Here is a 55,967-nt window from a genome sequence, read left to right as displayed (position 1 = left end):
CGGGCGAACCGCTGCCGCCCAAGGCCTTCCGCACCTGGCGGCGCTGGTCGCACCGGCGGCGGTATCTCGGCACCGATCTGGACAGCCGTTTGCAGCCACATGCCTATGGCGAAATCGCCGCTCCAATCCGGTCCTGGGTCTTTGCCGACGATCCCATCGCCACCGATCGCGCGGCACAGACGATCCAGGATCTCTACCCCGCCGCGCCCAAAACGCTCACCCGGCGCAGCCCTGCCGATTACGGGCTGAAACGGATCGGCCACGAAGGTGCCTTCCGCAGCGGGCGCGAAGCGATCTGGCAAGAGGTCTGGGACTGGTTCGCCGCCGCGGGCGCCTGACAGCTGAAAACGCGAAACGGCGGGCCTCACCGGCCCGCCGTTCTCATTTTCTTCCCGGGTCCAGCCGGGCTCAGCCGATGCTGACCAGTTCGATCGCGAAGGTCAGGTCCTTGCCCGCCAGCGGATGGTTGGCATCCAGGGTCACGGCTTCTTCGGTCACTTCGACGATGGTCACCGGCAACACCTGTCCCTCGGTGGTCTGCACCTGCAGCTGGGTACCGACCTCGAGCGGCAGGTCTGCGGGAACCTCGGCGCGCGGTACGGCCTGCACGGCCTGCGGGTTGGCTTCGCCATAGGCCTGGGCGCAGGGCACCTCGACCACCTTCTTTTCGCCGACCGTCATACCCGGCAGCGCCGCGTCCAGCCCCGGAATGATCTGGCCGGCGGCAACTTCGAATTCCAGCGGATCGCGGCCCTCGGATGAATCGAAAACCGATCCATCCGTCAACGTGCCGGTGTAGTGAATGCGTACGGTATCCCCCGTCTTGACCTGGGTCATCTGTCGTCCTGTCCTGCTTGAAATTGATCTGTGAGGCCGCCGGTTTGCCAGGGCGGGTACTCGGGATGATCCGGTCAGCCTACCCGCCCCGCCCGATGAATGCAAACAAGGGCCGCGAGCGCCGCAAATCGTGACAATTCCGGCCTTTCCCTCACCGCCGCGTCATGCCAACCTCTGCCCCGGGAGGAACCACTCAATGACAATCACCACTTGCATTTTCGACGCCTACGGCACCCTGTTCGACGTCGCCGCCGCCGCCCGGCAGGCCGCCGCTGAGCCGGGCAATGAAGCGCTGGCCAAAACCTGGCCGAAACTGTCCGAATACTGGCGGCTGAAACAGCTGCAATACAGCTGGCTGCGCGCCGTCATGGACGAACATACCGATTTCTGGCAGGTCACCCAGGACGGGCTCGACTGGTCGCTGGAAGCCTGCGGGCTCGACGGCGACGCGGTACTGCGCGACCGGCTGCTGGCGCTGTACCTGGAACTGCAGGCCTATCCGGAAGTGCCGAAGATGCTGGCCGATCTGAAAGCGGCCGGGATGAACACCGCGATCCTGTCGAACGGATCACCCGACATGCTGAAGGGCGCGGTCGACAGCGCCGGGATCGGCAACGTGCTTGACGACGTGCTTTCGGTGGAAAGCGTCGGCGTGTTCAAACCGGCGCGGCAGGTCTACGACCTTGTCGGCGAACGCTTCGGCTGCAACGACGACGAGGTGCTGTTCGTGTCCTCCAACGGCTGGGATGCGGGGGCGGCATCCGGTTACGGCTTCACCACCGCTTGGGTCAACCGCGGCGGCGATCCGGTCGACCGCTTGCCGGGCAAGCCGCATCACATCCTGTCCGACCTGACCACCATCCCCGACATCGCGAGGTCCTGATGCCGCATTTTTCCAGCTCCGACGGCCTGTCACTCTATTACGAAGACGAAGGCCACGGCCTGCCGGTCCTGTGCCTGTCCGGCCTGACCCGCAATTGCCGCGATTTCGACTTCGTGGCGCCGCAGCTGGAAGGGTGCCGGATGATCCGGATGGATTACCGCGGCCGTGGGCAGTCCGACCACGCCGCGGATTATAAAAGCTACAACCTGCCGCGCGAAGCGCAGGATGCGCTGGAACTGCTCGATCACCTCGGGCTGGACAAGGCGGCGATCCTCGGCACCTCGCGCGGCGGCATGATCGGCATGGGGCTGGCGATGGGGGCCAAGGACCGGCTTCTGGGCGTCTGCCTGAACGATGTCGGCCCGGTGCTGGAAGGCAGCGGGATCGAGGTGATCATGACCTATCTCGGGCTGCAGCCCGAATTCCGCGACCTCGACGAAATGGCGCGCGCGCGCAAGGCGGCGATGGAGGAAAAATTCCCCGGCGTGCCGCTGGACCGCTGGCGCGCGGAAGTCACCCGCACCCATGTCGAAACTCCCGACGGCGTGCGGCTGAACTACGACCCGAAACTGCGCGACGCGGTGCTGGAAGCCACCAATGCCGCGCCCGACCTCTGGCCCTATTTCGATGCCATCGCGCCGCTGCCCTGCGCCGTCATCCACGGCGCGAACTCGGATCTGCTCAGTTTCCAGACGGTTGCGGAGATGAAACGCCGAAATCCCGACCTGATCGTCGCGCATGTCGCCGACCGGGCGCATGTTCCGTTTCTGGACGAACCCGAGGCGCAGGCGGCGCTCAACGACTGGCTGCAACGCCTCAGCAATGGAGAACAGACATGAATATCGAGATGATCGAAGCCGCCGCCGGACGGTTGGCGGGCAAGGCACGGAAAACGCCGCTGCTGTCTTCGCCATTCCTGGATGAAATCGCCGGGCGCCGGATACTGGTGAAATCCGAATGCCTGCAGCATACCGGCAGCTTCAAGTTCCGCGGCGGCTGGGCGGCGGTTTCGGCGCTCGATCCCGACACCCGTGCCAAGGGCGTCATCGCCTTTTCCAGCGGCAACCACGCCCAGGGTGTCGCCTATGCCGCCCAACAGCACGGCGTGCCCTCGGTGATCATCATGCCGGCCGACGCGCCGCAGCTGAAGATCGACAACACCCGCGCGCTCGGCGCCGAGGTGGTGCTTTATGACCGCGAAACCGAGGACCGCCGCGAAATCGGCGCAAGGATGTCCGAAGAACGCGGGCTGACGCTGATCAAGCCATTCGACGATCCGGTGGTGATCGCGGGCCAAGGCACGATGGGGCTGGAAATCGCCGAACAGGCCAAGGAAGAAGGTGTCGAGCAGGCCGAGGTCCTGGTCCCCTGCGGCGGCGGCGGCATGACCTCGGGCATCGCACTGGCGCTGGAGGCCCGCGCACCCGGCATGACGGTCCGGCCCTGCGAACCCGAAGGCTTCGACGACGCCAAACGCTCGATGCTCAGTGGCCGGATCGAACGCAACGCGCATACGACCGGGTCGATCTGCGACGCGATCCTGACGCCTACGGTGGGCGACATCACCTTCCCGATCCTGCAGCGGCTCTGCGGCCCGGGCATCGTGGTCAGCGACGACGACTGCCTGCACGCGATGGCGCAGGCCTTCCTTCGGCTGAAGCTGGTGATCGAACCGGGCGGCGCGGCGGCGCTGGCGGCGGCGCTGAAGCACGGCGACGAACTCACATCCGACACGGTGATCGTGGTCGCCTCGGGCGGCAACGTGGATCCGGACATGTATATCCGGGCGTTGCAGGGCCTATCCGTCTGAGGGGCCCGGCGCGCGCCGGGCGATCCCCCGCCAGCGCGGGCGGGGCCGCCCCTGTCCTGCCGCGCAATCCGTGCGGCAGATTTCGAGGCTGAAAACGGAAAACCGCACCGCCATGGCCAATATCGGCAAACTGACAATCGAACTTCCCGACGACACCTGGCACGGGCAGGCCAGCGAAAGCATCTTCGTCGAAGGGCTTGGGCAGGACCGCTACCGCCTGCAGAACTCCCCCTTTTTCGCCACCGGGCTGAGCTATCGCGATATCGTCATCGCCCGCAAACGCGGTCCGCAGTTGGTGTTCGAAAAGCTGCTGTTCATCGGCGGGCATTCCACCTACCGGATCATTCGGTCGGAAAATGCCGATCAAAGGGATTTCAGGACCTACTGGACCCCGCTTCAGGATCTGGGCTGCACCTACGACCAAGGCAATTTCGGCTACATGCTCTACGCGGTGGACATCCCGCCCGATACGGATATCGAACCCGCCCGCGCCCTGCTGGAGGCCGGCGCGGCGGCAGGCGTCTGGGACGTCGAGGAAGGCGCCATCGGGCATCTCGTCGTGAAAAGCTGACGATTTACGTATATCACGATCCCAGGCAGAGTTTTCAGCACGCAATCACAGGCCCGCCCATGACCCGTTTCACCATCGCCAGTTTCAACATCAAGAACCTGATCGGCCCGGACAAGGAATATTACGAATTCCAGACCTACACGCCGGAAGAATACGCCTGGAAACTCGACTGGGTCGCCGACCAGATCCTGACCATGGATGCCGATATCGTCGGCTTCCAGGAAGTGTTCGAGGAAGACGCCCTGCGCGAGGTCATCGAAGAGGCCGATATCCGGGGCGAAGCCTACAACGCGGCCGTCATCCCCGACGCCTCGAAACGCTATCACAAGAAGGCGGTGTTTCGGAAACTCGGCTACAGGTCTTACCGCGACGCGGAAATCGCCTTCGCGCCCAATTCGAACGACACCGGCCTGCCGGGCCAACGCCGCCCCGGCATCGCTATCCTGTCGCGCATGGGGTTCGTCGGCGCGCCGGAAATCATTCAGGACCTCGACGATCCGCTTTCCATCCCGTTCCGCGAACTGACCGGCGAGGATTGCGGCCATTACACCCTGTCGCGCCTGTCGCGCCCGATCCTCAAGGTGCGGGTGCCGGTGGGCAATGACGTGATCAGCGTGTTCTGCTGCCACCTGAAATCCAAGCTCGGCGAATATCACAAGCCCCCCGGCGCCCCCTTCGCGCCCGAGGCCGATCTGACCCGCTACAATCCGGTGGGCCGCGCCATGGGGGCCCTGCGCAGCGGCGTGCGGCGGATGGCCGAGGCCTGGGTGCTGCGCCGCGCCATCGTGGCGGAACTGGACAAGGGCCGCCCGGTCATCGCTTTGGGCGATTTCAACGACGGCGAACATTCGGTCAGTTCCGAAATCGTCGCCGGCGAGGTGCCGTTCATCAACTATGCCTGGATGCTGCGCCACAACGCGCGGGACGAAGACGATCGTTATTCGCGCGAAGAGGCCAAGCTGATCACCGACGCGGTGGAACGGGTGCGGCTGCATTCGGCGGAAAAGCTGTTCGTGCGCAAATCGCAGCGCGACATGGTCTATACGGCGGCCTTCGGCGGAGTTTACGAATCCGTCGACCAGATTTTCCTCAGCCGCCATTTCCATCCCGATTACAAGAAGCGGATCGGCAAGATGGAATATTTCAGCACCTTCAACGACCACATCACCGACGGGTCGCACCCCGAGGCGCCCTATAACAAGCTCGCCTCTGACCACGGCCAGATCATGGCGCATATCCGGCTGGGAGTTGAGGAGGACTAGGGGGCGCCGTATTGGGCGCGATCCGGGGGACGGCAAAATGCGAAGATGTCGTTTGACCCCGCCGCGCTTTTCCCCGACTTTCCCGGCAAAACGACCGCAGGGGGAACCGCCATGCACATCGCCGATCTCGGAGACATCAAGCTGCACTACCGCGAAGACGGCGACCCGGACGGCGCGCCGATCGTGTTCGCCAATTCGCTCGGCACCGATCTGCGGCTCTGGGACAAGATCGTGCCGCGCCTGCCCGAGGGACTGCGCATCATCCGCTTCGACAAGCGCGGCCACGGGCTTTCCGATTGCCCGCCCGGCCCCTATTCGATGGGCACGCTGGTGCGCGATACCGAACGGCTGCTGGATCACCTGCAGGTCAAGGACTGCGTCTTCGTCGGGCTTTCCATCGGCGGCATGATCGCGCAGGGGCTGGCGGTCAAACGGCTCGACCTCGTGCGCGCGCTGGTGCTGTCGAACACGGCGGCCAAGATCGGTCAGCCGCAGATGTGGCAGGACCGGATCGAAGCGGTCAAACAGGACGGCATCGAAGCCTTGGCAGACGCCACGATGGAACGCTGGTTCGCCCGCCCGTTCCGCGAAACCGCCGAAATGACCGGCTGGCGCAACATGATGACCCGGCAGCCGGAAGAAGGCTACATGGGCTGCTGCGCCGCGATCGCGGGCACCGATTTCTACACGCCCACCAGCGGGTTGCGGCTGCCGACGCTGGGCATCGCCGGGTCCGATGACGGATCGACCCCGCCCGACCTGGTGCGCGAAACCGTCGACCTGATCCCGGGATCGAAATTCCACCTGATCCGCCGCGCCGGGCATATCCCCTGCGTCGAACAGCCCGAGGAATACGCCGATACGCTGATCGGGTTCCTGAAAGAGGTCGGGCACGTGTAATCCCGCGCCCGGCCCGGAAGCGCTGGCGGCGCGGCGCTCAGCCCGCCAACCAGCCGTCCAGCTTTGCCTTGTCCGGCAAGCCGCCCGCATGGACCAGCTTGCCGTCGACCGTGATCCCCGGCGTCGACATCACGCCCGCCATCGCGATTTCGCGCGGGTCGGTGACCTTTTCCACTTCGACCTTGACACCCAGCTTCGACGCGGCTTCGCGTACCATTTCGGCGGTCGTTTCACAGCGCTTGCAGCCGGGGCCGTAGACTTTGACAGTTTTCATGACAGTTCCTCAGAAAATCAGGTTGAACAGGAAACCCACGGCCAGGATGCCGGAGGCGACGGTGCCGATGAACACGGCGATCAGGCGCAGCTTCAGGACCTGGTGCAGGATGATCATTTCGGGCAGCGACAGCGCGATCACGCTCATCATGAAGGCCAAAACGGTACCGATCGCCGCGCCCTTGCCCAACAAAGCCTCGATGATCGGGATGACGCCGGCGGCATTGGTGTACATCGGGATGCCCATGACCACGGCGGCGGGCACCGACCACCAGGCATCCGCCCCCATGATCCGCGCCATCAGGTCCTCGGGGACATAGCCGTGGATCAACGCGCCCATGCCGATGCCGGCGATGATCCAGATCCAGACCTTGGCGAAAACCTCGCGCACCGCCTCAATGCCCAGCCGGTAACGGTCGCTCATCGTCAACTGTTCACCTTCCAGCATCTCCGGCACATTGGCGCCGGAATGGATGTCGCGCACCCAGTCCTGCAACCAGCCTTCCAGCCGCAGCTTGCCGATGATGAGCCCCGCCACAACGGCGATGGCCAGACCGAAACCGAGATAGGTCAGCGCCACTTTCCAGCCGACCAGCCCGAACAGCAGGACCAGGGCGACCTCGTTGACCATCGGCGCCGCGATGAGGAAGGAAAAGGTCACCCCCAACGGCACCCCGGCCGACACGAAACCGATAAACAGCGGCACCGCCGAACAGGAACAGAACGGGGTCAGGACGCCCAGCCCCGAGGCCAGCACGTTACCGATCCCCTCGCGCCGCCCGGACAGCACCGCGCGGGTCTTTTCCGGGCTGAAGAAACTGCGCACCACGCCCATCGCGAAAACGATCAGCGTCAGCAGCATCATCACCTTGGGCACGTCGTAGAAGAAGAAAGCCAGCGCCTCGCCGGTATGGCTGGCACGCTCGACAGGCAGCAGCGCCACCAGCCATTCGGCAAACGGCACCAGTTGCTGATAGACCAGCCACCAGGCCACGACGAAGCCGACAACGCCCAGATGCCATTGCCATTCAGGCCGGTCGGGATGCGGCGTCGATACATCGCTTGTCATGCTGCTTTCCTTTCCTGGTTCCTGCGGCAGGCCAGAATGGCTTCGACCGCGGCGGCGACATCCGCCGGAAGATCGGGATTGATCCGGTAACGGACCCATTGCGCATCGCGCCGGTCGATCACCAGCCCAGCCGATTTCAGCACGCCCATGTGCCGCGACATTCGCGATTGCGTGGCCGAGCAGCGCTCCATCAATTCGCAAACGCAATGTTCGCCGTGATCGGCAAGCACATGCATCGCGTTCAATCGCGTGGGTTCGGACAGGGCGTTCAGGACAGTCAGGATCATTTGGGCCTCCTATATGCGCCCATACGCATATGCGGGTATCCGCGCAAGGGCTTCGCCGCCGTAAAAGCCGCCCTGCGACGAAAGATCACAACTGGGGCCAACGCCATCCGCCGCAACACGATGATGCGCCCGACGCCCCGGTCCGATGGTGAAAAACCGGCCCGGCGCCCGCCCCCACCATGCCCGGACCGGCAGAACGAATTTCTTGCGACGGAACCGCTACACTGCGACCGTTGAAGCAAGACCGGCAGAGATTCGCCGGAACCGCCCTGGAGATCCGAGGCATGAGCACAGACGCAGACGATATTTCCAAAACCCTGGCGCTCGGGGTGTCGCGCCGGCGTCCCTGGCGCTGGATCGGTCTTGCCGTGCTGGCGGCGATCTTGGCCGGCGGGGCCTATTACTACCGCGCGACCGCGCCCGACGGGCAGGTGCGCTACATCACCGAACCGGTCAGCCGTGGCGGGGTCGAGGTCGTGGTCTCCGCCACCGGGTCGATCGAACCGACCAACCTGTACGAAATCTCCAGCGAATTGTCCGGCACCATCGCCGCGGTGCACGTGGACTACAACGACTGGGTCGAAGACGGGACCGTGCTGGCCACGCTCGACACCAGTAAGCTCGAAGCACAGCTTGCGGTGCAAAAGGCCTCGCTCGCCTCGGCCGAGGCCAAGATCACGCTGGCGCAGGCTTCGCTCGACGAGGCGCGCAAGACTCTTGAACGCGGCCAGGAATTGTCGCGGCGCGGCGTCGAAACCGAACAGGTCCTGATCGGCCAGCAGGCCGCCTTCGCCCGGGCCGGGGCCGAACTGCAATCCGCCATCGCCAACCGCGACCTAGCCGCTGCCAACCTGGAATTGGTGCAGACCGACCTGACCAAGGCCTGCATCTGTTCGCCGGTCGACGGCGTGGTGCTGAACCGGGCGGCGGAAGAGGGCCAGATCGTCGCCGCCTCGCTGTCGGCGCCGGTGCTGTTCACCGTGGCCGAGGACCTGACCCAGATGGAGCTACAGATCGATATCGACGAGGCCGATATCGGCCGCGTCAAGGTCGGCCAGCAGGCGCGCTTCACCGTCGATGCCTATGACGACCGCGTGTTCCCGGCCGAAATCGCAAAGCTGCGCTTCGCCCACGAAACGGTGGAGGGGGTGGTGACCTACAAGGGCATCCTGACGCTGGACAATTCCGACATGGCGCTGCTGCCGGGGATGACGGCGACGGCGGAAATCGTCACCGCCTCGGTCGAAGACGCGCTGCTGGTGCCGAACGCCGCGCTGCGCTTTTCCCCGCCGGTCGCGGTCGAAGACGACGGCGACGAAGGTGGCAGCGGCTTGCTGGGACTGGTGTTTTCCCGGCGCCCCGACAGCGCCCGGCGCGTCGACGGCGACAGCGCCCCGGTGGTCTGGGTGCTGCGCGACGGCGGGCCGGCGGAACTGCGGGTCGAAACCGGCCCGAGCGACGGCACCGTCACCGTGATCCAGCCGGGCAGCGGGTTGCAGGAGGGCGATCTTGTCATCACCGACCGCTTCGTTGCCGACTGACCGGCCCGACCCCGTCATCGCCTTTCGCGACATCACCCGCATCTACGGGCGCGGCGACGCACGGGTGCGGGCGCTCGATGGGGTCACGCTGGACATCGCCAAGGGCGATTTCGTGGCGATCATGGGCCCGTCCGGATCGGGCAAGTCGACAGCGCTGAACGTGATGGGCTGCCTCGACCGGCCAAGCGTCGGGCAGTACCTGTTCAAGGGCGTCGATGTCGCCAACCTGACCCGCGATCAGCGCGCCCTGCTGCGGCGGCATTACCTTGGCTTCGTGTTTCAGGGCTACAACCTGCTGCCGCGGATGACGGCGCTGCAGAATGTCGAACTGCCGATGATCTATCAGGGCAAGCCGCGCGCCGAACGCGATGCCCGCGCCATCGCGGCGCTGGACAAGGTCGGGCTGGTCCACCGGGCCCGGCACGACCCGTCGCAGATGTCGGGCGGCGAACAGCAGCGGGTGGCGATCGCCCGCGCGCTGGCCGGCGGTCCCAGCGTGGTGCTGGCCGATGAACCGACCGGCAATCTCGACACCAAGCGGTCGACCGAAATCGTCGAACTGCTGCAAAGGCTCAACCGCGAAGACGGGCTGACCATCGTCATGGTGACCCACGAAGAAGACATGGCCGAATTCGCCGACCGGGTGGTCTGGATGGTCGACGGGCGCGTCGCGTCCATGCGCAAGACCGGCGGAGGGCGCGGCTGATGTTCTGGGAAACCGTGAAGCTCGCGGTGCAGGCGATCCTGCGCAACCCGATGCGGTCCTTCCTGACCGTGCTGGGCGTGGTGATCGGCGTGGCGGCGGTGATCACCATGGTCACGCTGGGGCGCGGATCGACCGCGCAGGTGACCGAGGATATCGAAAAGCTGGGCGCCAACCTGCTGATGCTGACCCCGGGACAGGCGCGTTTCGGGCCCAGTGCCAACACCAACACCGCGCGCGCCTTCGATGAACGCGATATCGACACCATCATCGACCAGCTGGCCAGCGTCGAAACCGCCGCGCCGACGACCTCTTCGTCGATGGTGGCGGTGTTCGGCAACGTCAATTACCGCACCCAGGTCACCGGCACCACTATGAACTACCTGCAGACCACCGACTGGGCCATCACGCAGGGCCGCGGCTTCACCCGCGCCGAGGAGGATTCCGGAAAGCAGGTCTGCATCCTCGGCGACACCCTGCGCGCGGAACTCTTCGGCAGTGCCGATGCGGTCGGCGAAACCATCCGGCTCGGCACGCTGTCGTGCAACGTGGTGGGGGTTCTCGAAGCCAAGGGCGCATCCTCCTTCGGTACCGATCAGGACGATATCGTGATCGTTCCCTTCCGCACCTTCGCCCGGCGCATCGCCGGCACCTCTGATGTCCGGCTGGTCTTCATCGCGGTGCGCGACGGGTTTTCCACCGACCGGGCCACCGACGACCTGACCGCGCTGTTGCGCGAAATGCGCCGCATCGGTCCGGGGGAAGAGGACGATTTTTCCATCCGCGGGATGGAGGAAATGGCATCGATGCTGACCGGGATCACCGACGTCCTGACCGGGCTTCTGTCGACGGTGGCGGCGGTCAGCCTGCTGGTCGGCGGTATCGGCATCATGAACATCATGCTGGTGTCGGTCACCGAACGGACGCGGGAAATCGGCATCCGCATGGCTGTGGGCGCGCAGGCCCGCCAGGTGCTGATGCAGTTCTTGGTCGAAGCGGTGGTGCTGTCGGGGCTTGGCGGGGTGATCGGCGTGGTGCTGGGGCTGGCCTTCGGCGCCCTGGGGTCGAACATGCTGAACGTGCCCTTCGTGATCGACCCGCAGATCGTGCTGATCGCCTTTGCCTTCTCGGTGCTGGTCGGCGTCGTCTTCGGCTATTTCCCGGCCCGCCGGGCGGCGCAGATGGACCCGATCGAAGCGTTGCGCCACTAGCACCGGCGGCCGGGCAACCGCCGGTTCGGCCACGGTCAGATCGCCAGCGCCGCCTTGATCTGCCCATCCGTCACCTCGCCGGCATCGCCGCGCAGGCAGACGCGCCCGGCATCCAGACCCAGATAGCTGTCGGCGACCTGCGTCAGGAAGGTCATGTTCTGCTCGATCAGGATGATGCCGGCCCCGTCCCGCGCCCGTTCCTTCAGGCAATCGGCCATGTGGTCGATGTTTTCCGGCTGCACCCCTTCCGACGGTTCGTCCAGCACCAGCAGGCCGGTATCCTCGATCATGGTGCGGACGAAGGCCAGGATCTTGCGTTCGCCGCCCGACATCGACCCGGCCTTCTGGTCCAACCTTTCGGCCAGCCGCGGGAAGCGGTCGAAATAGGCATCTGGCGGGCAGCGGTTTTCGCCAAGATACAGGTTGTCGCGCACGCTCATGTCGTCGAACACCATCCCGGTCTGCGGCATGTATCCCAGCCCGAGCGCGCGCCGCTCATACGCCGCCAGCCCGGTCACCGACCGGCCGCCCAGCCGGATGTCGCCCGTAGCCGGGCGCAGCCCGCCCTGTACCAGCCGGGCCAGCGTCGTCTTGCCCACGCCGTTGCGTCCGAACAGGCCCAGTACCTGCCCCGGCGCGACCTGGACGGAAACGTCGAACACCACATTGGTGTCGTGATAGCCCCCGGTCAGGGTGTCTATTGCCAGCAGCCCGCTCATTTCGTTCCCCCCGCATACACCGCCTGCACAGCCGGATCGGCGCGCACCGCGTCATAGCTGTCAAAGGCCAGAACCCGGCCCTGATGCAGCACCAGAACCTTGTCGGAAAGCGCCTCGACGATGGCCATGTCATGTTCGATCATGATCACCAACCCGCCGGTATCGGCCTGAAACCGGCGCACCAGATCGGTCATCAGCGTGGTTTCGTCATGCGACAGCCCGGCACAGGGTTCGTCCAGCAGCAGAACCCGCGGTTCGGCGGCGGTGGTCATGGCGAATTCAAGGAATTGCCGGTGGCCCTGCGGCAGCGCCCCCACCGGGCGGTCAAGTTCCGCCCGCAACGGCACCGCCGGGGTGTCCAGCACCGCGTCCAGCCCCGGCGCACGCCATCCAAGCGGCGAAGGCCGCAGGTAATCGCGCCAGCGCGCCCGCCCGGCCATCATCGCGATGGCAAGGTTTTCCGCCACGCTCATCGAAAAAAACACCGAGGGCACCTGCAGCTTGCGCCCGATGCCAAGCCCCAACGCCCGGTGCGGCGGCAACCCGACGGCGCGCCGGTCGCCCAGCAGGATGCGCCCGCCTGTGGGCGGCAGGTTGCCGGTGATGGTGTTCAGCAGGCTGGTCTTGCCCGCGCCGTTCGGCCCGATCACCCCGACGATGCCCGAGGCGGGGGTTTCGAACCGCACCCCGTTCAGGATCCGCACCACGCCGACCCGCAATTCGACATCGTCGAACCGCAGCGGCGCCGGGGCTTCCCCTGCCCGCGACACCGGTGCCTGCACAGGCTCCGGCAGCTTGCATGGCTTGCGCGGAAGGATCCGGTGATACAGCCGGCCGAGGATTTCCCCCAAGCCGCCCGGCGCCTTCAGCACCACCAGCACGAAGGCCAGCGCCAGGCAGATTTCCCAATAGGGAAAACTGTCGCGCAGTTCGGCCGAGGCCAGCCCGACCAGCACCGCCCCCAACAGCGGCCCAAAGACGTGGAACCGTCCGCCGACGGCGGTCAGGATGACCAGCTCGGTGGACAGGGCGAACCCGATCGAGGTCGGCGTCACGATGCCCTGATGCGACGCGAAAAGCCCGCCCGCCAACGCTGCGATCAGCGCCGAAAAGGCAAAGGCCAGCGCCTTGATGACATGGGTGGGAAATCCCAGCAGTTGCAGCCTCGGTTCGTTATCGGCCACCGCCCGCGCGATCAGGACCGCCGGCAGCCGGTCGAGCCACAGCAGCAGCGCCGACACCGCCACCACCGCAGCCACCACGAGGTAGTAGAAATTGCCGAACGGATCGAGCCCGCCAAGGCTGTCATAGCCGCTCAGCCCGTTGAACCCGCCGGTCAGCCCGGTGGCGGTATTGGCGATCTGTTCGCCAGCCATCACCAATGCCAGCGTGATCAGCGAAAAATAAGGCCCGCTGTCGCTGCGGCCGCGGAAAATCAGCGCCGCGATGGCAAAGGCCACCGCCACGATGCCGCCCAGCACCAGCACCGCCAGCCCCAACTGCGCCGCCAATCCGTCGACGTCGCGCAGCGCGTGGGCGGTGGCATAGGCGGCCACCCCGAAGAACAGCGCCTGCCCCAGTGGCAGGATGCCGGTCCTGCCCCACAGGAACCCGATCCCCTGCGCGGCGATGCCGTAGATCAGGTAAAGGCCGATCTGGTAGGCGAAGAAATCGCCGAACAGCTGCGGGACCAGCAACAGGCCGCCCAGCAGCAGGCTAACGGGAAGAAGAACGGATGCCATTTGGTTTCAGCCACAGAAAGAGAATGGAAATGAACAGCACCGCCAGGTAGCCGTGCGTCTGGCTCAGCGCCGCGCCGAACAGCGATTGCGTGCCGGCGATGATCGCGGTGCCCAGCCCCAGCCCCTCGAGGCTGCCAAGCCCGCCGACCACCAGCGCGAAGAACGACCGGATCAGGTAATCCAGCCCCATCATCGGTTCGATCCGTACCGTGGGGGCAAGGATCAGCCCGGCCAGTCCGGCGGTGGTACAGCCGAAAACGAAGCTCGCCGCCGACAGTCGCCCGGTATTGATGCCGATCGCGCGGGCCAGGTCGGGATTGCCGACCATCGCCTTGATCCGGCCGGCGACCTTGGACCGGGCGTTCCACCACGCCAGCGCGGCGAACCCGGCCGCGATCCCGGCGATCACCACGACCCGATAGGCGGGGTAGTCGGCGCCCAGCAGATACAGCGTGCCCGGCACCGGCACCGCCACCGATTGATAGCCACGGCCGAAAATCAGCTCGACCGCTTCACGCAGCAGGATGGAAATGCCCCATGTCGCCAGCAGGCTGTCGAACATGCGGCCGTAAAGGTGGCGGATGACGGTGCGTTCGATCAGCAGGGCAACGGCCCCCACGGTGATCACGCAGACCGGCAGTTGCAGCCATCCCGGCAGCCCCAGCGCGGCGGTGATGACCGGTGCGTAGGCCCCGATCATCACGAATTCGCCATGCGCCATGTTCATGATCCGCAGCTGCCCGAACACGATCGCCAGACCCAGCGCGATCAGGGCCAGCGTGCCGACCTGCCAGACCAGGTTCAGGACAAGAACGCTGGACATGGCTCAGTCTTCGCAGCCATCGGTCGAAGCGACCTCGGGGAACGCGGTCTCGACCTCGAACGCGCCGCCGCTGCCGTCGGCCAGGTAAATGGTCTGCGCAACGTGCCGGCCCGCCAGCGTGTTGTCACCGCGCGGCGAGGCATAGTTGGTGCCTTCGGCCACCGCCTCGATCGCGTCGACCTCCATGCTGCCCGCCTTGTTGCCCAGCGCCGCCAGCAGCATCAGCCCCTCATAGGTCGATTGCCCCAATCCGTTCAGCGCCGGTGCGTCCGCGCCATAGGCCGCCGCGTAATCGGCGGCGAAACTGCCGGCCGCATCGCTGTCGATCGACGCGAAGTAGCCCGAGGCGGAAAACAGCCGGTTTGCGTTCCCCGCGCCGATCCCGGCCAAGGTGTTTTCCTCGATCAGGGTGCCCAGCCGGATCGCCTGCCGGTCCAGACCGAACCCCGCGAAGCTGACATTGAACCCGACCGACCCGCCGCCGACCAAGGTGACCAGCACCGCATCGGCGCCGCTATTCTTGATCCGCTGCAGCGAACTGTCGAATTCGGCGACCGAGAACGGCACGTATTCCTCGCCCACGACCTCGCCGCCGGCCTCGGCGATATAGCCCTTGGCCAGGGCATTGGTGTCGCGCGGCCAGTTGTAATCATGGCCGATCAGGTACCATTTCGACACCCCCTCCGCACGCATCAGATGCGGGATCACCGGGGCCAGTTGCTGGCTCGGGGTTTCGCCGGTCACATACAGCCCCTTGGCGCAGGCATTGCCTTCGTAGACCGCGGTATAGACATAGGGCACCTTGCCGTTGAACCGCCCGACCAGCGCTTCGCGCACGGCGCTGTCATGCATGCCGACGAAACCCTGAACGCCTTCTCCCTTCCACAGCCGCAGCGCCGCCTGCGCCGCCTCGGCCGGGGGCGTGCCAACATCGGCGAACACCAGTTCGATCGCCTCGCCGTTGATGCCGCCGGCGGCGTTGATCTGCGTCGCCGCCAGCATCGCCGAATTGCGCGCCGACGGCCCGAACAGGCCCGCCGGGCCGGAATCGGGCACCAGTACGCCGATCTTGATATCGGCGCCGGCGGCCCCGGCAGCGGCCATTCCAGCCGCCATCGCGGCACCGGCAAGAAGTGCTTTCAGTGTCTTGGTCATGTCGTTTCTCCCGTTGGTTTGATCGGCGTCTGTCGCGCCGATTTCGTTGCGTGTGAGTGGTGGTCTGGCGTCTGACGCGCCATTGTCGTTGCCAGTGAGGGATGGGATGGCGCCTAACGCGCCATCGCCGTTTCCGCCGCCCGCGCCAGCGCCAGCAGCGCCCGGTCCTGCCCCGCGATGCCGTCGAATTCGATCCCCACCGGCAGCCCCGTCACCGGGCACGGCAGGCTGATCCCCGGCACGCCGATGTTCGATCCCAGATCGGTGTTGCGGATATAGGTGGGGAAGGTCGGCACCCGCTGTCCGTTCAGTTCGACCGTTTCGTCCTGCCCGATCGGCCGCGCCGGCAGCGGCGTGGTCGGGAACACGATGGCGTCGATCCCGTTTTCCTCGAACACCTGCCCGTAGATGCGCCGCATCTCGGGGCGGTGGATATCCATCGCGGCGCGATAGACGGCTTCGGGCATCGCCCCGTCGCCCTGCTGGCTGGCGAATGCGCCGGCCACGTCGGGTGATCCGATCCCGGCAAGCAACCGGTCGAACGACACTTCCGGCGCGTGTTCGGACAGGTAGGCGGGCAGATCGCGCATCACCTCGTAGAACACGACCGGGAAGCTGAACGCCTCGTTATGGGGCCAGATCGGATCGAAACCGACCTCGACCAGCTTTACGCCTGCCGCCGCCAGCACGCTCAACTGCGCCTCGACCGCGGTTTCCACCGCCGGGTCGAGGTTTTCGAAAAACATCCCGCGCGGCACCCCCAGCGTGACGGTGGAAAGATTGCGCGGTTCAACCGCCGTTCCTTCCCCCGCCAGCACCCCGTCGAGCAGGGCCACGTCGTCGACCGAGCGCGCCAGCGGCCCGGCGGTGTCGCGGCTGTGGGAAATCGGCACGATGCCATCACCGGCATAGCGTCCGGTCGTGGGCCGGAACCCAACCACGCCGCACAGGGCCGCCGGTACCCGGCAGGACCCACCGGTATCGGTGCCCAGCCCGGCCGGGAAAATCCCTGCCGCGATCGCCGCGGCGGTGCCGCCGGACGATCCGCCGGGGATCAACGTAGGATCGGTCGGGTTGCGCACGGCGCCGGACACCGCGTTGTTCGATGTGATGCCGAAGGCCAGTTCGTGCATCCCCGCCTTGGCCCCCACCGCGCCACCGGCGGCGCGGATCGCGCGCACCACGCCAGCGTCGGTCGCAGGCACATGTTTCAGCAACGCACCCGTGCCGCCCGAGGTGGGAAAATCGGTCGAATTGATATTGTCTTTCAGGACCAGCGGCAGACCGGCCAGTGCGCCGCCGGGGGCGGCATCGCGGGCGGCCTGCATCGCGCCCGGCAACCGGTCCGCGTCGAAGCTCTGCAGCGCGTTCAGGCCTTCATGCGCCGCCGCCCGTTCGGCCAGCGCCTCGGCATAATCGGTGATCGAAACCGTGCCCGATCCGATCGCCGCGACAACCTCAACCGCGCCAAGCGTCCCCAAATCCTGTGCCATTCTTTCCTCCCACAGATATTGGGAGGAAGGATAGAAAGGCATGGCCCAAGGCCGCTATCATCACAAATGATGATTTTGCTCGGCCAGGAACTGGGCCAGCTGGGTACGCCGGTTCAGCCCCGATTTCCGGAAGATCGCGGAAATATGCGACCGCAGCGTCGGCTTGGAAAATCCCAGCTTCTGGCAAATCTCGTCATCGCTCAGCCCGGTGACCAGCAAATCGGCCACCTCGGCTTCGCGCCGGGTGAAATCCAGCGCGTCGGCGATCTGCACGAAGCGCAGCGACGGCATCGACGTCTCCTGTGCCCGCGCCCGGATCAGGGCGTTGACCAGGCTGGGGCCGATCGCATCGACGATCTCGGCGTCCCGCTGGGAAAAATCCTCGCGGTCGGCTCCGCGCCAGATGCGCAGGTCTCCGATATTGTCGCCCCGGTCATAGGCAAAGAAATTCAGCCCGAAACACAGCCCGTCCTGAGCCAGGAAATCGTTGTAGAATTCGGTCCGCACCAATTTGTCGTGACGCATGATTTCGCTGACCGGCGTGGCCTTGCGCCGCTTCTGCAGGGTCGGCGTGATGGGATCGCGGAACTGGAAATAGCTTTCATAGCTGCGCAGGTTGTCGTCGCTCATGTTGATCTGAACGCAGGACACGAATTCCTGCCGGTCCTCGTCCCAGATGTAGGATGCGAAGTAATCCGCCTTCAGCAGTTCCAGCAACTTGGTGCCGACCCGCTGGCGCACTTCGACCTGATCGAAGGCGCCGGTCAGATCGCGCATGATGGAAAACACCAGATCGGTTTCCTGATTGTCGAGGTTCATTGCAACACCGCAGCGGCAGCCTATGCCATCCGCCAACCTTAGCGGAGCCGTGCCGGAAAACGCAAACCGCCGCTCCCGGCGCGCCGACACCGATTTTGCCCGTGACCGGAAACGGCAACCGGACTACCAACTCGGCTGGAACGACCGGAAAGCCGCCAAGGCGTCGTTGCAACGGATCCTGGACTGGGATTTTGAACGCATCATCATCGCGCATGGCGACAATATCGACAGCAACGCCAAGGCCGTCGCGCGGCGGGCCTGGAAACGCCCCCTGTCATGGCCCGGCCAGCCCCCGCGACCGAATGGCCCGCCGGGCGCATAAAATCGCCTCGGCATCTTGCGGCCCGGGGGGCGAACGGCAACACTGGAACGGATTCAAAACGCATCCGAGATGACGCGACGGGCCATAGACCGGCAGGTATTCAGAAATCTCCTGACGACATAGTGCGTTAAGTCACGGAAAGACGAGGCAATGGAAACCGAAACGACCGCCCCCGAAGGAACCGAGAAGCCGAAACGCGTGATGCTGGCGAATGCCCGCGAAAACCTGCGCGCCGCCTGCGATCAGCTCAACATCCACCCCGATGTCTACGAAGAACTGAAATGGCCGCGCGAAACCCTGGCCGTCAGCCTGCTGATCCGGATGGACGACGGCAGCCGGCGCGCCTTCAAGGCGTGGCGTTGCCGCTATAACGACCGGCGCGGCCCGACCAAGGGCGGCGTGCGGTTCCATCCGAACGTGTCGCTCGACGAAATCGAAACCCTGTCGTTCTGGATGACCTTCAAATGCGCCGTGGCCAACCTGCCCTTCGGCGGCGGCAAGGGCGGCGTCTGCGTCGACACCAAGCAGCTGTCTCCGACCGAGCTCGAGCGCGTCAGCCGCGCCTATATCGAAGCCTTCGCCCCCTTCATCGGCCCCGACCACGACATCCTGGCGCCGGACATGTACACCAACGGCATCGTCATCGCGTGGATGTCGGACGAATACAGTTCGATCACCGGCCAACCCTCGCCCACGGCGCTGACCGGCAAACCGCTGGCCTTCGGCGGCACGGTGGGCCGCGTCGACGCCACCGCGCGCGGCGGCTATTACACCCTGCGCCACCTGGAAGCATCTCTCGACCTCGACCCCGACAAGTCCACCGTCGCCGTGCAGGGGTTCGGCAATGTCGGCTACCATTGCGCCAAGCTGCTGCACGCCGACGGCTACAAGATCGTCGGGATCAGCGACAGCAGCGGCGGCGTCTACGACGCCGACGGTCTCGACCCGCTGGCGGTGATGCAGCACAAGCATGAAACCGGCAGCGTTCAGGGCGCCAAGGGGCATGGTGAAACACGCGACATTTCCAACGCCGAACTGCTGGAAGCCGATTGCGATGTGCTGGTTCCCGCCGCTCTCGAACGGCAGATCACCGCCGAAAACTGCGACCGGATCAAGGCCCGCATCATCCTCGAAATGGCCAACGGCCCGCTGTCGCCCGAGGCCGACAGGGCCCTGACCCAGAACGGTCATATCATCGTGCCCGACATCCTTGCCAATGCCGGCGGCGTCACGGTTTCGCATCTGGAATGGGTTCAGAACCGGTCCGGTTTCTACTGGGATGAATCGCGTGTCCGCGACCACCTCAAGAAAACGATGGAAACCGAAACCCGGGCGGTCTGGACGCTGCACAACGAAATGGACCTGACGATGCGCGAAGCCGCCTATATCCACGGGTTGCGCCGGATCGCCGAATCCGTCGAGGCACGCGGCACCCAGGCCTATTTCGACGGCACCTGAGCGCCCGGCCGGCTGCACAAAAGCAGCCGATCTCGGTTTCACTTGCTACGAACCGGTTCAGCCCGCTTGGAAATCATCCGCAAACCTGTCGTACCAGTCCAAACAGCCCGGATTGGACATAGCGTCCGGTGTCGCGACCTCGGCCATCGTCTGCCCCAGCAGCCGCCGCTTGATGGGAACCTCCAGCTTCTTGCCCGTCAGGGTGTAGGGGATATCAGGCGCGACCTCGATCCGGTTGGGGATGTGGTGCGGTGAAACCTTGCTTTTCAATGCCGCGATGATGGCCGCTTCCAGATCCGGGGTCAGGGTCGCCCCTTCGGCCATCTTCAGAAACAGGATCATGCAGGACGGTTTGCCCAGATACTCGAGATCCACCACGAGGCTGTCATCGACACTGTCCATGTCCTCGACCACGCGGTAGATGTCGGCGGTCCCCATCCGGATGCCGTGGCGGTTGATCGTCGCGTCCGAGCGACCGTAGATGATCGCCCCGCCCTCCGACGTGATCTTGACCCAGTCGCCCTGGCGCCAGACCCCCGGATAGGTGTCGAAATAACTGCCATGCAGGCGGCTTCCATCTTCGTCGCCCCAGAAATACAACGGCATCGAGGGCATCGGCGTCGTGCAGACAAGTTCGCCCACCTCGTCGTAGATCGGATTCCCCGCATCGTCATAGGCATAGACACCGGCGCCAAGCGAACGACACTGCATTTCGCCGATGCGCACCGGCAGCGTCGGCGACCCCGCCAGAAAGACGCCCGCCAGGTCGGTGCCCCCGGCGATGGGCGCGATCCAGATGTCGGCCCGCGCCTTATCGTAAATCCACTGATACGCTTCGGGGGGCAGCGGTGAACCGGTCGATCCCAGCATCCTGAGATTGCTCAGGTCCGCCTGTTCGCGCGGCACGACACCGGCCTTCATGCACAACGTGTACCATGCGGCACCGGCGCCGAACACGGTCACGCCCGCGCGTTCGATGAACCGCCACAGACGCCCCGCGTCGGGGAACCCGGGGCTGCCCTCGGCCAGCGCGATGGTGGCGCCCGTCAGCAGGCCACCGACCTGACAGTTCCACATGATCCAGCCGGTGGAACTGTACCAGCTGAACACGTCTTGCGCGCCCACATCACAATGCAGCCCAAGCAGCTTGAGGTGCTCCAGCATGACGCCGCCGTGACCGTGGACAATCGCCTTGGGGCTGCCCGTCGTGCCAGACGAATAGACCACCCAGAGCGGATGATCGAAGGGTACCATCGTCGTCTCGAGCGGAACGTCCTGCGCCGCGGTCAGGTCCGCCCAGTCCTCCCGCGCGAGCGTACCGGGGTCGACCCCGTCTGCCGCGTCCATCGAAATCCATGCCGACAGAGTCGGCAGGCCGGCCAGCAATTGCGAAACTTCGGCGCTGCGATCATGCGCGCGGCCGGAAAACGCATACCCCGAAACGGTCAGGATCGCCTTGGGTTCGATCTGCCGGAATCGTTCCAGAACGGTCGCGGCGCCCATGTCGGGCGCGCACAGGGACCAGATCGCCCCGATGCTGACCGTTGCCAGGAAGGCGATGATCGTCTCCGGCGTATTGGGCAGATAGGCCACCACGCGATCGCCCTGCCCGATGCCCAGCTTGCGAAGCGACGCCGCAAACGCGGCCGTCTTCCGCTCCAGCGTCAGCCAGTCGAACTCGGTCAACGTGCCGTCTTCCGCCTCGTGGCGTATGGCGCAGCGGTCGGGACGGACATGGCTGAACACGTGGGCGGCATAGTTCACCGTCGCGCCGGGGAACCAGACGGCGCCCGGCATGTCGGGTCGCTCCAGCGCGGTACGGTATGGGGTCGGTGATTCCACGTTGCCCCAGGCGAAAATGGCAGCCCAGAACGCACCGGGTTCCTTGACCGACCATTCCCACAGCGCATTGTAATCGGAAAAATGCAGCCCTTCACGCTGCTCAAGCCATCGCATGAAACCCGACATGTGGCTGGCGTCCGCGAATGCAGCCGAGGGTGCCCACGCGGGCCCGTTTTCAGTTATTGTCATGACGTCGATCAATTCCAGAATAATACGCACAGAGCAACGCTGTGCCGTTTCAAACACAAGAGCTGGCCAAAACTGTCATACAAAGAGGATCGGCGTCCACGGCAAATTGAGTGAATCATCCGTTCGCCCGACGCCCTGTCGGTGCGGGAAGCATGCCCCCGTGCTGACCAATCGCATGACGGCGACAATCGCACGGGCAAGCGGCGTTTCCGGACCGGCCGCGCCGGTTTCGCCGCCGCCCTGCCCGCTTGCGCGCGCCATCGGGCATTTGTACAAAACCCCGGTACGTAAGTCACAAATGGCGTCAAACTTCTGCGCGCCGGCAAGGGGGGACAATGGCTCAATTCCTGTTGGTGCACGGCGCCGGTCACGGGGCCTGGTGCTGGCGCGACGTGATCCCGGCGCTGCAACGGCTCGGGCATCAGGCAAAGGCCATAGACTTGCCCGGGCACGGCGAAGACAAGACGCCTTATCAAGACGTTACGCTCGATCTCTATGCCGATGCGGTGCTCGATGCGCTGGACCACCCGATGATCGTGGTGGGCCATTCGATGGGCGGCTATCCAATCACTCTCGCGGCAGAACGCAACCCGTTGAATTTCCAGCGCCTCGTCTATCTTTGCGCCTATGTGCCGCAACCCGGACTGTCGCTGGCGCAGATGCGGATGGAAGCCCCCTACCAGCCGCTCTTGCCGGCGATCCGGATGACCGAAGACCGCACCGGCTGGACCGCCGATCCCGACATGATCGGCGACGTGTTTTACCACGACTGCCCCGAGGGCACGGTCGATTACGCCCGTGACAGGCTGTGCATTCAGGCCACCCAACCGACCTCTGTCCCGGTCGAAACGGGCGAGAATTACGCAAGCGTGCCAAGAAGTTACATCCGCTGCGCCGACGACCGTGCGATCCCGCCGGAATACCAGGTGACGATGACCGAGGACTGGCCAAAAGACAGCGTCTTCACTATGCAGTGCGCCCATTCGCCCTTCTTCGCCGATCCCGACGGGTTGGCGAAAATCCTCGACAAGATCGCAAAAGGATAACCCATGGCCGCATCGGTTTTCACCTCCGAGCTCTATCACCGCCTGTTCCCGGTATCCGACGCCGGCCGGCTGTTCACCGACAGCGCCGAGGTCCGCGCCATGCTGCTGGTCGAAGGCGCATTGGCCAAGGTGCAGGGCCAGATGGGGGTGATCCCCGAAGTGTCGGCCCAGTTCATCCACCGCTCGTCGATGGAACTGCAGCTCGATCCCGGCGGACTGGCCGCTGCGACCGGCGAAAACGGTGTCTGCGTGCCGGGTCTGGTCGCGGCGTTCCGCAAGCTGATGGAAGCGCCGGAACATGCGCAATACGTCCATTGGGGCGCGACATCGCAGGACATCATCGATACCGGTCTGGTGCTGCGGCTGCGGCAATATCTGACGCATCTGGAAACCGCTTTGAAACAGATGCTTGTCGACCTGGGACAATTGGCAGGAACGCATGCCGACCTGCCGGTGGCCGGGCGCACATGGGGGCAGCACGCCACCCCGATCACCTTCGGAACGACGGTGGCCCGCTGGGGGGTGCCGCTGCTCGAGCTGTTGAACGAATTGCCCCGGCTGCGCGAACAGGTGTTGTGGGTATCTCTGTCGGGCGCGACAGGGACCGGGTCGGAACTGGGCGCGAACGCGGCGGAGATGCGCAAGGCGCTGGCCAAGGCGCTGAACCTGCAGGATCCGGGGCGCAGCTGGCATGCCGACCGCGGCCCGATCCTGGCCCTGTCCGGCTGGCTGACCCGGCTGGCGGCGGCGCTTGGCAAGATCGGCGAGGACCTGATCCTCGCCACCCAGACCGGCATCGCGGAACTGACGCTGGGCGCGGAGGGCAGTTCATCGACCATGCCGCAGAAACAGAACCCGGTCGGACCGTCGGCGATGGTCGGGCTGGCGCGGCAGGCCGTCGGGCTGAACGCGATCCTGCAGGGCGCCGGTCTGCACCGGCAGGACCGCGACGGCGCCGCGTGGTTCACCGAATGGATGACCCTGCCGCAACTTTGCCTCGCGGTGGCATCGGCGCTGGAGCATGGCAAGGCGCTCGCGGCCCGGATCGCGCCCAATGCCGATGCGATGGCGGCCGCTCTGTGCGGCGGTCAGGGCCTGATCCATGCCGAGGCGCTGTCCTTCCGGCTGGCCGGCCACATGCCCCGCCCCGAGGCGCAGGAGGCCGTGAAGGCCCTGTGCCGTCAGGCCGCCGAAAACGGCGCGGAACTGTCCGATCTGGCCCGCGCGGCCTATCCGGACCTGCCGCTTGATGATCTGTTCGATCCCGCGCGGCAAACCGGCACCGCCCCGGACGAGGCCCGTGCCTTCGCCAAAGCGGTCAAAGCGCTCTGATCTTCCGGTCCGGGCCTTTTCAGCCCGGTCGGCGCCCCCTATCTTCCAGACGCGGTCGATGGCCGTCTTTTTTAGCACCTGCATTTTCCAGACGGGCCTTTCCATGACCAACAGATTCGCGATCCTTTTCATCCTGTTGACCGTCGTCATCGATGCGATGGGGATCGGTTTGATCATGCCCGTCATGCCAGACCTGATCCGCGAAATCGGCGGCGGCGCGCTGGCCGAGGCGGCGATCTGGGGCGGCATCCTGTCGACCTCCTTCGCGGTGATGCAGTTCCTGTTCGGGCCGCTGCTGGGGCGGCTGTCGGATGCGTTCGGGCGGCGGCCGGTACTGCTTGTCTCTTTGACGGTGATGGCGGCGGATTACCTTGTCATGGCTCTGGCCGGCACGATCTGGCTGTTGCTGGCGGGGCGCATCGTCGGCGGCATCACCGCGGCCACCCACTCCACCGCCAACGCCTTCATGGCCGATATTTCCGCCCCCGAGAACAAGGCGCGCAATTTCGGCCTGATCGGCGCGGCCTTCGGAGCGGGGTTCGTTCTCGGCCCGGTTCTGGGCGGGCTGTTGGCGGAATACGGTACACGGGCACCGTTCTACGTGGCCGCGGCGCTGGCGCTTGGCAATGCCATCTTCGGGGCGCTGGTCCTGCCCGAAACGGTGTCCAACAGGACCCGCCGCGCGTTCCGCTGGCGCGGCACCAACCCGTTTTCGGCCTTCAAGGGGCTGGCCAACCTGCCCGCGATCCGGCCGCTGTCGATGGTGTTCTTCTTCTACCAGATGGCCAACGTGGTCTACCCGGCGATCTGGGCCTATTTCTGCACCGAAAGGTTCGGCTGGTCACCGGGCATGATCGGGGTGTCGCTGGCGCTTTACGGCCTGTTCAGCGCGGCGGCGCAAGGCATGCTGGTCGCCCCCGCGATCCGGCGCTTCGGCGAAGGACGTACGGTGATCATCGGGCTGACGATCGAATTCGCGACATTGCTGGCGCTGTCCTTCCTCGCGTCGGGGATACTGGCGCTGGCGCTGATCCCGGTGATCTGCCTTGGCGCGGTGGGGATGCCGGCGCTGCAGGGACAATTGTCGCGCGCGACCCCAGACGACAGCCAGGGCGAATTGCAGGGGGTGCTGTCCAGCATCACGTCGGTCGCGATGATCGTGGGCCCGCTGCTGATGACCCAGATTTTTGCCGCCTTCACCCGGCAGGGCGCGCCGATCTACCTGCCCGGCGCCCCCTTTCTTCTTGCCGCCGTGATGATGCTGGTATCGCTGCTGGTTTTCGCCCGCAGCGCAAGGCCGGCAACAAAGCCAGCAAATTGACGTGGCGTCGCCGGTATTTCGCATGGTAAAACTAAATTTCGCACTTGCGGCAAAATCCGCCGCTGGTGCAGGTTTCGTACGAACTTAATTGGGGGAGCTTCATGTCGAAAGTCAAAGCAGCCGTCTGCCATGAGTTCGGTGCGCCGCTGGTAATCGAGGATATCGAACTGCGGGCGCCGGAAATGGGCGAAGTCGAGGTAACGCTGGACGCCGTTGCCATTTGCCATTCCGATATTTCCTATTGGGAAGGCGGTTTCGGCGGCGCGCTGCCGGCCGTTTACGGCCACGAAGCCGCCGGACGGGTCACCGGAGTCGGCGCTGCGGTTCAGGGCTTCGAGCTTGGCGACAGCGTCGCGGTGACGCTGATCCGCGCCTGCGGCCATTGCAACAGCTGCGGCAGCGGCAAGCCGACCATCTGCGAAACCCGCTATGACGGCACCAAGGGGCCGCTGACCACGGCCGAAGGCGATCCGATGTTCCAGGGGCTGGCGACCGGGGCTTTCGCCGAAAAGGTCGTCGTCGATCAGAGCCAGATCGTGAAGATCCCCGTCGACATGGGCAAGGATGTGGCTTCCCTGCTGTCCTGTGGGGTGATCACCGGGGTTGGCGCCGCGGTGAACGCCGCCGGCATCCGGCCGGGCCAGGACGTGGTCGTGATCGGCGCCGGCGGCGTCGGACTGAACGCGATCCAGGGCGCGCGGATCGCAGGTGCGCGGCGGATCGTGGCTGTCGACATGAATGCCGACAAGCTGGAAGCGGCGAAGGAATTCGGCGCCACCGACGGTGTGCTGGCCAGCGAAGCCAAGCCCTGGAACGCGGTTAAGAAACTGCTGGGCCGCGGCGCCGACGCGGTGCTGGTCACCGTGGGGATCGCCCCGGTGTACGACGTGGCGCCGCGCTATATCGGCAATGGCGGCAAGGTGATCATGGTCGGCATGCCCCATTTCGACAAGACGGCGACCTATTCGCCGCTGATCATGGCCGATATCGGTCAGGGGATCATCGGGTCGAAAATGGGTGACGTAGTGATCAAGCGCGATATCCCGTGGATGGTCGACCTGTACCAACAGGGTCGGCTGAAGCTGGACGAACTGATCTCCGGCCGCTGGAGCCTCGATCAGATCAACGAAGCGATCGCCGACACCAAGACCGGCGCCGCGCGGCGCAACGTGATCGTTTTCGACCACGGCTGATCCGGTCTAGGGTGGTCCTCAGGGAGGACCGTCATGCATCTGAAAGACCTCGACATCATCGTGGCCGCCCCGCCCGCACCGGGCTGGGGCGGGCGTTACTGGATACTGGTGAAGCTGACCACGTCGAACGGGATCACCGGCTGGGGCGAATGCTATGCCAGTTCGGTCGGCCCCGAGGCGATGAAGGCGGTGATCACGGACGTGTTCGACCGCCACATGGCGGGCGAAAATCCCGAAAACATCGAACTGATGTTCCGCCGCGCCTATTCGGCGGGGTTCACCCAACGCCCCGACCTGACCGTCATGGGGGCCTTTTCGGGGCTGGAGATTGCCTGCTGGGATATTCTTGGCAAGGCACGGGACCGCCCGGTCTGGGCGTTACTGGGCGGCAAGATGAACGACCGCCTGCGCGCCTATTCCTATCTCTACCCGCTGCCGCATCACGATCTGCCGGGGTTCTGGAATTCTCCCGAACAGGCCGCCGAAAGCGCGCAACATCTGGTTGATCGCGGCTATACGGCGGTGAAATTCGATCCGGCAGGCCCCTACACGTTCCGTGGCGGCCACATGCCGGCGCTGCGCGACATTTCCCGATCCGTCGATTTCTGCAAGGCGATCCGCGACGCGGTGGGCGACCGGGCGGACCTGCTGTTCGGCACCCACGGGCAATTCACCACCGACGGGGCGATCCGGCTGGCCAAGGCCTTGAAACCCTATGATCTGCTGTGGTTCGAAGAACCGGTCCCGCCCGACAGCGTGGCGCAGATGGCGCAAGTGGCGGCGGCAACTTCGATCCCAGTGGCCACGGGCGAACGGCTGTGCAGCAAGGCCGAATTCGCGCCGGTCCTGCGCAACGGCGCGGCGCGCATCCTGCAACCGGCGCTCGGCAGGGTCGGCGGCATCTGGGAGGCCAAGAAAATTGCGGCGATGGCCGAGGTCTACAACGCGCAAATGGCGCCGCATCTCTACGCCGGGCCGGTGGAATGGGCCGCCAATATCCAGTTCGCCACCTCGATCCCCAACCTGTTGATGATCGAAACCATCGAAACCCCGTTCCACGATGCGCTGATTGGTGGTGCGATCAGGGTTGAAAACGGTTTCGTCACACCGCCCGACACACCCGGGCTGGGGATCACGGTCGATGAGGCGCTGGCGCGCGCAAACCCCTATCAGGACGACAAATTGCATCTGGAAATGCAGCAGGCCCCTTGCGATTACCAGCAAGACAACCAATTTGAAGGCGGAGCCCCGACAACACGCCGCTGATCTCGCGCTTCTGGAAAAGACGTGCTATGAAGGGCCTAAAAGACGCAGGATTGTATCGAAACGTGGACAACCAAACTCCTCCCGCCCCTCCTTCGGAAATGGCCCGCAGCGCGGAAACCGCCGCGGCTTATCTCAAGACCCTGGCCCATGAAGGCCGCCTGATGATCCTGTGCCATCTCGGTTCGGGGGAAAAATCAGTGGGCGAACTGGAAAGCCTTCTGGGCATCCGCCAGGCCGCTGTCAGCCAGATGCTGGCCCGGTTGCGCGAAGAAGGATTGGTCGCAACCCGACGCGAGGGCAAGACGATCTATTACTCGCTTGCCGACGACAACACCTACGAGGTGATCAACCTGCTTTACAGGCTGTTCTGCGGCCCGGTCGACAATCCCGAAGGCAACGTCACCTGCTGAAGCCATGCGCTGACCGACACTGCGGCCGCTAAGGCCCGTCCTGCTTCAGGTCCTCGGCAATCCGGCCCAGCAATCCGCGCAGCCATTTGTGCATCGCGGAATGGTGGGTGCGCGACGTCCAGTACAGATCGATGCCAAACGGGGCAGGAAACGGGCATTCACCGATCACCACCTGATCGCCATAGGCGCGCGCAATCCGCAGTGGCACGGTGGCGATCAGGTCGGTACAGGTCAGAAGGTCGGGCAAGTTGGCCGGGCTGGGCACCTCCATCACCGTGTTCGGCACCAGTCCAGCCGCGTCGATTTCGGTCAGATAGCTTGACCGCCAGTTGCCGCCATAGGTCACCACGACCTGCGGCACCGCAACGAATTCCCGCGCGTTCAGGATCTGCCCCGCCAGCATGTTGTCCGGCGCCATCACGCAGACATAGTGATCGCTGATCAGCCGGCGACCATAAAACCCGCCCTCGGTGATCTGTACCGGCCCGATCAGAAGGTCGCTTTCGCCGCGCGCCAGCTGTTCCTTGCCCTGCACCGTCGATGAGATGATATCGAGCTTCAGCCCCGGCGCCAGTTCCCGCAGCCGCCGCACCAGCGGCGGCACCAGCGTCACCCGTTCGTAGAAATTGCACGAAACGGTGATGGTCGCGCGGGCATTAGCCGGGTCGAAATCGCGCGGTTCTGTCAGCGCCGCGAATTCATCCACCATCCGTCCCGCCGCTGCGACGATTTCCTCGCAGCGATCGGTGGCGACGATACCGGCCCCTTGGCGCACGAAAAGCGGGTCCTTGAACACTTTGCGCAGCCGGTCGATCGCATAGCTGACCGTGGACTGATTGACGCCCAACGCTTCGGCAGCACGGGTGAAGGATCCGTGCGCATGCACAAGGCGCAAAACTTTCAGGGCGGCGAAATCGACCGTCATCGGATCAAGGGCGGGCACGGGCGTCTCCATCGATTTTTTCGATGCAGTATATCAAATTCATCGGATTGTCGAATGAGTGCGTGAAATCTACTCTGGACCCTGTTCGCGTTCTGGGGAGGAAACATGTCCACCACGCTCGATAACCTCGCACCGCTCGATGACTCGATCACGATTCAGCAGCTCACGCTTGATCCCTATCCGATCTACAAGCGGCTGCGCGCCGAAGCGCCGGTGTTGCGGGTGAAATCTGTGGGGCGCACCCTGCTGACCAAGGCGGAAGACACCAAATACGTCAAGGATAACCCCGAACTGTTCAGTTCGGACGACCCCCAAACGCCGATGGAACGCGCTTTCCGCGCCCATACCCTGATGCGCAAGGATGGCGCAGAACATGCCCGTGAACGCGGCGCGATGGCGCCGTCCTTCTCGGCCCGGAACATCACCCAGTGCTGGACCCCGATTTATACCAAGATCGCCGAGGACTTCGTCGGATCGCTGCCGCGCGGCGAAACCGTGGACCTGTTCCCGACGCTTGCGGGCCCCTATGCCGCGCGCACCCTGACCCGGCTTTTGGGCATTCCCGAAGCCAGCGACGACGACATGCAACGCTGGAGCCAGATCCTGATCGACGGGGCGGGCAATTTCGGTTGGGCGGATGAACTGTTCGCGCAATGCGACGCTGCCAACGATGAAATGGACGCGCTGTTCGACAAGGCGGCGGAACGGCACCGAAAGGACCCGGACCAGTCGGCGCTGTCGGTGATGGTGAACGCCGAGGACCCGATCCCGCTGTCGCAGATCTATGCCAATGTGAAAATCGCCATCGGCGGCGGCATCAACGAACCGCGCGACGCGCTGCTGACCATAATCTACGGGCTGCTGAGCAACCCCGACCAGTTCGAGGCCTGCAAGGCCGACGGCATGTGGCTGCAGGCCTTCGAGGAAGGCGTCCGCTGGGTTGCACCGATCCAGGTGTCGTCGCGGCTGGTGACCGAGGATACCGAGATTCGCGGCTGCCTCATCCCCAAGGGCGACACGGTGATGACGGTGCAGGCCTCGGCCAATCACGACGAAGACCTGTACGAGGACGGCCACCTCTTCGACATCTTCCGGCCGAAACAACCGCACCAGGCGTTCGGCAACGGGCCGCATTTCTGCCAGGGCACCCACGTGGCGCGCCGGATGCTGGCCAATATCATGCTGCCGATGCTGTTCGACCGGTTCCCGAACATGACCTTGGCCGATCCGTCCAAGGTCGATTTCTATGGCTTCGGGTTCCGCGGACCGCGGCACCTGCCGGTCACGTTGGATTGACAATCACGGTACTGCCGCCTTGCGCAGGGGAGCGCATGGCGGCAAGACTTAACGACCCGCGCGGGAAAATCCAGTGCGGATAAAGGGAGGAAAAATGAAAAAACGCAATCTGCTGAAAACAGCAGCCGCGGCGGCGCTGGCCCTGAGCCTGACGCCGGTCGCGGCATTCGCGCAGGATGTCACCCTGACCCTGCACCAGTTCCTGCCGCCGCCCGCGACGGTGCCGAAGCACATCCTGAAGCCCTGGGCCAAGCGGGTGGAGGAGCGCACCGGCGGCAAGCTGAAGATCGAACATTTCGACGCGATGTCGCTGGGTGGGCGTCCGCCGGATCTGATGGATCAGGCGATCGACGGCGTGGCCGATATCGTCATGACCGTGGTGGGCTATACCCCGGGGCGCTTCCCGCGCACCGAAGTGTTCGAACTGCCCTTCATGATGACCGATCCGGTGGCCACTTCGATGGCGTTCCAGGACATGGTGAAAACCGACCTGCAGAACAGCGAATACGGTTCCGTCAAGGTTCTGGGCGCATGGGTGCACGGCCCCGGCGTGATCCACACCAAGAACGGCGTTTCCAAGCTGGAAGACCTCGAAGGCCTGAAGCTGCGTGGCCCGACCCGCGTGATCAGCGACCTACTGGGCGAACTTGGCGCGACCCCGGTCGGCATGCCGCTGCCCACGATCCCCGAAGCGCTGTCCAAGGGCGTGATCGACGGCACCGTGATCCCGTGGGAAGTCACCCCGGCGATCAAGCTGTCGGAACTGGTCCACAACCACACCGAATTCTCGGGCGACGAGGCGCTTTACACCGCGACCATCATCATGGTGATGAACCGCGACAAGTATGACAGCCTGCCCGAGGATATCCGCGCCGCCATCGATGCGGAATCGGGGCTGGCCCTGGCGGAATTCGCGGCACAGGTCATGTATGACTATGACAAGCCGGGCCGCGACATCGCCGTGAAAGCGGGCAACAACATCGTCACCTTGGACGCAGCCGAAGTGGCCCGGTTCAAGGCAAAGGCCGAACCGGTAATCGCCCGCTGGGTCGCCGACATGGAAAGCAAGGGCATCGATGGCAACGCTTTGATCGAGCAAGCAAAGGCGTTGATCAAGAAACACGGCGGCTGACGCCCGCGACCACTCACAAGCAAACGAACAGCCGCCCTCGGGGGCGGCTGTTTTTTTGTCGCTGAGGGACCGAGGTTTTCCGCGATTTTCCGACAGGCCGGTTGCCAAGCGGAGGTTCCTGCGCCACGTTTGCCCGAACCGACACAGCCAAAGTGACCCGCCACAGATGGATTTCCTGAGCCCCGAAGAATGGACCGCCGTCGCGCTGTCGCTGCGGGTATCTTTCTGGGCCACGCTGGTGGCGTTGCCGCTGGCGATCTGGGTTGCCTACCTGCTGGCGCGGCGCGATTTCTGGGGCAAGCAGGTGCTGAACGGGATCGTGCATCTGCCGCTGATCCTGCCCCCCGTCGTCACCGGTTACCTGCTGCTGCTGACCTTCGGGCGCCGCGCGCCGGTGGGCGAATGGCTGTATGAAACGCTGGGGTTGATTTTCGCCTTCCGCTGGACCGGTGCCGCGCTGGCGGCCGGGATCATGGGATTTCCTCTGATGGTGCGGGCGATCCGGCTGGCGCTGGAAGCGGTCGATCCCAAGCTGGAACAGGCCGCCGGAACGCTGGGCGCGTCGCGCCCTTGGGTTTTCGTGACGATCACCCTGCCCCTGATCCTGCCCGGCATCATCGCCGGATCGATCCTCGGCTTCGCCAAGGCGATGGGGGAATTTGGCGCAACGATCACTTTCGTGTCTAACATCCCCGGCCAGACCCAGACACTGCCTTCGGCGATCTATGCCTTCCTGCAGGTGCCGGGGGGCGAGGCCTCCGCGCTGCGGCTGGTCGCGGTGTCCGTCACCATCGCCATGACGGCCCTGATCCTGTCTGAGGTACTGGCCCGCCGGGCGGCGAAACGGGTGGCCGGCGCATGACCCTGTCGGTTTCCGTCAAACACACGTTCGAAGGTTTCACGCTCGACGCCGATTTCAAGGCCCCGGCAGGTGTCACCGCCCTGTTCGGCAGTTCCGGGTCGGGCAAGTCCACGCTGGTCAATGCGATGGCCGGGTTGTTACGTCCCGACCACGGCAGGGTCGAGGTCGGCGACCGGCTGCTGTGTGACACCGACCAGGGCCTGTGCCTGCCGCCACACAAGCGCCGCGTCGGCTACGTGTTCCAGGAGGCGCGGCTGTTCCCGCATCTGACGGTGCAGCAGAACCTGCGCTACGGCCGCTGGTTCGCCGGAATTCGCGGGTCCGACACCGAAGAACGCCGCCTCGTCGACATGCTGGGCATCGGCGGCCTGCTGACCCGCCGCCCTGGAGCCCTGTCTGGCGGAGAAAAGCAAAGGGTGGCGATCGGGCGGGCGCTGCTGTCGCATCCGCTGATTCTGTTGATGGACGAACCGCTGGCGGCGCTGGACGAGGCGCGCAAGGCCGAAATCCTGCCTTATCTGGAGCGCCTGCGCGACGAAACTGCGATCCCGATCCTCTATGTCAGCCATTCGGTGGCCGAAGTGGCGCGGCTGGCAACCACCGTGGTCTTGCTGGACAAGGGCAAGGTGCTGAAAACCGGCCCCACCGAAGAGGTGATGTCCGATCCCGCGCTGGCCCCGGCGATCGGTTTGCGCGAAGCGGGATCGGTGCTGAGCGCCAAGATCGTCAAGCATCATGATGACGGACTGACCGAACTGGCCAGCGCCGGCGGGCGGTTGTTCCTGCCCCGTATCGGGGGCAATCCCGGCGACCGCGTAAGGGTGCGCATCCATGCCAACGACGTTGTACTGTCTCTCGATCCGCCGGGACGGATATCGGCACTGAACCTGCTGCCCGGCACCGTCACCTCGATCCGCGCGGGCAGCGGCCCGGGCGCGATGGTGCAGATGCAGGCGGGTGACGATCAGATCCTCGCCCGCGTGACCAAGCGATCCATTGCGGCCCTCGGGCTGGAGCCCGGCACCGGCTGTTATGCCATCATCAAAAGCGTGTCGGTGTCCCGCGCCGATATCGGCGCCGGCGATCAGTCGATCGCGAAAAGCGACACCACGACCTGACCATCCTTGCGCGCGCCGGTACCAACAAACAGGGTCCGGTTCACCCATTCGTATCGCGGATCGCCGCTTTCCAGCCGCGCATGGGTGCGCATGTAATAGGATGACGGATCGACCTCTTCACCGCGCGCAATGGCCTCGATCACCTCGTCCGGTCCGTGGCGGTAGCCGTAGTTTCTGATCTCGATCACTGCGCCGTCGTCGGTTTTGATACCGTAGCGGGTGTCGAGTTCGGCCACACCATTGGCCCAGATCGTCTGCCAATCCGCCCCGAGGTTCAGGATGCGCCCCTTCAGGGCCGGTCCTTCAGCCCGGCCACCGACGATCGGAATGATCCGCCTGTGCCCGGCGCGACCCGCCCCAAGTTCACGGATCGGGTCTAGCGTCACGAACAGGTCGCAGACATGTCGCAATGGTGGCTGTGAAAGCGTTGGTTCTGCGGTCATTTATGCGGTCCTCCCGATTTAAACGCCTCTCCGGGCGTTCGCTCGTCTTGCTCCCGCGCCCGAATATAGTTATATTATATATCAATTATGAGCTATGGCGAGTCTCCCGGTTCGCCTGTTCTCCTGGGAGGAAGAGATTATGACGGCAACGCAGTTTTGGACACCGGAATTCCGTGTGGAAAAACGCGATGACGGAACCATCTTGATGGAACATCCGGGCCAGGCCGAACGGCTGGCGAATACCATTCCGGCGCGGTTGAAATACTGGGCCGAGAAAACGCCCGACGCGACCTACCTGGCGCAGCGTATCGAGGGCGGCGACTGGCGGCGGCTGAGCTACGCGCAGGTGCACGACCGGGTGCGCCAACTGGGCGCGGCGCTGCTCGATCTGGGGTTGTCGCAGGAACGGCCGGTCCTGATCCTGTCGGAAAATTCGCTCGATCACGCGTTGGTGGCGCTGGCGGCACAATATGTCGGCGTGCCGAGCGCCGCCGTTTCCACTGCGTTTTCGCTGGTCTCGGAAACCCATGACAAGCTGATCGGCGTGGCCGAACTGCTGCAACCCGGGCTGATCTTCGCCTCGGACGGCGCACGCTATACCAAGGCGATCAATGCCATCCGCACCGCTGACATGAAGGTCGCCGCCACGAAACCGGCAGGCGACATGCTGGATATCGCGGAACTGGCGGGCGATCCGGCGAGGGCAGATGCGGCTTTCGAACGGCTTACCGGCGACATGGTGGCGAAATACCTGTTCACCTCAGGCTCCACCGGCAGCCCCAAGGCCGTGATCAACAGCCATGACATGATCGCCCGCAATCAGGACATGATCGCCGATTGCTTCCGCTTCCTGCGCACCCACCCGCCCGTCGTCGTCGACTGGGCGCCGTGGAGCCATACGGCCAGCGGCAACAAGGTGTTCAACATGGTGCTGTGCAACGGCGGCAGTTACTACATTGACGAAGGCAAGCCGACACCGAAGCTGATCGGGGAAACCCTGCGCAACCTGCATGAGATTTCGCCGACCTGGTATTTCAACGTGCCCGCCGGTTACGAAATGCTGCTCGACGAATTCCGCAAGGACCGCGCATTGGCCGAGAAGTTCTTCGCCCGGCTCGACATGATGATGTATGCGGGCGCTGGCATGGCGCAGCATATCTGGGACGGATTGCTGCAGATGGCGCGGGACGTTGCTGGGCACGATGTGCTGTTGACCACGGCACTCGGCGCGACCGAAACCGGGCCGTTCGCGCTGATGTGCACCGAGCAGCAGGACGCGCCGGGCAATGTCGGGGTTCCGGCGCGTGGCATCACGCTGAAGCTGGTGCCGAACGAAGACAAGCTCGAAGCGCGGCTGAAAAGCCCCTCGATCACCCAAGGTTATTTCAAGGACGACAAAACCACCGCCGAACATTTCGACGACGAAGGGTTTTACCTGCTGGGCGACGCTTTGCGCCCGGCTGATCCGGAGGACCTGACCAATGGATTCTTCTTCGACGGGCGGATCGCGGAAAACTTCAAGCTGGCCACCGGCACCTGGGTCGCGGTCGGCGCGCTGCGCGCCAGGCTGGTCGATCACTTCGAAGGGCTGCTCCGCGATGCGGTGATCGTCGGCGAAAACCGCGAGGAACTGGGCGCGCTGGTCTTTCCCGCCGAGGGCATGGGAAAGGCGGACCTGCCCGCGTTGCAGGACAAGCTCGACAGCTTCGCCGCCGCCGCGACGGGCAGTTCCAACCGGGTGCGGCGGATGGTGGTGCTGACCGCGCCGCCCGATCTCGACAAGGGCGAAGCCACCGACAAGGGCTCGATCAACCAGCGCGCGGTACTCCGCGAACGCCCCGACGCGGTGGCGCAGCTTTACGATACACCGCCCGGCGTCAGCTTCTTCTGATCCCGGCAAAGTGACGTTGCGCCATTTCGCCCGGCCGCATGTGAAACCAGGCGACCGGCGAATTGACACCCCCTGCCCTCCGCGCCACGCTCGCTACGGGAGGACTTCAGATGAACAGCCATTGGACGGCGGGCCAGATGGCCATTGGGCGCGACCGGTTCTTCTATTCCGGTCTACTGGGCAATTCGGGCAAGCCCCGCAGCCTCGGAGGCATCACGATCTATGTCGCCCCCGAGGGTCATTTCGAAATCGGGCTCGGCAAAACCAGCCCGTTTGAAAAACGGCAAATCGCGGCCCTGGCCCCTTATGAAACCCACCGTCTGGTGTCGCCCTGCCGCTGGATACTCAACCTTGGCTTCGAACCCGAAAGCCTGTCCGACCGCGCGCAGGCCGACCTGATCAGGCGCGCCAACGACCCGATTCTGGGCCCCGAACTGGCCCGGCGCATCCGGGCGGCGGAACCTCGGCTGGATACGGTCACCGGCACCGAAGGCTTCACCGACCACAGCTTCGACCAACTCTTCCTTGGCGAAGCATTGGCTCCGCGCCGGATGGACGTCCGGATCGCGGCGGTGATGCAAACGATCTGCGCCGAGATCGAGGACAACGCGCTGAGCGCCGACGACCTGGCGGCGCAGGCAGGATTGTCCACCTCGCGCTTCTTGCACCTGTTCAAGGAAAATACCGGCATCGCCTTCCGATCCTTGAGGATGTGGAAACGGGCGCGCCGGTTTCTCGACCACGCCAATGGCAGCGACAGCCTGACCGAGGTCGCGCTGGAACTGGGTTATCCCGACAGCAGCCATTTCAGCCATTCGATCCGCCGCACATACGGGCTGAAACCGCGGTCTATCCGCACCGGATCGCGCAACCTGAAGATCTATGCCGGCGCCGGCTATACGCTCGGGCCGGATCGGGTGGTGCCCTAGGATCGGGCCCGGATCGTCAGCCTGCATCACGGCGATCTGTGCGTTTCCAGGCTTCACACTGGGGGAGCATGACGAGCGGTCTTTCCCGGCTTGCGGCCCTTGCACCCCGCATTCGACTTGTCGTTCGCTAGCCCAGCAGGCGGACGCCTCGAGCGGCAAAGACCGCTCTCTGTACATCAGCCGATCCGGTCAGGCAGCCGTTGCTTCTTTCGTCATCGCCAGCCTCAGCCATTCCCGAATGTCGTGGGGGCGCGGCGGCAACTCTGTTGCCATGCCCCCGGTGAACGCGAAAAACGCATCGACGTTCAGCCGGTTCAGCCCGACCAGAACCGGAATACCCAGGCTCAGCGCCTCTGCAATGACCGCGCGAAAACCGCGTCCTTCGGCCTCGTGTTTTCCGAATTTGTTGACGATCAGGCAATCCGCACCTTGCGCAAGGCGCCTTTCGACGAGTCCGACCGCAGTTTCAAGCGCTGACGGATCAAGCCGGCAGCCCCTGGACGCCGCGCCGAGGCTTTGCGAAATCCGGATGACGGGGCCGTGTGGCAACACCTTGACGTCCATGTCGCAACGGCCGGCATCCGCGCGGTCGGTGTTGATCTGGACGGCCCCGGTCGGATTGTATCCGTTTTCCAGAAGTGATGTCGCCAGACCGTGAAGAAGCAGGTCCGTGTCGCCGCGTTCCGCAGCAATAGTGTAGGCGATATTCATCGTGCTCTGTCCTCATAAATCGCAGAAAGGTAGGAACTCGACCAACGCGTCCTCGGGCAGTTCGTCGATATCAGCAGGCAAGAACAACAGGCCATCGGCCTGTGGCAAACGGCCGACGCGGCCTGAATGGGTGGCAGGTTCGAATGTGGCCACCTCGCGTCCCAGGTCATCGAAGCCCGCGATCGTGGCCGGGCGCAATTCGCAGCGTCCCGGTTTTCGGCGGATGGTGTGAGCGGTGATGACGTGCCGCCTGGAATGTTTTCCGATCGGTTGACCGGTCAATGCCCGTACCAGCGCCGTGCCGAAAAGCTGCCAGGTCACGAAGGCCGCAAGCGGATTGCCGGGCAGGCCAAGCCAGAATGCCGACCCCAACCTGCCGAATGACACCGGCTTACCCGGCTTGATCGCAACACCGCTGAAAAAGGTTTCGGCGCCCAGTTCGCCCAAGGCCGGTTTGACATGGTCCTCTTCTCCGACGGAAACACCCCCCGTGGTGATGACGATATCGGTCCGCTCGGACATCTTCGCCAGTTGGCGCCGCAGATTGTTGCGATTGTCGGCACCAAGTTCCACGCTGACGACATCGACGCACGGTCCGGCCAGCGCAGCCGACAGCATCGGCGTGTTGACGTCCCAGATCTGCGCGCGGTCATGATCCGAGCCGGACTGCCGGACTTCATTCCCCGTCACGAGAAGCCCCACGCGAAGGGGCCTGACAACGTCAATGGCAGCGGCGCCGGCGGCGGCACAGGCGGCTATTTCGCGCGGGCCCAGCCGTTGACCGGCGTCCAATACGATTTCACCGGCGGCCATATCGCTTCCGGCGCGACGGATGTTCTGCCCTGGTGAAGGACGGCGGTCGATACGGATTGTCGCCCCCGTCCGCTGCACTTCTTCCTGCATCATGACGGCATCCGCCCCGGCGGGAACCGGCGCACCGGTGAAAATCCACGCCGCCGACAAACCTGTGACCGGCAGGTTCGGGAATTGCCCCGCCGGAACACGCGCCGATACGGAAAGCGTCCACGGCCCCGCGCCGGACAAGGCGGTCGTATCGACCGCATAGCCATCCATCGCCGCGTTGTCGAACGGCGGCGTCATGGCTCGGGATCGCACTGGCCCGGCCAGGATGCGCCCATGCGCATCCCCCGGTGCCACCTGCTCGGTTGCCTGGATCGGCGCCGCGTTGTCGGCGATGCGGGACAGCGCTTCGTCGATGGTGATGAGAGATTTCATATGCTCCGGCGCGTCACATCCGCAGCCCGGCGCCGTTATCTTCTGCACGACGTTCATTCCGCCACCTCGCGTTGAAAATGTCCCGGTCCCACGGTGCAATCGAGATCGCGCAGGCGACCGTCCTTCAGCCCGTAGATCAGGCCGTGCAGGCGGATATCCACGCCGCGCCGCCATGCCCTTTGCATGATCGGCGTTTCGCAAACCCGCCGCACTCCTTCGACCACGTTCAATTCGGAAAGCCGGTCGCGCCGGGCTTCTTCGTCCGGTTCCTGAGCGAGATCGACCGCATAGGCCCGCGCCAGCCGGCGGATCGGTTCGAGCCAGTGATCGGCCAATCCGTGCGGTAGATCCTCTGTCGCCGCCTTGACCCCGCCGCAGCCGTAATGGCCGCAGATGATGATTTCGCGCACTTTCAGCGCCTCCACCGCGAATTCCAGCGCCGAAAGAAGGTTCATGTCGGAGGAATGCACAACGTTGGCGACGTTGCGATGGACGAAAACCTCGCCCGGATCGAGCCCCGCCACCACGTTTGCCGGAACCCGGCTGTCCGAACACCCGATCCAGAAGAATTCGGGCCGCTGCTGCGCCGCCAGTCGGGCGAAGTAGCCACGATCATCGTTGTTGCGCGCCTCCGACCAGGCGATGTTTCGCTCCAGAAGGTCATTCAGCATCAGAGGTCTCCATCAGGCGGTCGAGGCCGCGGCGTTGCATCATCCGCAGGCGAAGCGTTCCGAGATCGCCCTCGGTCAGTCGCAGTTTCGCAAAGGGCAGGATGATCGCGTTCTCGAGGATGAGGTGACGCCGGGCGTGGCCGGCATAGCGGACGAGAACCGACTGGTCATCGTCGGACGGCTGCCGCTCTCCCGCCTCCAGCGCCGCGAGGATGGCGATCACGCCGGGCGTGTCTTCGTCCGCGTGGCGATGATCGGTCTCGAGCCTCTGTATCGCCTTGTCGATTTCATCCTCCGTCTCGCAGCGGCGTCTGAGCAGCGGAAACAGGTCCTGTTCCTCGTCTTCCAGATGCAGCGGAAGCTCTTCACGAAGAAAGCTCAGGATCACGCGCGCCTGGTCGCGATCTGGGTCTTCGGCGTCCACGATCCTGTCGATCATGGCGCAGATTTCCCGTTCCCGCAGGTGATCCTCGTGGATGAAGTCAAGCGGATTGCCAAGCAGGTCCAGCGTGGTGGGGGTCAGGCAATCCCCCCGCTTCTGGTTCGGAATGTGGTTGACCATGGCTCCGCCCTCCCGGGTCAGACCGGCCGGAGGTCCGCGCCAGAGATATCGGCGGACGCGACCAGTTGGTTGACGAATGTTCGGGCCGCACCGGCCCAGGCCGCCTTTTCCATGGCGTCCGAAATCCGCTGTCTCACGGCGTCGTAGGGCAGCACTTCCCCTTCGGCGACCGCATCCATGCGGATGACATGCCAGCCGTGGCGCGTCTGGACGGGCGCGGCAGTGATTTCGCCCTCGGAAAGTCCGCGCAGGGCGGCTTCGAATTCGGGCACCGTGTCGCCCGGCCCGAGCTGGCCAAGCGCGCCGCCCGACCCTTTCGAACCGCAATCGCTGTGTTCGGAGGCAAGCCGTGCGAAGCCACGCGGGTTGCCGCATGCCCGCGCGGCAAGGTCTTCCGCGCGGGTCCGGGCGATGGCGCTCTGGGCTTCGTCGCACGGATCACAGGCGCAAAGGATGTGGGACACTTCCCAAAGCGGCGGTGTGCGGAAGCGCGACGGATCGCGCTCCCATTCGGCGCGAATGGCCGGCTCGGCCGGGGTTTCGACCTCGACCACCGTGGCGAGAAGGCCCCGTATCAGGGCCTCCTCATCCGTTTCGAAGCGGCCCGACCCGACCTCTTCGGGCTGGGGTTCGATGCCGCGCCGGCGCGCGTCCTGCAGCAGCAGGGTGCGTACCGCCATCGCATTAGCCGCCTTGCGCCATGCAATGCCCGGCTTGCCCTTCGGCGCGCCGTGGTTCTGCGCTTCGGCGGCGATGGCCGCCTGCGGGACGGTTTCGCCGTTGACGACGAGATCGGGAAAAAGGGCGACTTTCATGGCGATCACTCCGCAGCCCGGGCGGCCAGGCTGGACGCGGTTTCAGGCGGCAGCTTCGGATCAACCACCTTGCGCGATGCGGAAACCGGTCCGGCGTGGTGCGGCAAGGCCGCGCTGCGACGCGAGCGCACGATCTGGTAGCCGCGGCGCGTGAGCAGGTAACGGAACGGCGCCGCGAAGCCCGACACGATATGTACCAGCCGCGTGAACGGGAACACCGCGATGATCATGAGACCGAGAAACAGGTGCAGCTTGAAGACCAGCGCCACGTCAGCGATGTAGCTTGCCGCCGCCCCGTCGAAGGTGAAAATCCCCTGCGCCCAGGACATGAACTTGACCATCTCGTGACCGTCGAGATGCCCCAGCGAGACGAAGATCGTGCCGATCCCCAGCACCAGCTGCGCCAGGAGCATGACAAGGATCGCGATATCCCAGACGCTGGAGGTCTGGCGGATGCGCGGATCGACCCAGCGGCGGTGGAACAACATGATCCCGCCGACCAGCGCCATCACCCCGGCGATCCCGCCAGCGGCCACCGCCAAAATCTGCTTCGCACCGTGGCTGATGCCCAATGTGTCGAACACCCAGATCGGGGTGAGAAGACCGACCAGGTGACCGAAGAAGATCACCAGGACGCCGACATGGAACAGGATCGACCCGATCATGAGCTGCTTTCGCCGCAGCAGCTGCGAGGAGGAGGTTTTCCAGGTGAACGGGTCGCGTTCGTAGCGCGCGATGGTTCCCATGATCCCGACCCCGAGGGCGATGTAGGGAAAGATTCCGTAAAGAAAATTGTGCATCTGAGCCTCCGTCATTCAGCCGCCACGCCGGGGGCGGGACGCTGGGGTTCATCCATCCGCGCGAGCATGTCGCGCACCTGCGGGCAGCCGGCGTTGGGATCGGGGCCGAAGCGGACCTCGCTTTCTTCCCAGACCTCGTCCAGCGCCTCGAGGTCTTCCGGATCGACCTCGGGCTGATCGAGCAGTTCGGCCACCGCCTCGCGGTCGGCGGTCGCGCCGGACAGCTGCAAAAGGGCGGCGAACACAGCTGCATACGGGCTTTCCCGCCGGACGAGCCGGGCGTTCAGAGCCTCGAATATATGCGCCGCGTCCGCCAAGGTTTCCTGTGTTTCTGCGAAGGGACGCGTCGACAGGAATTCCAGCAGCACGGGCAGGTGATCGGGCAGTTCCGAGGTGGCGGGTTCATAGCCCGCAGCCCGGTAGGTTTCGACAAGCGACACCATCGCGCCGCCCCGGTCCCGGCTTTCCCCATGGACATGTTCGAACAGGTTGAGAGACAATGTGCGCGACCGGTCGAACAGCATCACGTAGCGTTCTTCGAGGTCATAGATATCGTCCGACCCCAGCGTGTCGACCAGCGGGCGCAGCGCCCGGCGGGCCGCCGCGGTGAGCCGGGTATCGGAGGCGAGAACGCCCCCGATTTCCGGCATCGCCGCCTGCAGTCCCGGAGTGGGATAGCTAAGGATCAGGGACAGGGCTTTCAGGGTGCGGTCCATCACATGGCCTCCGTCGGCATTTTCAGGGGTTTCTTGGCGCCGCCGAAAAGCGACCCCTTGGAGATGCCGGTGGAGCATCCGTTGCTGTCGGTGAAGCCGCAGCCGCTGCGCAGGTCGTAGGCTTCCTCGACCTGTTCCCGGTGGGTGGTGGGGATCACGAAACGATCCTCGTAATCGGCAAGCGCCATGATCTTGTACATGTCCTCGATCACCCGGCCCGACAGACCGGCGCGGGCCGCGATGGCTTCGTCGATCACCCCGTCCACGGATTTGGCCCGCATGTAGGCGCGCATCGCCAGCATCCGTTCAAGCGCCTGCGCCACCGGGGCTTCGTCGCCCGCCGTCAGCATGTTGGCGAGATAGCGCAGCGGGATGCGCAGGTTGCGCACGTCCGGCATCGCGCCGTCCATGCCGATGGCCCCCGCCTCGGCCGCGTTCTGGATCGGCGACAGCGGCGGGATGTACCACACCATCGGCAGCGTCCGGTATTCGGGATGCAGCGGGAAGGCGACCTTCCATTCCATCGCCATCTTCCAGATCGGGCTTTCCTGCGCCGCCTTGATCCAGTCCTCGGGGATGCCGTCGGCGCGGGCGGTTTCCACGATCACCGGGTCATGCGGGTCGAGGAAGACGCCGAGCTGGGCATCGTAGAGGTCGGTCTTGTCGGCCGCGTTCGCCGCTTCGTCGATCTTGTCGGCGTCATAGAGCATAACGCCAAGATAGCGGATGCGACCGACGCAGGTTTCCGAACACACGGTCGGGTTGCCGCTTTCGATCCGGGGATAGCACAGCGTGCATTTCTCGGACTTTCCGGTGGACCAGTTGTAATAAACCTTCTTGTACGGGCAGCCCGAAACGCACATCCGCCAGCCGCGGCACTTTTCCTGATCGATGAGGACGATCCCGTCCTCTTCGCGCTTGTAGATCGCGCCCGACGGGCAGCTCGCGGCACAGGCCGGATTCAGGCAGTGTTCGCAAAGCCGCGGCAGATACATCATGAAGGTGTTCTCGTATTCGCCGTAGATTTCCTTCTGGATGCCTTCGAAGTTGTAGTCCTCGCTGCGCTTGGAAAACTCGCCTCCGAGGATTTCCTCCCAGTTCGGACCTTTCTCGATCTTCTCGATCCGTTCGCCGGTGATCTTCGACCGGGGGCGCGCGGTGGGGAACGCCTTCATCTCCGGGGCGGATTTCAGGTGGTCGTGGTCGAAATCGAACGGTTCGTAGTAGTCGTCGATCTCGGGCAGGTCGGGATTGGCGAAAATATTCGCCAGTATCCGCCACTTGGACCCCTGCTTGGGTTGCAGCTTGCCGGATTTCGTCCGGGTCCAGCCGCCGTTCCAACGGTCCTGGTTTTCCCAGTCGGTCGGATAGCCGGTGCCGGGCTTGGTTTCGACGTTGTTGAACCAGGCGTATTCGACGCCGTCGCGACTGGTCCAGACGTTCTTGCAGGTGACGGAACAGGTGTGGCACCCGATGCACTTGTCGAGGTTCAGCACCATGCCGATTTGAGCGCGGATTCTCATTCTGCGGCCTCCTTCGTGGACGCGGGCTCGTCGAGCCAGTCGATCTTCTTCATCTTGCGGACGACGACGAATTCGTCCCGGTTCGCACCGACGGTTCCGTAGTAGTTGAAGCCGTAGGACTGCTGGGCATAGCCGCCGATCATGTGGGTGGGTTTCAAAACGGTGCGGGTGACCGAATTGTGGATGCCGCCGCGGTGGCCGGTCTTTTCGGAACCGGGCGTGTTCACGATCTTTTCCTGCGCGTGGTACATGAACGTCGTGCCGTCCTTGATGCGCTGGCTGACCACTGCCCGCGCCGTCAGCGCGCCATTCACGTTGTACAGTTCCACCCAGTCGTTATCGACGATGCCCACCGATTTGGCGTCGTTTTCGGAAATCCAGATCACCGGACCGCCGCGATTGAGCGTCAGCATCAACAGGTTGTCGGAATAGGTGGAATGGATGCCCCATTTCTGGTGCGGCGTGATGAAGTTCAGCATCAGGCTGTCCCCGGCATCCAGAACGTCCTCGGTGATGGTCTTGAGGTCGACCGGCGGCCGGTAGGACATGAAGCCCTCGCCAAACGCCCGCATCCACAGGTGATCCTGATACAGCTGCTGACGACCTGTCAGGGTCCGCCACGGTATCAGTTCGTGGACGTTGGTATAGCCGGCATTGTAGCTGACCTTCTCGCTCTCGATGCCCGACCATGTGGGCGAGGAAATGATCTTGCGCGGCTGCGCGGCGATATCGCGGAAACGGATCTTGTTGTGATGTTCGCCCTCGGCCAGGTGGGCATGTTCGCGCCCCGTCGCCTTGCCGAGCGCCTCCCAGGCCTTAACCGCGACCTCGCCATTGGTTTCGGGCGCCAGCATGAGGATCACCTCGCAGGCGTCGATGGCGGTGTCGATCTTGGGGCGCCCCTTGGCAGGACCTTCCGGCTGGACACCGTTCAGCGCTCCGAGATTGTCGATCTCGTCCTGCGTGTTCCAGCTGATCCCTTTGCCGCCGTTGCCGAGCTTATCCATCAGCGGGCCAAGCGCCGTGAACCGGTCGTAGATCGCGGTATAGTCCCGCTCCACCGCGATGAAGTTCGGCGCGGTCTTGCCCGGGATCAGGTCGCATTCGCCCTTCTTCCAGTCCTTCACCTGGTCCTGCGCGATTTCGGCAGGGGTGTCGTGCAGGATCGGAAGCGCGACGATGTCGGTTTCCTTGCCTAGGTAGCCGGGCACGATTTCCTGCAGCTTCTTCGCGATGGACTTGAAGATTTCCCAGTCGGACTTGCTTTCATATGCCGGATCCACCGCCGCTTGCAGCGGGTGGATGAACGGGTGCATGTCCGACGTGTTCATGTCGTCCTTTTCGTACCAACTGGCCGTTGGCAGGACGATGTCGGAATAGACGGCGGTGGTGGACATCCGGAAATCGATGGTCACCAGCAGGTCCAGCTTGCCGCGCGGACCTTCCTCGTGCCACGTCGCTTCCTTCGGCAACTGGCGGCCTTCCACTCCCAGGTCGTGGCCCAGAACGCCGTGATCGGTGCCCAGCAGGTGTTTGAGGAAATATTCGTGCCCCTTGCCCGACGACCCCAGCAGGTTCGATCGCCAGACGAACAGGTTTCGCGGCCAGTTCGCCGGATCGTCCGGATCCTGGCAGGACATGTCCAGATCACCCGACTTCAGCTGTTCGGCCACGAAGGGCGCGATGTCCTTACCCGCCGCCTTGGCCTGTTTCGCCACCTCCAGCGGATTGGTCTTCAACTGCGGCGCCGAGGGCAGCCACCCCATCCGCTCGGCGCGGATGTTGTAGTCGATCATCGACACGTCCCAATCACCTTCGGGCGCGGTCGGCGACAGGATTTCTCCCGCCGTCAGCGTCTCGTAGCGCCACTGGTCCGTATGGGCATACCAGGCGCTGGTCGAATTCATGTGCCGCGGCGGCCGCCCCCAATCAAGCGCGAAGGCCAGCGGTTGCCAACCGGTCTGCGGGCGCAGTTTTTCCTGCCCGACGTAATGTGCCCAGCCGCCGCCGGACTGGCCGACGCAACCGCACATCACCAGCATGTTGATGACGCCGCGATAATTCATGTCCATGTGGAACCAGTGGTTCATCGCCGCACCGATGATGATCATCGACTTGCCTTTGGTCTTCTCGGCATTCCGGGCGAATTCCCGCGCCACGTGGACGATCTTGTCGGCGGAAACCCCGGTGATCTTCTCGGCCCAGGCCGGCGTGCCGGGAATGTCCTCGGCATAATCCTTCGCCACCCATTCGCCGCCAAGCCCCCGGTCGAGTCCGTAATTGGCGCAGAACAGGTCGAAGACCGTGGCCACGGCCACTTCGCCCTCGGCCGTCTGGATGCGCTTGACCGGCACGTTCTTGGTCAGGACGTTCGGGCGGCGGTCACCGGTCGAAAAGGCCTCGGTCGCATCGGCGCCGAAATAGGGGAAATCTACACCGACGACGTCGTCGTGATCGTCATCGAGCAGCAGCGTCATCTGCAGCTTCGTTTCGGTCCCCGCGGCCTTTTCCTCGAGGTTCCATTCGCCCTGTTCGCCCCAGCGGTATCCGATCGATCCGTTCGGCGCCACGAGCGTCCCGGAATTTTCGTCGAAAGCGACGGTTTTCCATTCCGGATTGTTTTCCTCGCCCAGTTTGCCGTCGAGATCGTCGGCCCGCAGGAACCGGCCCGGGACGAGTTTACCGTCCTTGTCGTCGAGCTTCACCAGCATCGGGAAATCGGAATACTTGCGGCAATACTCTTCGAAATACGCCGACTGCCGATCGAGGTGGAATTCGCGCAGGATGACGTGACCGAAGGCCATGGCGAGCGCCGCGTCGGTGCCCTGCTTCACGTTGAGCCAGACATCGCCAAACTTGGCGGCTTCGGAATAGTCGGGACAGATGACGGCGGACTTGGTGCCCTTGTAGCGGGCTTCAGTATAAAAATGCGCGTCCGGAGTCCGGGTCTGCGGCACGTTCGACCCCCAGAGCAGCAGATAGCCCGCATTGTACCAGTCGGCGCTTTCGGGCACGTCGGTCTGTTCGCCCCAGGTCATCGGTGATGCCGGCGGAAGGTCGCAATACCAATCGTAGAAGCTCATGCAGACACCGCCGAGCAGGCTGAGATAGCGCGAACCGGCCGCGTAGCTGACCATCGACATGGCCGGGATCGGCGAAAAACCGAAGACACGGTCGGGGCCGTAGGTCTTGGCGGTGTAGGCATTGGCGGCGGCGGTGATTTCGGTGGCCTCGTCCCACGAAGCGCGCACGAAACCGCCCTTGCCGCGGGTTTCCACATATGGGGCCCGCAGGATCGGGTCGTTCTGGATCTTGCTCCAGGCCTCGATCGGGGTCATCGTTTCGCGCATCTTGCGCCAGACCTTCATCAGGCGACCGCGGACAAGCGGATTCTTCACACGGTTCGCGCTGTAGAGATACCAGCTGTAGGAAGCGCCGCGCGCACAGCCGCGCGGTTCGTGGTTCGGCAGGTCCGGTCGGGTGCGCGGGTAATCGGTCTGCTGGGTTTCCCAGGTCACGATCCCCGATTTCACGTAGATCTTCCAGGAACAGGACCCGGTGCAATTCACCCCGTGGGTCGAACGGACGACCTTGTCGTGCCGCCAGCGGTTTCTGTAGGTGTCCTCCCAGTCTCGGTTCTCGCGGGTGACCTGACCGTGACCGTTGGAGAACGGCTCAAGCTCCTTGGACTGGAGGAAGTTCATTCTGTCGAGCAGATGGCTCATGTCGTTTTCTCCTGTGGCTGACCGGGCGCACCGACCGCGCGCCCGGTGGCGTCAGATGCTCAGCAGGGCACCGGGGCGTTTTTGCGGCTGTAGAAGATCCACGTGATCGCAACGCAGAGCACGTAGAAGCACAGGAACGCCCAGAGCGCGCCGTTCGGGGCACCGGTCATGCTGATCGAGGTCCCGTAGGCCTTGGGGATGAAGAAGGCGCCGTAAGCGGCGATTGCCGACGTGAAGGCGATGATCGCGGCGCTTTCGCGCTCGGACTGCTTCAACGTCGAGGCCTCGTCCAGCTGGGGCATCAGCCGCGGCACTTCCTGGCGCATGATCGAGGGGATCATCTGGAAGGTCGACGCGTTGCCGACCCCGGTCAGGAAGAACAGCGCCATAAAGCAGGCGAAGAAGCCCCAGAAATTGCCGGCGGGTGTTGCTTCGGAAGGCAGGAACTGAAGCACGCCCCAGACCGCCACGATCATGCCGAGGAAGGTCCAGAAGGTAACGCGGCCGCCGCCGAACTTGTCGGATACCCACCCGGTTGCGGCACGGCTGAGCGCCCCCACGAGCGGCCCCAGGAACGCGTATTGCAGCACGTTCACGTCCGGGAACTGCGTCTTCATCAGCAGCGGGAAGCCCGCGGCATAGCCGATGAAGCTGCCGAAAGTCCCGGTGTAGAGAATGCACATGATCCAGTTATGCCGGCGCGAGAAGATGATGGATTGTTCGCGGAAGGACGCCTTGGCGTCGGCGATATCGTTCATCCCGAACCATGCGGCGATGGCCGCCAGAGCGATGAACGGCACCCAGATGAAACCGGCGTTCTGAATCCAGAGCTGGCTGCCATCTTCAAGAGTAACCGGGGAGCCCCCAATCGCGCCGAAGACGCCGGCGGTGATCACCATCGGAACCACGAACTGCATCACCGACACGCCGAGATTGCCGAGCCCCGCATTGAGCGCCAGCGCGTTGCCCTTGGTTTTCTTGGGATAGAAATAAGCGATGTTGGCCATCGAAGAGGCGAAGTTGCCGCCGCCGAAACCGCACATCAGCGCAAGAACGAGAAACATCACATAGGGCGTTTCCGGGTTCTGCACGGCAAAGCCGATCCCCACTGCGGGCAGCAGCAGAGACGCGGTCGAGATCGCCGTCCATTTCCGGCCGCCGAAGATCGGGATCATGAAGCTGTAGAAGATACGCAGCGTCGCGCCCGACAGTCCGGGCAGCGCCGCCAGCCAGAACAGCTGCCCCGTCGAGTAATCGAAGCCGATCGCCGGCAGCTTGGCGACCACCACCGACCAGACCATCCAGACCGAGAAGGCCAGAAGCAGCGCGGGGATCGAAATCCAGAGGTTGCGGGTCGCCACCGAATGCCCCTTGTCCTTCCAGAAGGCCGGGTCCTCGGGGCGCCAGTCGATCAGGGTATGCCCCTGTTGACCGGCATGTGTGTCTATGTTCGCCATGGTATCTAACCTTTCGGGCACTGGGGTGTGGAGGGCCGCCCGCCTTGGTGGCCCTTCCCTGTTTCAGATCATTCCGCGGGCTGCGACGCCGCCGAACCTGGCGCGCGCGGCGCCGGGGAATCGGGTTTGGGATGCGGTTCGCTGGGCACGTCGGAGAGGAAGGTCTCTTCGGCCAGGCCCGGGTGACGGCCACGTTCCATCCTGCGGATCGCGACATGCATCCAGATGGTCGAGATGGCGACGATCACGAAAAGCAGCATGTAGGGCGCGGTCCAGACACCGGTGAGGTCCAGCAGCACCCCGAAAGCGATGGGCAGGAAGAAGCCGCCCAGCCCCCCGATCATGCCGACGAGACCGCCGACAGCCCCCACGTGGTGCGGGTAGTAGACCGGGATGTGTTTGTAGACCGCCGCCTTGCCGAGGCTCATCATGAAGCCGAGCACCACCGTCATCGCGACGAAGAAACCCACCGACAGGCCGAAGTCGAACTCGATCGGGCCGCTGATGCCGGACACCGTGTAGCTGGTCTGCGGGTAGCTCATGACGAAAAGCACCACGAGCGAGACGATGAAGGTCAGGTACATGACGAACCGGGCCCCCCATTTGTCCGACAGCCAGCCGCCGAGCGCGCGGAATACAGAACCGGGCAACGAGTAGAGACCGGCGAAAACGCCCGCCGTCGTCAGTTCGAGACCATAGGCGCCGACATAGTAGCGCGGCAGGAAACTGGCGAGCGCGACGAAGCCTCCGAAGACGAAGAAGTAATAGGTGGCAAAGCGCCAGACCTGCATGTTTTTCAGCGGCGCCAGCTGTGCGCCGGCCGAAACCGGACGTGCGCCGGTGCGCTTGCGTTCTTGCACGACCGGATCGGTCTTGCTCAGTACGAAGAACAGAACCGCCGTGATCGCCAGAACGATGGCATAAATGCGTGCGGTGCCTTCCCAGCCAACCGCAACGACGAGGAACGGCGCGGCGAAGTTGGTGACGGCCGCGCCGACATTCCCCGCCCCGAAAATGCCAAGCGCCGTACCCTGGTGTTCCTTGTCGAACCAGCGCGACGTATAGGCGACGCCGACGATGAACGACCCGCCGGCAAGGCCGAGGCCAAGCGCCGCGAGCAGGAAAATTTCATATGTGTGCACGCTGGTCAGCAGCCAGACCGCGACCGCGGTGACCAGCATCTGCAGCGGGAACATGATCCGGCCGCCGAACTGTTCGGTCCAGACACCGAGAAAGATGCGGCTGATCGAACCGGTAAGAACGGGCGTTGCGACCAGCAGACCGAACTGCGTGTCGCTGAGGCCAAGATCCTGTTTGATCTTGACCCCGATGATCGAAAAGATCGTCCAGACTGCAAAACAGACCGTGAACGCGAAAGTGCTTAGTCCCAAGGCTCGGTACTGGTCCGAGCGTGAAACACCATCGAGTGTGTGCATTGGTTGTCCCTCCAGCATTCGAATTCGCGCGATGACCCATGACGGGCTTGCTGACAGGAGTGCGGGGAACTGGGCGTTTAGAAACTTGATCTAGATCACAAACCCGGAAAAAGCGTAACGAAATAAATGGTTTGAAAATAAATGTCAGTTCATCGACAATGCGGCATCAAGAGGATGATGGACGTTGATCAATTCGCAGCTTAACATTTATCAAGTCGACGCTTGATTGAAATCGAGGGGGATCGCAGGTGCGTCTAGGTATGCCCGAGTCGGACTATCCGGACATCCGGGAGCTCCATCTTTTTTCCGACATGGCGGATGAGCATTTCCTGTCGCTCATGCGCGGTGCGTATGTGCAAAATTTTCCGCCGCAGATCGAACTGATCACCGAAGGCGACCCGAGCGATTTCCTGCACATCATTCTGTCGGGATCGGTCGACCTGTTCTCGACCTGGAATGGCCGCGAAACCAGCATGGCGACCGTGCGGCCGATATCGACCTTCATTCTTGCCGCAACGGTCAAGGATGCCCCCTACCTGATGTCGGCCCAGACGTTGGAGAAAAGCCGGATCGCCCTGATCCCGAGCCAGGATGTCAGGGCGGTTTTCGACGCCGACGGAAATTTCGCGCGCGCGATCGTCACCGAACTGGCGCAGTGCTACCGGTCGGTCGTCAAGGTGCAGAAAGACCTCAAGCTCAGAACGTCGCTGGAACGGCTCGCGAATTACCTGTTGCGCAAACAGAAGAATGCCGGCGGCGCGGCAGAGTTCGATCTCGACTACGAGAAGAAGCGGCTTGCCTCCGTTCTCGGCATGACCCCTGAAAACCTGAGCCGGGCCTTCAAGGGCCTGCAGCCCTACGGCGTCAGCGTCAACGGCGCCCGCGTCAGGATCGGCGATCAGGAAGATCTCGAGCGGTTTGCGAAGCCCAACCCGCTGATCGACGATTTCACGACGTGACGGGAACGCTGCCCCCCGCCGAAGTGACGCCCCATATTGAACGGGTGGAAGGGGCGATAAGCGAATTCGCCCCTCTCCGTTGAAACCGGGCATGCCCGGATTGCCCGGCCAATCGCGTCAACGGCGTACGCAAGCGGGGGCTTTTGCCTGCCAGCAAACGGTTCTTGATCGCGCACGATAACCGCCTGTCAATCAAGTAATTGACTTATATGGCGAAAATCATTACTTGCGCGGCCACTTGAGTTGGAACTACACAATACGGCAGGTACCAAGCGCGCCTTTTCGCGGTCCCTTAGCTCAACTGGATAGAGCAGCCGACTTCTAATCGGCAGGTTGAGGGTTCGAGTCCTTCAGGGATCGCCATAGCTTTCCGCAGTTGTGCCGGGCGAACAGCCCTGCCAGCTGAGAGCGTCATGACAGGCGCGGGCACAGGAAATGGCGCGGCATGCATGATTGGAATGGCGTGCATGAATATATTTGATCAAAAACTACAGAATTGCCTTGTCGCCGCGGCCGGAATTCGCAAACACTCGGGCAAATCCAACAGTGCCGGCAAGTCCGCCTCGGTGGCTGGCATCGCTGCAAGAAAGGAATGAAGATGACCGTTCAGCCCAATTCGATCGAAGCCCGCGACGCGGCCTATCAGCTGCACAGCTACACCAATGCCCGCAAGATGGAAGCCGAGGGATCGCTGATCATCGAACAGGGCGACGGCGTCTATGTCACCGACAACACCGGCAAGAAATACATCGAAGGCATGTCCGGCCTTTGGTCGGTCGCCGTCGGTTTCGGCGAAGACCGCCTGGTCAAGGCCGCCACCGAACAGATGGCCAAGCTGCCCTATTACCACACCTTCGCTCAGCGCGGTCACACGCCGGCGGTGGAACTGTCGGAAAAGCTGATCCAGATGGCGCCGGTACCGATGTCGAAGGTTTACTTCACCAATTCCGGGTCCGAGGCCAACGACACCGTGGTCAAGCTGCTGTGGTACCGCTCCAACGCACTCGGCAAGCCGGAAAAGAAGAAGATCATCAGCCGGATCAAGGGCTATCACGGCATCACCGTCGCGTCCGGAAGCCTGACCGGCCTGCCCTACAATCACATGTCCTTCGACCTGCCCATCCCGCAGGTGCTGCATGCCGGCTGCCCGCATTACGGCGGCTTCGCGCAGGATGGCGAATCCGAGGCCGATTTCGTCGCCCGGCTGGCCCGCGAACTGGACGAGATGATCCAGGCCGAAGGCCCCGACACCATCGCCGCCTTCATCGGTGAACCGGTGATGGGCGCCGGCGGCGTGATCGTGCCGCCGGAAGGGTACTGGAAGGCGATCCAGGACGTGCTGAAGAAATACGACATCCTGCTGGTCGCCGACGAGGTGATCTGCGGGTTTGGCCGCACCGGCAAAATGTTCGGCAGCGAAACCATGGGGATCGAACCCGACATCATGGTTATGTCGAAGCAGCTCAGTTCGTCCTACATCCCGTTCTCGGCGGTGATGATGAACGACCGCGTCTATCAGCCGATCGCGGACGAAACCAACCGGATCGGCACTTTCGGGCACGGTTTCACCGGCTCGGGCCACCCTGTCGGCGCGGCGGTGTCGCTGGAGAACCTGAAAATCATCGAGGAACGCGACCTGGTCGGCAACGTCGCCCGACTGTCGCCGCTGTTCCTTGAGCGGCTGAACGCGCTGGCCGGGCACGATCTGGCCAAGGAAGCGCGCGGCATCGGCTTGATCGGCGCGCTGGAACTGAAACAACAGGGCGATGCGGCCGGAACCGCGGGTGCGGCGATGAGCGCCGCCTGCCTTGAGCGCGGGCTGATCGTGCGCAACCTCGGCGACACCGTGGCGCTGTGCCCGCCGATGATCATCAACGAAGACCAGGTGAAAGAGATGTTCGATATCTACGCCGCCGCGCTGGACAGCCTGAGCTTCTGAGAAATCAAGGAACATTGAAAGGGGGGCTTTGGTCCCCCTTTTTTCATGCCGCCGGCAGCAGATCGGCCAGATCGGCCGTCCAGTTCGCCCGCGACAGCGTCGGCAGGATCCAGTCGGCGCCGGTGAAATCTTCCGATCCGCTATACATCGACGGGGTGACCACCACGCGGATCCCCGCCGCGCGGGCCGATCTGACGCCGTTGGCGGTATCTTCGAAGGCGATGGTGTCCTCTGCCGACAGGCCCAGCCGCTGCAGCGCCAATTGATAGACGTCCGGCGCCGGTTTCTTGCGCGCCACCTGATCGCCGGCGGCAATGACATCGAACACCTCATCCGCCGCCCGCCCCCAGCAGCTGTGACACAGCCGGTCGACATTCTGCGGGCTGGTGGTGGTGGCGATGGCCAGTTTCAGCCCCTGCGCCCGCGCCTTGTCGATCAGTTCGGCAATCCCCAGGCGCAGCTGCAGCCCGCCCTGATCCACCAGGTCGGCATAGCGCGCCGTCTTGATCTTGTGCAGCCGGGCGGCTGCTTCCGCGTCGAAAGGGATGGCTTCGCGCGCGGCAAAGGCCAGCATCCGTTCCTTGCCGCCGGTGGTTTTCAGCAGTTCGCGATACTCGTCTCGATCCCAGTGCCACGCCACCCCTTCGGCTGCGAACGTGTCGTTGAAGGCCCGCCGGTGCAGTTCCTCGGTTTCCGCAAGCGTGCCGTCGACGTCGAAGATCAGCGCGCGCAGGGTCATGCGATCACCTCTAGCTGGGCCTGCACCAGATCCGGCAGTTCGGCGAAGTCGGAAAACCGCGCCAGATGCGGCAGGTCTTCCGCCGGTGTCTTGCGGTACCCTTCGGTGAACAGCAGGAACGGCACCCCGGCGCGATCGGCGGTTTCTGCATCCACCTCGCTGTCGCCGACATAAAGGCAGGGGCCGGTGCCGAGATCGTCAAGCGTCGCCAACAGCGGCGCCGGGTCCGGTTTGCGTTTGTCCAAGCTGTCGCCGCCATAGACCACGCTCAGGGGATCGGTCAGCGACAGATGCGACAGCACCGCCCGCGTCGCTCGCATCGGTTTGTTGGTGCACAGGCCCAGCCGGTGCCCGGCGACGATCAGATGTGCCAGGGACTCGCGCACGTTGGGATAGGGGGCGGTCAGCTCCAGCACGGTTTCATAGCGGTCCTGGAAGACAGTCAGCAGGCGGTCATGGTCGGCATCGGGAATGCCCCGCGCCGCGCGCATCTTTTCGATGAAGACCGAGGCGCCGTTGCCGATGAAATCGATGGTTTCGTCCAGCGATATCAACTCCATCCGTTCCTCGCTCAGGATCGAATTGGCGATGGTCCGGATATCGGGGGCGCTGTGGATAAGGGTTCCGTCAAGGTCGAATACGATACGCGCCATCATGCGGCCTTCCATTTGATTGAGCATCCCATCGAGGGGATCTGTTCAGCGGGCCCCTTGCCGGTCTCCGCCACCTGTTTCATTGCCTCGTATAGATCGCGGCGCAGATCGTCCGGCCCCGCCTGTTTGCGCGAGGCATCGAGCCTGCCGCGATATTGCAGCCCGAGATTCGCATTGAAGCCGAAGAAATCCGGCGTACAGGCAGCGCCATAGGCGCGCGCCACGTCCTGCGTTTCGTCATAGAGATACGGGAAGGGGAAACCGCGCGTTTCCGCCATTTCCTTCATCTTGTCGAAACCGTCGGCTGGATAGGCCCTGGCGTCATTGGCCGAAATCGCCGCCACCCCGATGCCGAGCGCCTGCAAATCCCGCGCATCGCGCAGGATGCGGTCCAGCACGGCCAGTACATAGGGGCAATGGTTGCACATAAAGATGATCAGCGTGCCCTTGGGGCCCTTGATGTCGGCAAGCGTATAGGTCTTGCCGTCGGTCGCGGGCAGGGAAAAGTCGGGCGCGGGCCAGTCGAAATCGCAGACGGGGGGCGAAACAGCCATAAAGAAATCCTTCCTGAAGATCAGGCGGCCTGCAGGTGGGTGGCCGCTGTGCGGATCGCCCGGATATTTTCGCCATAGGGCGCGGGATTGTCCACCGATCCGCCCTTGAACACCGCCGATCCGGCGACCAGGACGTCGGCCCCGGCGTCCACCACCAGCGGCGCGGTTTCCGGCGTCACGCCGCCGTCGATCTCGATATGGATGGGCCGGTCGCCGATCATGGCGCGCAGCTTCTTCACCTTCTCGATCTGGCTGTGGATGAACTTCTGCCCGCCGAAGCCGGGATTCACCGTCATCACGCAGACCAGGTCGACCATGTCGAGCAGGTAATCGATATCCTCGACCCCGGTGCCCGGGTTCAGCGCCAGACCCGCCTTGCA

At 64.1% G+C, this 55,967-nt stretch carries 54 protein-coding genes and 1 tRNA gene (1 of these 55 running past the window's edge); 27 read left to right on the top strand and 28 right to left on the bottom strand.

The annotated features are described in order from the left end of the window. Window positions 1-338: the 3' portion of an alpha/beta hydrolase family protein gene (locus IT775_RS15890; RefSeq protein ID WP_212702209.1), read on the top strand. It extends 529 nt beyond the left edge of the window; only the last 338 of its 867 coding nucleotides appear in the window; its start codon lies beyond the left edge, outside the window; the stop codon is at window positions 336-338. 70 nt (window positions 339-408) lie between these two features. On the opposite strand, the gene IT775_RS15885 is transcribed toward IT775_RS15890, so the two are convergent. Next, a complete protein-coding gene (locus IT775_RS15885) occupies window positions 409-837 on the bottom strand; it encodes an FKBP-type peptidyl-prolyl cis-trans isomerase (protein WP_212702208.1) in 429 nt (142 codons plus the stop codon). Between the two features lie 196 nt (window positions 838-1,033). Between IT775_RS15885 and IT775_RS15880 the strand changes: the two genes are divergently transcribed. The 6 genes from IT775_RS15880 (at window position 1,034) to pcaD (ending at window position 6,263) form a co-directional block, all read left to right on the top strand. Further along, entirely contained in the window at window positions 1,034-1,720 is a 687-nt protein-coding gene (locus IT775_RS15880; RefSeq protein WP_212702207.1) for a haloacid dehalogenase type II, read from the top strand. Beyond that, the gene (locus IT775_RS15875; RefSeq protein WP_212702206.1) at window positions 1,720-2,559 is read left to right on the top strand and encodes an alpha/beta fold hydrolase; all 840 of its coding nucleotides are present in this window, start codon (window positions 1,720-1,722) and stop codon (window positions 2,557-2,559) included. Before IT775_RS15880 ends, IT775_RS15875 begins: the two co-directional genes overlap by 1 nt. Further along, window positions 2,556-3,530, top strand: coding sequence for a threonine ammonia-lyase (locus IT775_RS15870; RefSeq protein ID WP_212702205.1), 975 nt, complete (start codon window positions 2,556-2,558; stop codon window positions 3,528-3,530). Before IT775_RS15875 ends, IT775_RS15870 begins: the two co-directional genes overlap by 4 nt. A 112-nt stretch (window positions 3,531-3,642) precedes the next feature. Next, window positions 3,643-4,101 carry a DUF4265 domain-containing protein gene (locus IT775_RS15865; protein ID WP_212702204.1) on the top strand — a complete coding sequence of 153 codons (459 nt, stop codon included), beginning with the start codon at window positions 3,643-3,645 and terminating at the stop codon, window positions 4,099-4,101. A gap of 59 nt (window positions 4,102-4,160) precedes the next feature. Then, the gene (locus tag IT775_RS15860; RefSeq protein WP_212702203.1) at window positions 4,161-5,363 is read left to right on the top strand and encodes an endonuclease/exonuclease/phosphatase family protein; all 1,203 of its coding nucleotides are present in this window, start codon (window positions 4,161-4,163) and stop codon (window positions 5,361-5,363) included. Between the two features lie 111 nt (window positions 5,364-5,474). Then, window positions 5,475-6,263, top strand: a complete 789-nt coding sequence (pcaD, locus tag IT775_RS15855; protein WP_212702253.1) for a 3-oxoadipate enol-lactonase — start codon at window positions 5,475-5,477, stop codon at window positions 6,261-6,263. A 37-nt stretch (window positions 6,264-6,300) separates the two neighbouring features. On the opposite strand, the gene IT775_RS15850 is transcribed toward pcaD, so the two are convergent. From IT775_RS15850 to IT775_RS15840, 3 genes are read right to left on the bottom strand one after another with little or no spacing between them, the layout of a single operon-like run. After that, a complete protein-coding gene (locus tag IT775_RS15850) occupies window positions 6,301-6,537 on the bottom strand; it encodes a thioredoxin family protein (protein ID WP_212702202.1) in 237 nt (78 codons plus the stop codon). 9 nt (window positions 6,538-6,546) lie between these two features. Then, complete coding sequence (locus IT775_RS15845; RefSeq protein ID WP_212702201.1) at window positions 6,547-7,605, bottom strand: permease; 1,059 nt, start codon at window positions 7,603-7,605, stop codon at window positions 6,547-6,549. Further along, entirely contained in the window at window positions 7,602-7,892 is a 291-nt protein-coding gene (locus IT775_RS15840; RefSeq protein ID WP_212702200.1) for an ArsR/SmtB family transcription factor, read from the bottom strand. Before IT775_RS15840 ends, IT775_RS15845 begins: the two co-directional genes overlap by 4 nt. Window positions 7,893-8,176: 284 nt before the next feature. Between IT775_RS15840 and IT775_RS15835 the strand changes: the two genes are divergently transcribed. Genes IT775_RS15835 through IT775_RS15825 form a run of 3 tightly spaced genes read left to right on the top strand, consistent with a single transcriptional unit; the run spans window position 8,177 to window position 11,347 of the window. Further along, the gene (locus tag IT775_RS15835; protein WP_212702199.1) at window positions 8,177-9,433 is read left to right on the top strand and encodes an efflux RND transporter periplasmic adaptor subunit; all 1,257 of its coding nucleotides are present in this window, start codon (window positions 8,177-8,179) and stop codon (window positions 9,431-9,433) included. Further along, window positions 9,402-10,139, top strand: a complete 738-nt coding sequence (locus tag IT775_RS15830) for an ABC transporter ATP-binding protein (protein ID WP_246525648.1) — start codon at window positions 9,402-9,404, stop codon at window positions 10,137-10,139. Before IT775_RS15835 ends, IT775_RS15830 begins: the two co-directional genes overlap by 32 nt. Then, window positions 10,139-11,347 carry an ABC transporter permease gene (locus IT775_RS15825; RefSeq protein ID WP_212702198.1) on the top strand — a complete coding sequence of 403 codons (1,209 nt, stop codon included), beginning with the start codon at window positions 10,139-10,141 and terminating at the stop codon, window positions 11,345-11,347. The genes IT775_RS15830 and IT775_RS15825 overlap by 1 nt, the downstream gene beginning before the upstream one ends. Before the next feature lie 35 nt (window positions 11,348-11,382). Here IT775_RS15825 and IT775_RS15820 read toward each other — a convergent pair whose 3' ends face one another. The 6 genes from IT775_RS15820 to IT775_RS15795 form a co-directional block, all read right to left on the bottom strand. After that, entirely contained in the window at window positions 11,383-12,066 is a 684-nt protein-coding gene (locus IT775_RS15820; RefSeq protein WP_212702197.1) for an ATP-binding cassette domain-containing protein, read from the bottom strand. Beyond that, window positions 12,063-13,808 carry a branched-chain amino acid ABC transporter ATP-binding protein/permease gene (locus tag IT775_RS15815; RefSeq protein ID WP_212702196.1) on the bottom strand — a complete coding sequence of 582 codons (1,746 nt, stop codon included), beginning with the start codon at window positions 13,806-13,808 and terminating at the stop codon, window positions 12,063-12,065. Before IT775_RS15815 ends, IT775_RS15820 begins: the two co-directional genes overlap by 4 nt. Continuing rightward, window positions 13,783-14,631 (bottom strand): branched-chain amino acid ABC transporter permease, encoded by an 849-nt coding sequence (locus tag IT775_RS15810; RefSeq protein WP_212702195.1) that lies wholly within the window; start codon window positions 14,629-14,631, stop codon window positions 13,783-13,785. Before IT775_RS15810 ends, IT775_RS15815 begins: the two co-directional genes overlap by 26 nt. Window positions 14,632-14,634: 3 nt before the next feature. Next, on the bottom strand, window positions 14,635-15,786 hold the full coding sequence (locus IT775_RS15805; protein ID WP_212702194.1) for a substrate-binding domain-containing protein: 1,152 nt from the start codon (window positions 15,784-15,786) through the stop codon (window positions 14,635-14,637). A gap of 113 nt (window positions 15,787-15,899) precedes the next feature. Then, window positions 15,900-17,279 carry an indoleacetamide hydrolase gene (iaaH, locus tag IT775_RS15800; protein ID WP_212702193.1) on the bottom strand — a complete coding sequence of 460 codons (1,380 nt, stop codon included), beginning with the start codon at window positions 17,277-17,279 and terminating at the stop codon, window positions 15,900-15,902. A gap of 60 nt (window positions 17,280-17,339) precedes the next feature. Continuing rightward, window positions 17,340-18,098: a response regulator transcription factor gene (locus IT775_RS15795; RefSeq protein WP_212702192.1), complete on the bottom strand. Its 759-nt coding sequence runs from the start codon at window positions 18,096-18,098 to the stop codon at window positions 17,340-17,342. A 22-nt stretch (window positions 18,099-18,120) separates the two neighbouring features. Here IT775_RS15795 and IT775_RS15790 point away from each other — a divergent pair, with 22 nt between their 5' ends. Then, window positions 18,121-18,420 carry a hypothetical protein gene (locus IT775_RS15790; protein ID WP_212702191.1) on the top strand — a complete coding sequence of 100 codons (300 nt, stop codon included), beginning with the start codon at window positions 18,121-18,123 and terminating at the stop codon, window positions 18,418-18,420. A 150-nt stretch (window positions 18,421-18,570) separates the two neighbouring features. Further along, a complete protein-coding gene (locus tag IT775_RS15785; RefSeq protein WP_212702190.1) occupies window positions 18,571-19,878 on the top strand; it encodes a Glu/Leu/Phe/Val family dehydrogenase in 1,308 nt (435 codons plus the stop codon). A 57-nt stretch (window positions 19,879-19,935) separates the two neighbouring features. On the opposite strand, the gene IT775_RS15780 is transcribed toward IT775_RS15785, so the two are convergent. Then, on the bottom strand, window positions 19,936-21,909 hold the full coding sequence (locus IT775_RS15780; RefSeq protein ID WP_212702189.1) for an acetoacetate--CoA ligase: 1,974 nt from the start codon (window positions 21,907-21,909) through the stop codon (window positions 19,936-19,938). Window positions 21,910-22,244: 335 nt separating this feature from the next. Between IT775_RS15780 and IT775_RS15775 the strand changes: the two genes are divergently transcribed. The 6 genes from IT775_RS15775 to IT775_RS15750 all read left to right on the top strand — a co-directional run bounded on the left by IT775_RS15775 (window position 22,245) and on the right by IT775_RS15750 (window position 28,477). Then, window positions 22,245-22,955 carry an alpha/beta fold hydrolase gene (locus IT775_RS15775; RefSeq protein ID WP_212702188.1) on the top strand — a complete coding sequence of 237 codons (711 nt, stop codon included), beginning with the start codon at window positions 22,245-22,247 and terminating at the stop codon, window positions 22,953-22,955. A 3-nt stretch (window positions 22,956-22,958) separates the two neighbouring features. Further along, entirely contained in the window at window positions 22,959-24,287 is a 1,329-nt protein-coding gene (locus IT775_RS15770; protein ID WP_212702187.1) for a lyase family protein, read from the top strand. Window positions 24,288-24,390: 103 nt separating this feature from the next. Continuing rightward, a complete protein-coding gene (locus IT775_RS15765) occupies window positions 24,391-25,608 on the top strand; it encodes a TCR/Tet family MFS transporter (RefSeq protein ID WP_212702186.1) in 1,218 nt (405 codons plus the stop codon). 101 nt (window positions 25,609-25,709) lie between these two features. Next, window positions 25,710-26,801, top strand: a complete 1,092-nt coding sequence (locus IT775_RS15760) for a Zn-dependent alcohol dehydrogenase (protein WP_212702185.1) — start codon at window positions 25,710-25,712, stop codon at window positions 26,799-26,801. Between the two features lie 33 nt (window positions 26,802-26,834). Further along, on the top strand, window positions 26,835-28,067 hold the full coding sequence (locus tag IT775_RS15755) for a mandelate racemase/muconate lactonizing enzyme family protein (protein WP_212702184.1): 1,233 nt from the start codon (window positions 26,835-26,837) through the stop codon (window positions 28,065-28,067). A gap of 98 nt (window positions 28,068-28,165) precedes the next feature. Then, the gene (locus IT775_RS15750; RefSeq protein WP_212702183.1) at window positions 28,166-28,477 is read left to right on the top strand and encodes an ArsR/SmtB family transcription factor; all 312 of its coding nucleotides are present in this window, start codon (window positions 28,166-28,168) and stop codon (window positions 28,475-28,477) included. Window positions 28,478-28,505: 28 nt separating this feature from the next. On the opposite strand, the gene IT775_RS15745 is transcribed toward IT775_RS15750, so the two are convergent. Further along, window positions 28,506-29,432, bottom strand: a complete 927-nt coding sequence (locus IT775_RS15745; protein WP_212702182.1) for a LysR family transcriptional regulator — start codon at window positions 29,430-29,432, stop codon at window positions 28,506-28,508. 93 nt (window positions 29,433-29,525) lie between these two features. On the opposite strand from IT775_RS15745, the gene IT775_RS15740 reads away from it, so the two are divergent. The 4 genes from IT775_RS15740 to modC all read left to right on the top strand — a co-directional run bounded on the left by IT775_RS15740 (window position 29,526) and on the right by modC (window position 33,828). Beyond that, complete coding sequence (locus IT775_RS15740) at window positions 29,526-30,716, top strand: cytochrome P450 (RefSeq protein WP_212702181.1); 1,191 nt, start codon at window positions 29,526-29,528, stop codon at window positions 30,714-30,716. A gap of 94 nt (window positions 30,717-30,810) precedes the next feature. After that, a complete protein-coding gene (locus IT775_RS15735) occupies window positions 30,811-31,848 on the top strand; it encodes a TRAP transporter substrate-binding protein (protein ID WP_212702180.1) in 1,038 nt (345 codons plus the stop codon). 166 nt (window positions 31,849-32,014) lie between these two features. Then, window positions 32,015-32,710: a molybdate ABC transporter permease subunit gene (gene modB, locus IT775_RS15730; RefSeq protein ID WP_212702179.1), complete on the top strand. Its 696-nt coding sequence runs from the start codon at window positions 32,015-32,017 to the stop codon at window positions 32,708-32,710. Then, window positions 32,707-33,828, top strand: coding sequence for a molybdenum ABC transporter ATP-binding protein (modC, locus tag IT775_RS15725; RefSeq protein WP_212702178.1), 1,122 nt, complete (start codon window positions 32,707-32,709; stop codon window positions 33,826-33,828). The genes modB and modC overlap by 4 nt, the downstream gene beginning before the upstream one ends. Here modC and IT775_RS15720 read toward each other — a convergent pair. After that, window positions 33,795-34,271: a DUF3237 domain-containing protein gene (locus IT775_RS15720; protein ID WP_212702177.1), complete on the bottom strand. Its 477-nt coding sequence runs from the start codon at window positions 34,269-34,271 to the stop codon at window positions 33,795-33,797. The genes modC and IT775_RS15720 overlap by 34 nt on opposite strands. Before the next feature lie 139 nt (window positions 34,272-34,410). On the opposite strand from IT775_RS15720, the gene IT775_RS15715 reads away from it, so the two are divergent. Both IT775_RS15715 and IT775_RS15710 read left to right on the top strand, forming a co-directional pair. Then, a complete protein-coding gene (locus tag IT775_RS15715) occupies window positions 34,411-36,162 on the top strand; it encodes a feruloyl-CoA synthase (RefSeq protein WP_212702176.1) in 1,752 nt (583 codons plus the stop codon). Window positions 36,163-36,272: 110 nt separating this feature from the next. Beyond that, window positions 36,273-37,091, top strand: a complete 819-nt coding sequence (locus IT775_RS15710) for a helix-turn-helix transcriptional regulator (RefSeq protein WP_212702175.1) — start codon at window positions 36,273-36,275, stop codon at window positions 37,089-37,091. Window positions 37,092-37,280: 189 nt separating this feature from the next. On the opposite strand, the gene IT775_RS15705 is transcribed toward IT775_RS15710, so the two are convergent. From IT775_RS15705 to IT775_RS15655, 11 genes are all read right to left on the bottom strand, one after another. Continuing rightward, window positions 37,281-37,802, bottom strand: coding sequence for a DUF2478 domain-containing protein (locus tag IT775_RS15705; protein ID WP_212702174.1), 522 nt, complete (start codon window positions 37,800-37,802; stop codon window positions 37,281-37,283). A gap of 12 nt (window positions 37,803-37,814) precedes the next feature. After that, window positions 37,815-39,095, bottom strand: coding sequence for a molybdopterin molybdotransferase MoeA (locus IT775_RS15700; protein WP_212702173.1), 1,281 nt, complete (start codon window positions 39,093-39,095; stop codon window positions 37,815-37,817). Next, the gene (locus IT775_RS15695; RefSeq protein WP_212702172.1) at window positions 39,092-39,709 is read right to left on the bottom strand and encodes a carbonic anhydrase; all 618 of its coding nucleotides are present in this window, start codon (window positions 39,707-39,709) and stop codon (window positions 39,092-39,094) included. The genes IT775_RS15700 and IT775_RS15695 overlap by 4 nt, the downstream gene beginning before the upstream one ends. Continuing rightward, the gene (locus IT775_RS15690; protein ID WP_212702171.1) at window positions 39,699-40,271 is read right to left on the bottom strand and encodes a hemerythrin domain-containing protein; all 573 of its coding nucleotides are present in this window, start codon (window positions 40,269-40,271) and stop codon (window positions 39,699-39,701) included. Before IT775_RS15690 ends, IT775_RS15695 begins: the two co-directional genes overlap by 11 nt. Before the next feature lie 17 nt (window positions 40,272-40,288). Then, window positions 40,289-41,086: a peptidylprolyl isomerase gene (locus tag IT775_RS15685; protein WP_212702170.1), complete on the bottom strand. Its 798-nt coding sequence runs from the start codon at window positions 41,084-41,086 to the stop codon at window positions 40,289-40,291. Window positions 41,087-41,091: 5 nt separating this feature from the next. Then, a complete protein-coding gene (gene narI / locus IT775_RS15680; protein WP_212702169.1) occupies window positions 41,092-41,886 on the bottom strand; it encodes a respiratory nitrate reductase subunit gamma in 795 nt (264 codons plus the stop codon). An 11-nt stretch (window positions 41,887-41,897) separates the two neighbouring features. After that, window positions 41,898-42,602, bottom strand: a complete 705-nt coding sequence (gene narJ, locus IT775_RS15675) for a nitrate reductase molybdenum cofactor assembly chaperone (RefSeq protein ID WP_212702168.1) — start codon at window positions 42,600-42,602, stop codon at window positions 41,898-41,900. After that, complete coding sequence (narH, locus tag IT775_RS15670; protein WP_212702167.1) at window positions 42,602-44,125, bottom strand: nitrate reductase subunit beta; 1,524 nt, start codon at window positions 44,123-44,125, stop codon at window positions 42,602-42,604. Before narH ends, narJ begins: the two co-directional genes overlap by 1 nt. After that, window positions 44,122-47,850 carry a nitrate reductase subunit alpha gene (locus IT775_RS15665; protein ID WP_212702166.1) on the bottom strand — a complete coding sequence of 1,243 codons (3,729 nt, stop codon included), beginning with the start codon at window positions 47,848-47,850 and terminating at the stop codon, window positions 44,122-44,124. Before IT775_RS15665 ends, narH begins: the two co-directional genes overlap by 4 nt. A 59-nt stretch (window positions 47,851-47,909) precedes the next feature. Then, window positions 47,910-49,307 carry a NarK family nitrate/nitrite MFS transporter gene (locus IT775_RS15660; RefSeq protein ID WP_212702165.1) on the bottom strand — a complete coding sequence of 466 codons (1,398 nt, stop codon included), beginning with the start codon at window positions 49,305-49,307 and terminating at the stop codon, window positions 47,910-47,912. A gap of 68 nt (window positions 49,308-49,375) precedes the next feature. Further along, complete coding sequence (locus IT775_RS15655) at window positions 49,376-50,743, bottom strand: MFS transporter (protein ID WP_212702164.1); 1,368 nt, start codon at window positions 50,741-50,743, stop codon at window positions 49,376-49,378. A 260-nt stretch (window positions 50,744-51,003) separates the two neighbouring features. Between IT775_RS15655 and IT775_RS15650 the strand changes: the two genes are divergently transcribed. From IT775_RS15650 to IT775_RS15640, 3 genes are all read left to right on the top strand, one after another. Next, window positions 51,004-51,702 carry a cyclic nucleotide-binding domain-containing protein gene (locus tag IT775_RS15650; protein WP_212702163.1) on the top strand — a complete coding sequence of 233 codons (699 nt, stop codon included), beginning with the start codon at window positions 51,004-51,006 and terminating at the stop codon, window positions 51,700-51,702. Between the two features lie 286 nt (window positions 51,703-51,988). Next, window positions 51,989-52,065, top strand: a tRNA-Arg gene (locus IT775_RS15645). A 235-nt stretch (window positions 52,066-52,300) separates the two neighbouring features. Continuing rightward, window positions 52,301-53,641, top strand: a complete 1,341-nt coding sequence (locus IT775_RS15640; RefSeq protein WP_212702162.1) for an aspartate aminotransferase family protein — start codon at window positions 52,301-52,303, stop codon at window positions 53,639-53,641. A 43-nt stretch (window positions 53,642-53,684) separates the two neighbouring features. On the opposite strand, the gene IT775_RS15635 is transcribed toward IT775_RS15640, so the two are convergent. The 4 genes from IT775_RS15635 to IT775_RS15620 form a co-directional block, all read right to left on the bottom strand. Beyond that, window positions 53,685-54,380 (bottom strand): HAD-IA family hydrolase, encoded by a 696-nt coding sequence (locus tag IT775_RS15635; RefSeq protein WP_212702161.1) that lies wholly within the window; start codon window positions 54,378-54,380, stop codon window positions 53,685-53,687. Continuing rightward, complete coding sequence (gph, locus tag IT775_RS15630) at window positions 54,377-55,033, bottom strand: phosphoglycolate phosphatase (RefSeq protein WP_212702160.1); 657 nt, start codon at window positions 55,031-55,033, stop codon at window positions 54,377-54,379. The genes IT775_RS15635 and gph overlap by 4 nt, the downstream gene beginning before the upstream one ends. Continuing rightward, window positions 55,033-55,587, bottom strand: a complete 555-nt coding sequence (locus tag IT775_RS15625) for a thioredoxin family protein (RefSeq protein ID WP_212702159.1) — start codon at window positions 55,585-55,587, stop codon at window positions 55,033-55,035. Before IT775_RS15625 ends, gph begins: the two co-directional genes overlap by 1 nt. A gap of 20 nt (window positions 55,588-55,607) precedes the next feature. Next, window positions 55,608-55,967: ribulose-phosphate 3-epimerase (locus IT775_RS15620; protein ID WP_425519561.1), on the bottom strand; the 360-nt coding region annotated here is incomplete at its 5' end.

The organism is Thalassovita aquimarina (genome assembly GCF_018219815.1).
Lineage (GTDB): Bacteria > Pseudomonadota > Alphaproteobacteria > Rhodobacterales > Rhodobacteraceae > Thalassobius > Thalassobius aquimarinus.
This window is presented reverse-complemented; position numbering and strand designations above follow the sequence as displayed.

Excerpts from the sequence above, each read along its gene's own strand:
- IT775_RS15885 (WP_212702208.1), bottom strand. The coding sequence starts at position 837 with ATGACCCAGGTCAAGACGGGGGATACCGTACGCATTCACTACACCGGC.
- IT775_RS15880 (WP_212702207.1), top strand. The coding sequence starts at position 1,034 with ATGACAATCACCACTTGCATTTTCGACGCCTACGGCACCCTGTTCGAC.
- IT775_RS15875 (WP_212702206.1), top strand. The coding sequence starts at position 1,720 with ATGCCGCATTTTTCCAGCTCCGACGGCCTGTCACTCTATTACGAAGAC.
- IT775_RS15870 (WP_212702205.1), top strand. The coding sequence starts at position 2,556 with ATGAATATCGAGATGATCGAAGCCGCCGCCGGACGGTTGGCGGGCAAG.
- IT775_RS15865 (WP_212702204.1), top strand. The coding sequence starts at position 3,643 with ATGGCCAATATCGGCAAACTGACAATCGAACTTCCCGACGACACCTGG.
- IT775_RS15860 (WP_212702203.1), top strand. The coding sequence starts at position 4,161 with ATGACCCGTTTCACCATCGCCAGTTTCAACATCAAGAACCTGATCGGC.
- pcaD (WP_212702253.1), top strand. The coding sequence starts at position 5,475 with ATGCACATCGCCGATCTCGGAGACATCAAGCTGCACTACCGCGAAGAC.
- IT775_RS15850 (WP_212702202.1), bottom strand. The coding sequence starts at position 6,537 with ATGAAAACTGTCAAAGTCTACGGCCCCGGCTGCAAGCGCTGTGAAACG.
- IT775_RS15845 (WP_212702201.1), bottom strand. The coding sequence starts at position 7,605 with ATGACAAGCGATGTATCGACGCCGCATCCCGACCGGCCTGAATGGCAA.
- IT775_RS15840 (WP_212702200.1), bottom strand. The coding sequence starts at position 7,892 with ATGATCCTGACTGTCCTGAACGCCCTGTCCGAACCCACGCGATTGAAC.
- IT775_RS15835 (WP_212702199.1), top strand. The coding sequence starts at position 8,177 with ATGAGCACAGACGCAGACGATATTTCCAAAACCCTGGCGCTCGGGGTG.
- IT775_RS15825 (WP_212702198.1), top strand. The coding sequence starts at position 10,139 with ATGTTCTGGGAAACCGTGAAGCTCGCGGTGCAGGCGATCCTGCGCAAC.
- IT775_RS15820 (WP_212702197.1), bottom strand. The coding sequence starts at position 12,066 with ATGAGCGGGCTGCTGGCAATAGACACCCTGACCGGGGGCTATCACGAC.
- IT775_RS15815 (WP_212702196.1), bottom strand. The coding sequence starts at position 13,808 with ATGGCATCCGTTCTTCTTCCCGTTAGCCTGCTGCTGGGCGGCCTGTTG.
- IT775_RS15810 (WP_212702195.1), bottom strand. The coding sequence starts at position 14,631 with ATGTCCAGCGTTCTTGTCCTGAACCTGGTCTGGCAGGTCGGCACGCTG.
- IT775_RS15805 (WP_212702194.1), bottom strand. The coding sequence starts at position 15,786 with ATGACCAAGACACTGAAAGCACTTCTTGCCGGTGCCGCGATGGCGGCT.
- iaaH (WP_212702193.1), bottom strand. The coding sequence starts at position 17,279 with ATGGCACAGGATTTGGGGACGCTTGGCGCGGTTGAGGTTGTCGCGGCG.
- IT775_RS15795 (WP_212702192.1), bottom strand. The coding sequence starts at position 18,098 with ATGAACCTCGACAATCAGGAAACCGATCTGGTGTTTTCCATCATGCGC.
- IT775_RS15790 (WP_212702191.1), top strand. The coding sequence starts at position 18,121 with ATGCCATCCGCCAACCTTAGCGGAGCCGTGCCGGAAAACGCAAACCGC.
- IT775_RS15785 (WP_212702190.1), top strand. The coding sequence starts at position 18,571 with ATGGAAACCGAAACGACCGCCCCCGAAGGAACCGAGAAGCCGAAACGC.
- IT775_RS15780 (WP_212702189.1), bottom strand. The coding sequence starts at position 21,909 with ATGACAATAACTGAAAACGGGCCCGCGTGGGCACCCTCGGCTGCATTC.
- IT775_RS15775 (WP_212702188.1), top strand. The coding sequence starts at position 22,245 with ATGGCTCAATTCCTGTTGGTGCACGGCGCCGGTCACGGGGCCTGGTGC.
- IT775_RS15770 (WP_212702187.1), top strand. The coding sequence starts at position 22,959 with ATGGCCGCATCGGTTTTCACCTCCGAGCTCTATCACCGCCTGTTCCCG.
- IT775_RS15765 (WP_212702186.1), top strand. The coding sequence starts at position 24,391 with ATGACCAACAGATTCGCGATCCTTTTCATCCTGTTGACCGTCGTCATC.
- IT775_RS15760 (WP_212702185.1), top strand. The coding sequence starts at position 25,710 with ATGTCGAAAGTCAAAGCAGCCGTCTGCCATGAGTTCGGTGCGCCGCTG.
- IT775_RS15755 (WP_212702184.1), top strand. The coding sequence starts at position 26,835 with ATGCATCTGAAAGACCTCGACATCATCGTGGCCGCCCCGCCCGCACCG.
- IT775_RS15750 (WP_212702183.1), top strand. The coding sequence starts at position 28,166 with ATGGCCCGCAGCGCGGAAACCGCCGCGGCTTATCTCAAGACCCTGGCC.
- IT775_RS15745 (WP_212702182.1), bottom strand. The coding sequence starts at position 29,432 with ATGGAGACGCCCGTGCCCGCCCTTGATCCGATGACGGTCGATTTCGCC.
- IT775_RS15740 (WP_212702181.1), top strand. The coding sequence starts at position 29,526 with ATGTCCACCACGCTCGATAACCTCGCACCGCTCGATGACTCGATCACG.
- IT775_RS15735 (WP_212702180.1), top strand. The coding sequence starts at position 30,811 with ATGAAAAAACGCAATCTGCTGAAAACAGCAGCCGCGGCGGCGCTGGCC.
- modB (WP_212702179.1), top strand. The coding sequence starts at position 32,015 with ATGGATTTCCTGAGCCCCGAAGAATGGACCGCCGTCGCGCTGTCGCTG.
- modC (WP_212702178.1), top strand. The coding sequence starts at position 32,707 with ATGACCCTGTCGGTTTCCGTCAAACACACGTTCGAAGGTTTCACGCTC.
- IT775_RS15720 (WP_212702177.1), bottom strand. The coding sequence starts at position 34,271 with ATGACCGCAGAACCAACGCTTTCACAGCCACCATTGCGACATGTCTGC.
- IT775_RS15715 (WP_212702176.1), top strand. The coding sequence starts at position 34,411 with ATGACGGCAACGCAGTTTTGGACACCGGAATTCCGTGTGGAAAAACGC.
- IT775_RS15710 (WP_212702175.1), top strand. The coding sequence starts at position 36,273 with ATGAACAGCCATTGGACGGCGGGCCAGATGGCCATTGGGCGCGACCGG.
- IT775_RS15705 (WP_212702174.1), bottom strand. The coding sequence starts at position 37,802 with ATGAATATCGCCTACACTATTGCTGCGGAACGCGGCGACACGGACCTG.
- IT775_RS15700 (WP_212702173.1), bottom strand. The coding sequence starts at position 39,095 with ATGAACGTCGTGCAGAAGATAACGGCGCCGGGCTGCGGATGTGACGCG.
- IT775_RS15695 (WP_212702172.1), bottom strand. The coding sequence starts at position 39,709 with ATGCTGAATGACCTTCTGGAGCGAAACATCGCCTGGTCGGAGGCGCGC.
- IT775_RS15690 (WP_212702171.1), bottom strand. The coding sequence starts at position 40,271 with ATGGTCAACCACATTCCGAACCAGAAGCGGGGGGATTGCCTGACCCCC.
- IT775_RS15685 (WP_212702170.1), bottom strand. The coding sequence starts at position 41,086 with ATGAAAGTCGCCCTTTTTCCCGATCTCGTCGTCAACGGCGAAACCGTC.
- narI (WP_212702169.1), bottom strand. The coding sequence starts at position 41,886 with ATGCACAATTTTCTTTACGGAATCTTTCCCTACATCGCCCTCGGGGTC.
- narJ (WP_212702168.1), bottom strand. The coding sequence starts at position 42,602 with ATGGACCGCACCCTGAAAGCCCTGTCCCTGATCCTTAGCTATCCCACT.
- narH (WP_212702167.1), bottom strand. The coding sequence starts at position 44,125 with ATGAGAATCCGCGCTCAAATCGGCATGGTGCTGAACCTCGACAAGTGC.
- IT775_RS15665 (WP_212702166.1), bottom strand. The coding sequence starts at position 47,850 with ATGAGCCATCTGCTCGACAGAATGAACTTCCTCCAGTCCAAGGAGCTT.
- IT775_RS15660 (WP_212702165.1), bottom strand. The coding sequence starts at position 49,307 with ATGGCGAACATAGACACACATGCCGGTCAACAGGGGCATACCCTGATC.
- IT775_RS15655 (WP_212702164.1), bottom strand. The coding sequence starts at position 50,743 with ATGCACACACTCGATGGTGTTTCACGCTCGGACCAGTACCGAGCCTTG.
- IT775_RS15650 (WP_212702163.1), top strand. The coding sequence starts at position 51,004 with ATGCCCGAGTCGGACTATCCGGACATCCGGGAGCTCCATCTTTTTTCC.
- IT775_RS15640 (WP_212702162.1), top strand. The coding sequence starts at position 52,301 with ATGACCGTTCAGCCCAATTCGATCGAAGCCCGCGACGCGGCCTATCAG.
- IT775_RS15635 (WP_212702161.1), bottom strand. The coding sequence starts at position 54,380 with ATGACCCTGCGCGCGCTGATCTTCGACGTCGACGGCACGCTTGCGGAA.
- gph (WP_212702160.1), bottom strand. The coding sequence starts at position 55,033 with ATGGCGCGTATCGTATTCGACCTTGACGGAACCCTTATCCACAGCGCC.
- IT775_RS15625 (WP_212702159.1), bottom strand. The coding sequence starts at position 55,587 with ATGGCTGTTTCGCCCCCCGTCTGCGATTTCGACTGGCCCGCGCCCGAC.